The following is a 57289-nucleotide window of genomic DNA, read 5'->3' on the forward strand; positions in this document are numbered from 1 at the left end:
CCATCGACTTTCACGGTTTGCCCCGCGTACTTGCCGAACAACACGCGGTCGCCCACGTTCAGGTCCGGCGCAATGCGGCGGCCGTCGTTGTCGCGACGGCCCGGACCCACGGCGAGCACCTCGCCCTGATCGGGCTTTTCCGCGGCGCTATCGGGAATGACGATGCCCGACGCGGTGCGGGTTTCCTGGTCGAGTCGTTTGACGATCACGCGATCGTGCAAGGGGCGCAGGCTCATGGGCGGCTTTCTCCGGGGTGTTCTCGATGAGATTGGCACTCGCCACGTGCGAGTGCTGATGGAAAACCCAGTATAGAAAGCGCGCGAGCGGCGCTCCAATAACGAATTGGCAGATGGATATCTCGCGAACGCGCCTATGGATATCGCGGTGACGCGACTCGCGGTTCGATGCCGCAGCGATGGAGGGGATGAAGGGGATGGAGGCGATGGTTGCGCGGGCACCGGTCAAGCCGCGCAACAAGGAGAAAACGCGGGGCGCATGCGCCCCGCGTTTTGTTATTGACGTGGCGCCAGAGCACGCACGACAGACACCAGCGCATCGACCTCGTCACAGGTGTTGTAGAACGCAAGCGAAGGCCGCACGCTCGCTTCGAGACCGAAACGCCGCAAGATCGGCTGTGCGCAGTGGTGCCCGGCGCGTACGGCAATGCCTTCCCGGCTCAACGCCTGCCCGACCTCCTCAGTCGTATAGCCCTTGAGCACGAACGAGAGCACGCTCGCCTTATCGCGCGCCGTACCGACGAGACGCACGCCTGGCACCGGCGCGAGCACACTCGTTGCGTACGCAAGCAAGTCGTGCTCATACCGGGCGATATTCTCGATGCCGATACGGCTCACATAGTCGAGCGCCGCGCCGAGACCCACTGCATCCGCGATATTGCCCGTGCCCGCTTCGAAGCGCGCGGGCGCACCATGAAACACCGTCTTTTCGAACGTGACGTCCTGGATCATGTTGCCGCCGCCTTGCCACGGCGGCATGGCTTCAAGCACCTCGCGTTTGCCGTACACGACGCCAATGCCGGTCGGACCGTAAATCTTGTGGCCGGAAAACACGAAGAAGTCGGCGTCGAGCGCCTGCACGTCCACGCGCATGTGCGAGATCGACTGGGCGCCGTCGACGAGCGCTTTCGCGCCCGCGCGATGTGCGAGTTCCACGATCTCCTGCACCGGCACCACGGTTCCGAGCGCATTCGAGACCTGCGTCACCGCAACGATCTTCGTGCGGTCGTTGAGCAGCTTGCGATACTCGTCGAGCAACACCTGGCCCGAATCGTCGACGGGAATCACGCGCAGCTTCGCGCCCTTGAGCGCCGCGAGCTGCTGCCACGGCACAATATTCGCGTGATGCTCCAGATGCGAGACGACGATCTCGTCGCCCTCGCCGACATTCTGCACGCCCCAGCTCTTGGCGATCAGATTGATCGCCTCGGTCGTGCCTCGCACGAACACGATCTCCTCGGGCGACGCAGCGCCGATGAAGCGCTGCACCGTTTTGCGTGCATGCTCGTAGGCGTCGGTTGCACGCGCGGCCAGTGCATGCGCGGCGCGGTGAATGTTCGAGTTCTCGTGCGCATAGAAGTACGCGAGACGATCGATCACGGCCTGAGGCTTGTGCGTCGTGGCGGCGTTGTCGAACCAGATCAGCTGTTTGCCGTTCACCCGCTCCTGCAGGATCGGGAAGTCGCGGCGTACGGCGTTGACGTCGAAAGGCGGATGAGCGCCGCGCAGCAGGTCGCCCTGTGCGGCGCCGCCAGTGCGTGTGCCGGGCGCGACGTCCTCTCTTGCGTCGAGGAAGTATCGCGCAGGGCCGTCCTGGCCATTGGTGTCCCGTCGATTGAGCGCGAGCAGTTCACGCAGCGCGTCTTCGCCTGGCAGTCCGAATGTCTCCGGTGTGGCAAGGCCTCGCGAAGGCACCTCGATTTCCTGCCCCTCCCGACTCCAGCCGTGCGTGGCCGATTGCGTGAAATAGAACGGCGAGCGCTCGATGGGCGCAACTGCGGCCGGAACCGGCTCCTCCGCTGCATACGCCTGCGGTACGCCGAGCAGCGCGCCGCCCACGCGTGGCTCCAGCGCGGGCGCGATTGCGACGGCGTTGTCCGGCAGGCCGTTTGCCGCCGCCGCATGCGGTGCGAGCGCCGGTGCGCGGTTGCCGAGCGAGAGCACGTGAGTCGGTGCGGAAGGCGCGAGGTTCGCGCCTGGCACCTTGCCCTGCGGCGGCGAGAGACCCGGCACGCCCGTGCCTGTGCCGGCCGGTCCCGCGAGCGGCGAGCCCGCGGGCGCCGGATTGCTGACCGAGGCGAGTATCGGTGCGGCCGCGGGCAACGCCGACGGCACGCCGCCCACGGCGCCGCTGCCCGCCGCGACTTCGGGTGCGCCCGCACTGCCCGGCAGCGAGTTGAAGAACTCGTTGGCGAGCCGCGCGAGCGTAGCGGGGTCCGGCAGACCACCCGGCAGCGGCGCGCGCCCTGCCGCTTGCGGCAATGCCGCGGGATTAGCGGTAGGTGTCTGGATAGTCATGGTACTTGCCGATCTCCACGTCATCGAGGACAGCCAGCGCGTCCGGCGAGTGGACGGCCAATGAGCAATACAGCGAGATCAGGTACGACGCGATCGCCTGATTGTTGATCCCCATGAAGCGCACCGAAAGCCCCGGTCCCTGCTCGCCCGCCACACCCGGCTGATAAAGGCCCACCACGCCCTGGCGCTTGTCGCCTACACGCAGCAGCAGGATCTTCGTCTTGCCGTCGGCGACCGGCACCTTGTCGGACGGAATCAGCGGAATGCCGCGCCACGTGAGGAACTGCGAGCCGAACAGGCTGACCGTCGGCGGCGGCACGCCGCGCCGCGTGCATTCGCGGCCGAACGCGGCGATCGCCAGCGGATGCGTGAGAAAGAACGCGGGTTCCTTCCACACTTTCGTGAGCAGTTCGTCGAGGTCATCGGGCGTCGGCGCACCGGTCAGCGGGAAGATGCGTTGCTCTTCCTCGACGTTCGCCAGCAGGCCGTAGTCGGGATTGTTGATGAGCTGGCTTTCCTGCAGTTCCTTGATCGTCTCGATCGTGAGGCGCAGCTGCTCCTTGATCTGGTCGTGCGGGCTGCTATAGAGATCGGAAATGCGCGTGTGAACGTCGAGCACGGTGCTCACCGCATTGAGGAAGTACTCGCGCGGCTGCTCCTCGTATGGCACAAAGGTCGTGGGCAGCGTGCCTTCGTCCTCGCGCGCGGTGCAGGCGGCTCGCACTGCTTCGGGATCCTTAACGCGATTCAGACGGTAAATGCCGGCTTCGACAGGCACCCATTGCAGCAGGTGCGTGAGCCAGCGCGGCGTGATCGTGGAGAGCTGCGGGACGGTCTTGGTGGCATTCGCCAGTTGCCGCGCGGCATTATCGCCAAGCGCGGTCTGGCCGCTCAGAGTCGTGGACATGAATGAAGGCTCCGGTTACTTATAACGAAAACTGCTTTGCTTATGAAGACGGCCGATTATGAGGAGAGCCATTCTCCGCTTCAACCGGCTATAGACATCAGGCGGAAACAGGCGGCATCAAGCGCAATGGCGCGACGCTGCGCGAAGCATGCGACGCCATTCCAGGCGCGAGTGCCCGTCCGAAAAGACATGCAATCAGGGAGACAGTGGAATGCCCGGCAGCACAGTGGCATGGACCGCGCCCCCGGCGCCGCCGGCAAGCAGGTCGCCGATATCCACGCCTAGCGCGCGAGCGAGCTTCTCCGCCGTGACGATGGATGCGATGGCCGCGCCACGCTCGATTTCGCCGACGTAGGTCCGATTCAATCCCGCATGCTCGGCGAGCCGCTCCTGCGACCACGCATGCGCTTCGCGCAGCCGCCGCACCGAGGCCCCGAAGTCGTGAACGATGGCGCTCATCGCGAGGCGCCCGCCGCAAGCGCAACCGGCGCGGCTGCGCCGGGCTCTGCCGTTGCGACCGCCGCCGGCGCGCGTGTTTCGTGGCGCGAGATGGCCTGCGTCACGTGCGCACCTGGCGGCACGCTCTCGGTCAGCCAGACGTTGCCGCCGATCACCGCGGCGCGCCCGAGGGTGACGCGCCCGAGTATCGTCGCGCCCGCGTAGATGACGACGTCGTCCTCGACAATGGGATGGCGTGCCAAGCCCTTTTCGAGGTTGCCGGCCGCATCGCGCGGAAAGCGCTTCGCGCCGAGCGTCACCGCCTGATAGACACGCACACGCTCGCCGATGACCGCTGTCTCGCCGATCACGACACCCGTGCCGTGATCGATGAAGAACGCGCTGCCGATCTGTGCGCCTGGGTGGATGTCGATGCCTGTGGCCGCGTGTGCGAGCTCCGAGATAATGCGCGCGAGCAGCGGCAAGCCGAGCCGGTACAGCTCATGTGCAAGCCGGTGATGCGTGATGGCAAGCACACCGGGGTAGCAGAGCAGCACTTCGTCCACGCTCCCTGCGGCGGGATCGCCGTTGAAGGCGGCGAGCACGTCGGTGTCGAGCAGCGAGCGGATGGCGGGCAGGCGCTGCGCGAACGCGCGCACCGCGGTCAGCGCGCGCGCATCGATCTCGTCCGGGGCGGTTTCCGCGTGCCGCGCCTTGTAGCGCAGTTCGAGCCGCGCCTGCGCGAGCAATGCATGCAGCGCCGCGTCGAGCGCGTGGCCCACATAAAAGTTTTCGCTCTCCTGGCGCAGATCCGGCGGCCCGAGCCGCATGGGAAACAGCACGCCCTTGAGCGTCTCGACGACTTCGGCCAGCGCCTCGCGCGCCGGCAGATCGCGGCCACCGGGCTCCAGCGCCCGCCGCTGCAGTTCGCGCCATTGTTGCCGCACGCCCTGCAGCGCGTCGACGATTTCAGCCACATGAAATACGGTCACGCCAGTTCTCTCTTCGTTGTTCGCATCAATGATCCGGCGAGCGGGTGCGCAACCGGGGCTGCTTTCGCCCTGTCTAGTCCTGCACCCACGGCAGGCCATGAAAACGCCAGCCGTTATGCAAGCCGCGATGCCCCGCATCGTCCAGTTCGCCTTCGAAGCCTTCGGCTACGTTGAAGACATGCGCAAAGCCCGCTTTGGCGGCGGCTTCGGCAGCCTGCGCCGAGCGGTTGCCGCTGCGGCACAGCAGCAAGACCGCGGCGGCCTTGCCGGTCTTCGCCTCTAGCTCGCGCACGAAGCGCGGATTACGCGTCAGGCTCGTGCCGGTCGCCCAGGCCACGTGCAAGGTGTCGGGCACGTGGCCGACGAACTTGCGCTCCTCGCCGGTGCGCACATCCACGAGCACCGCCTCGCCCGCCTGATGGAGCGCCCACGCCTGCTGCGCAGTCACGCTGCCCGCATACGGCAAACCGGCCGCCCGCGCGGCGCCAAGCGCGGCTTCGAGATCCGCGTGCAACGGCTTTTCCTGCAATGCCACTGTCATCAGTGCCTCCATGTAATGTTGGCGGCACATCAGGCCCTTTGGGAGAAGCTGCCGCCTTTAGACATCAGGAATTCACTATGCGGGCAAGGCGGCGCGCGTCCAACCAATTAAAAATGCTATCCAAATGGGCATACGCTTCACATGCAATTACGCCAGTTCAGCGGTGATCGCAGACGGCTTGTGCATCGCGAACCTTCGGCGCGACACCGTCAGCCGGTCAGCGGCCAATCACTACTCCACGGGAATCCACGGAGCGGTCGCCGCGTTGCTCGTGCGGAATGCCGGAAACTTCGTCCCCAGTTCGGCGATCGTGCGGATATCGTTCTTCACGAGATCGTCGCGCGTAACGAGCGTGGGCTTCACGACGATCTGATGGGCGAGCGGCTGCCCGGCCACGGCGATTGCCGCGGCGCGCACCGACACCGCGCCCACGACAGCGGGATTCGTCGCGGCCGTGGCCACCCACGCGCTGTTGGGCGCGCGAATCGCCTCGATGTCGGCGGTCGAGATGTCCGCACTGTAGATCCGCAGCTTGTCGCCGAGATTCGCCTCGTTCGCCGCGAGATTGGCGCCGCGCGCGAACTCGTCATACGGTGCGATCACCACGCGGATATCCGGATGGGCGCGATAGGCGGCCGCCGCCTGATTCGCCACGGACTGCGCAATCGGATTGTCCACGGTGCCCCAGCGCGCTTTTTCCTGAACCCCCGGATGCTCGCGCTTGAACGATTGCCACACCGCGTCGCGGCGATCGAGCGGTGCAAATCCCGCCACGTAGACGTAGCCGGCGGAAAACGCCTTGCCGTTATCCTTCACGGCCTGCGCAAGCAACAGCGATGCGAGATCGCCGTCGCTCTGCTCGATCTGCGGGACCTTGGGGTTCGCGAGATTGACGTCGAACGCAATGACCTTGATGCCCTTGTCGAGCGCCTGCTGCACGACGTCGCCCAGCGACTCGGGCAGGCCATGATTGACGATGATCGCGGACACGCCGAGATTGATGGCCTGCTGGATCTGGTCGCGCTGCTGCGCCGCGTCCTGACGCCCTTCATAAATGCGCAGATCGATGCCGAGCGCCTTCGCCTGCTTCTGTGCGCCCGCCTCGTAGGCCTGGAAGAAGTCGCCCTCGGAAATGTAGTTGACCAAAGCGACCTTGACGCCGCCTTTGTCGAACGGCGCGGGCGCGCCCTTCAGCGCCTCGGCGTGCGCAGCGAGCGAGCCAACAAGGCTCGCAGCGCAGAGCGCGAATGCGCCAAGCGCGCGGCGCGCCGAAGGACGGCGGCGTGATGCGCCGTTGTGAATGAGCTGATGAATCGATGTCTTCATGACGTTCCCGTTGTGTGTGTCTGGATCAATTCCAGGCGTGACGCGCCGGCTTCACGCCGTTGAGGTAGTAATTCCCGACGAGGTGATACTTCCAGCGCACCGGGTCATGCAGCGTGTGTGTGCGTGCATTGCGCCAGTGGCGGTCGAGATTGTGGACACTGAGCGTCGCCTGGGTGCCCGCCAGCTCGAACAGCTTCTCCCCTGCTAGCAGGGCGATTTCCGTCGTCAGCACCTTCGCCTCTCCCACGGCGACAGAGGCGCGCGCCACATCCTCTTCCGTCGTCGCACCCTGTGCCGCGAGTTCGTCGAGCACGCGCGCCGCGCGTTCGAGCAACGCCTCAGCCGCATGCAGCTGGATATGCAGATGGCCGACCTCACGGATCGTCAGCGGATCGTCGCTCGCGCGCTCGACACCGCTGTCGACCCACGGCCGGGTGCGCGCACGCACGAACGCGAGCGTGTCGTCGATCGCGGCGCGGGCAATGCCCGCATCGATCGCGGCCTGGATGATCTGCGAGACCGGACCATTGAGCGTGGGCTGCTCGGAAACACGATGCGCGGGCAACACGAGACTGGCCGGCACGCGAACGCTTTCGAGCGTGACGGTGCCGCTCGCGGTGGTGCGCTGGCCAAAACCGGACCAGTCGTCAACCACGCTGAGCCCTTGCGTGCCTCGCGGAATATAGGCGAGCCATCCCCTGCGGTCCTCGTCGAGTCCGAGCACGGGCACGAAATGGGCAAATAGCGCACCCGTCGAATAGAACTTGGTGCCGTCGACCACGTAGTGGTCCCCGTCACGGCGCACCCGTGTTTTCAGGTCGAGCACATGCTTCGTGCCCTTCTCCGAGAAACCGTTGCCGAAGCGCTTGCCGGCGAGCACCTGGCCGAACAGACCACGCTTTTGCTCCTCGGTGCCCGTTAGCGCGATCACGTCGACGAGACCGAAGTGGTTCTGCGGCAGTTGCCCGAGCGACGCGTCCGCGGCGGCAATGAGCTTGACCACTTCACTTAGGGTAACGAAAGAAACGCCAGCGCCGCCGTATGCCTTCGGCACCGTGATGCCCCACAGGCCCGAGCGCGAAAACCACTCGACTTCTTCATGCGGCAAACGCCGCTCGCTATCGCGCAGCGCGGCGCCCTCGGCCAGCCGTGCGGCCAGTTCCTTTGCAACCGCTATCGCCTCGCTGTCCGTGGCGATGACATGTGCGGCTTCGGTTGCGGGTGTGGCACCCTGTGCCGCGATGTCTGCCAGTGTCTCTGCCATGTTGTGCTCCGCTCGATCAGGTTGTATGACTCGCAAACCAGAAAATAAAATCTGCCGGCCTTCGGATGGCGTCAGTCACGGCCTTGCGTCCTGCGGCCGACGCTGAACGTAAATGCCAGCGCCACGACCAGCAACGCACCTTTGATGAAGTCCTGGAGGTAGTAAGGCGCGTTGAGCATCGTGAGACCGTTGAGCAGCACGCCAACGAACACGGCGCCGACGACCGTGCCCGGCACGTTGGGCCGCTTCGCGCCCCACACTGCGTAGCCCACGAGTGCCGCCGCCACCGCGTCGAGCAGCAACGAATGCCCAGCGCTCACGTCGCCGCGACCAACGCGCGCGGCAATGAGCAGTCCGCCGAGTGCCGCGATCGTCGCCGAAGCGACATACGCGCCCATCCGGTAACGGGCCGTGGGCGCGCCCGCCAGTCGCGCCGCGTTCTCGTTGCCGCCGATGGCATAGATCACGCGACCCCACCGCGTCGAGCCCATGACGGCCGAAACGAGCACGGTCAGCACGAGCAGCACGAGCACGGGAACGGGCACCACCTCGAAGAAGCGTGCGCGTCCGAGCGCGAGAAACGCAGCCGGAAACATGCCGCTTGCTTCGGTGCCGTCCGGCAGGATCGTGCCTGTGGCCAGAGAACGGCCGCCCGTCGGAATCAGTTGCAGCCCGGCGAGCAGGAAGAGCGTGCCGAGCGTCGCAAGCTGGTCCGGCACATGCAGGCGCGTGATGAGCAGGCCGTTGAACAGCCCCGCCGCGACGCCAAGCGCGAGACACGCGAGCACGGCCTCCCAGGTGCTGCCGTGCCACACCACGAGCACGTAGCTCGCGGCCATCTGCGCGGAGGCGGCGACGCTCCCCACCGAAAGATCGAAGCCGCCAGCGGCGAGCGTGATCGTCACACCGATGCCGAGCAACGCAACGATCGATACGGCCTGCAGGATGCTGAACAGGTTGGCGATGTTCAGAAACGCCGGTTCACGTACCGTGAAAATCACCACGAGCGCAGCGAGCACGATCAGCAGCCCGGCGCGTTCGAGCGCGACGAAAAGGCCGCGGCGATACTGCGCAGTCTCGTGACGGGCGGGAGAGTCTTCGGAGGCGAGTGTCGGCGTGACGGATCTCATGATTCAGTGGGCGAGGTGGGAGACTGTGGAGTCCTGATGATCGATCGCGCCGCGATCGAACGAAACGATGCGGTCGGCGACTTCGTGCGCCTCTTCGAGGTCGCTGACGAAAACGAGCGTCGCGCGACCGGCCGCGCGATGACGCAATGTGGCAGCGATATCGGCTCTAGCTCCCGCATCGACGCCCTGAAACGGCTCGTCGAGCAGGAGCAGCCTCGCGGGCTCGGCGTGCCAGCGCGCAAGCAGCACCTTCTGCTGGTTGCCGCCCGACAGCCGTGAGACGCGGTCGTCCGGTCCCGAGCAGCGAATGCCGAACGCCTTGATCGCGTTGCGCGCCTCGGCGTGCTCGCGTTCGTGCGGCAACGCGCCGCCGCGCCGCCAGCGCGACAAGAACGGGAAGCTGATCGTGCCGGCGATCGATGCAAACGCAACCGTGTCGGGAAAGAGCGATGTGCGCCAGCGGTCTTCGCCCGCGAGAAATACGCCTGCGCGAATCGCCTCTGCGGGCGTGCGCGGCGCCCAAGGGCGCCCGTAGAGTTCCATCTGGCCCGCTGCCGCTCGCAGCGCGCCGAAAATCACCTGCGCGAGCCGCGACTTGCCCGCCCCGACCGGGCCGACAATTGCGACGATCTCGCCCTGCGCCACCTCGAGATCGAATGCATCGCAACCCGGCGCGAGACGCAGACCGCGCAACCGCAGCGCGGGCTGCACCGATTGCGCACCGGCCAGCCGCGTGTGAGGCGAGGTTCGCGCCGCCGCCAGCGGCCGGCCGATCATCGCTTCGAGCGCAGCGTCGTAATCCACCGGCGCGTGCTGCTCACCGACAATGCGGCCATCGCGCAGGATCGAAACGCGTGAAGCGAGCCTTCGGAGGTCGCCCAGCCGGTGCGAGACGAGCAACACTGCTACGCCCTCGGCCCGCAGGTCTTCGACGAGCGCGTAAAGCCGCTGCGCCTCGCTTGCAGAAAGGCTGGCCGTCGGCTCGTCGAGGATCAGCAGGCGCGGGCGCGAAGCCAGTGCACGCGCGATCACGACGCGTTGCTGCCCGGCAAGCGAAAGCGAGCCGAGCGGCGCGTCGAGATCGGCTTCGAGCGCCACGCGCGCGGCCAATGCGCGCGCGCGTTCCCGGCGCGCGGCCCGCGGCGTCCACCAGTGCGCGTGGCCGTCACACAGCGCGTCGAGCAACAGATTGTCGGCAATCGACAGCGCGGGCACTACCGCGTCGGCAATGCTTTGATGCACCGTGGCGACGCCCAGGCGCTTCGCTGCCTGCGGTGAAGCGGGCGCGTAAGGTTTCCCGCCAAGCGTGAGCGAGCCTTCGTCGGGCAGGTTCACGCCGCTCAGGATCTTTACGAACGTCGATTTGCCCGCCCCGTTCGCGCCCATCAGCGCGACGACCTCGCCCGCGCGGATGGAAAAGTCGAGCCGCGATAGCGCAACGGTTGCGCCAAAGCGCCTGGTGATCGCATGAGCAGTCAGAATCGGAGCGGACATCGCAGCGTACGCGTTCGCGCATCAAAGGTTGGCATTGGCACTCATCCTAGCGACGCGCGGCAGTCAGCCAAACGAAGCGATGCTCATATTCATGCGCCCCCGATTGATAAGGGAAACTACATAACAGCTTCCGCGCAGCGCTTCCGCGATGACAGCGCAATCGCTGTCATCGCGCGGCGCGCCTCCACGCAAATCCGGCAAACCGATATCGATTCGACAATCGGTTATTGGAGTGGCGTCACACGCCTTCCTATACTCATCCTCTTCGTCCCGTGCCAACGGGCGCGCATGCTGCCTCAAACGGCTACGCGGCCCTTGCCTCGCGCAGTGTTGTTACCCCTCATTCGAGAACGAAAGCATGAGTTCATCGCGATCCGACGACACACTCTCCAGCGGCGCCGATTACGAAGCCCTCGCCGCCCGGTTCCTCCCCGCCTTCGCGGAAATCGCCGATGATGCCGCCGAGCGCGATCGCACACGCCGCCTGCCGCATGAAGCGGTCGCCCTGCTCAAGAAAGCGGGCTTCGGCGCCGTACGCGTTCCCGCTTGTCACGGCGGCGCAGGCGCCTCGATCGAGCAACTGTTCCGCCTGATCATCGAACTGGCGGCGGCCGATTCTAATTTGCCGCAGGCGCTGCGCGGCCACTTCGCCTTTGTCGAAGACAGGTTGAATGCGCCGGCGGACGAGGACCAGCGCGCCTGGTTCGATCGTTTCGCGGGCGGGCAGTTGGTTGGCAATGCGTGGACCGAAGCCGGCGATGTCGCGCTCGGCCAGATCAACACGAAGGTGAGCCGCCGCGATGGCGGGTTCGTGCTGAACGGCGCGAAGTATTACAGCACCGGCAGCCTCTACGCGGATTGGATCGACGTCTTCGCGCAGCGTGACGACGACGGCAGCGACGTCATCGTCGCGGTGAATGTGCACCAGCCCGGCGTGATTCGTGAAGACGACTGGGACGGCTTCGGCCAGACGACGACCGGCAGCGGCACCACCGTGTTCCGGAACGCCGAGGTGCACGCGCGCCATGTCATCGACTTCGGCCGCCGTTTCAAGTATCAGACCGCCTTCTATCAGCTGTTTCATGTCGCCACGCTCGCGGGCATTGCGCAAGCCGCGCAACGCGACGCCGCCGCGCTCGTGCGCAGCCGCAAACGCATCTACAGCCACGGCAACGCCGGGCGCGCGAGCGACGACGCGCAGATCCAGCAGGTGGTGGGCGAGATCGCGTCGTGGGCCTATGGCGCACGGGCCGTGACCTTGCAGGCCGCGCAGGCGGTGCAGCGCGCGTACGAGGCACGCTTTGGCGGCGACGACGAAGCCGAGCGCGCGGCGAACGTGGAGGCCGAAATCGCCTCGGCGCAGAGCCAGCTCGTCGCCTCCGAGTTCGCGCTGCGCGCCGCGACGCATCTGTTCGACGCGCTCGGCGCCTCGGCCATCCGCGCAGACCACGCGCTGGACCGGCACTGGCGCAATGCACGCGCCGTGTCGTCGCACAATCCGCTCGTCTACAAAGCGAAGATCGTGGGCGACTGGACCATCAACGGCACTGAGCCGACCTTTGTCTGGCAAATCGGCAACGGACCGAAACGCGGGAGCCAATGACCATCATGAGCAAAACCATCCGTTTCAATGCCTTTGAAATGAACTGCGTGGCGCATCAGTCGCCGGGCCTCTGGACGCATCCGCGCGACCGCTCCTGGCAATACAAGGACCTCGCCTACTGGACCGATCTCGCGAAGATCCTCGAGCGGGGGGTGTTCGACGCGATCTTCATCGCGGACGTGATTGGCTACTACGACGTTTACAAAGGCAGCAACTATCACGCGCTTCACCAGGCCGCGCAGATCCCGGTGAACGATCCCTTGCAGCTCGCCGCGCCCATTGCGATGGTCACGTCGCACCTGGGCATTGGCATCACCGCCTCCACGAGCTTCGAGCACCCGTACACGTTTGCGCGCCGCCTCTCGACCGCCGATCACCACACGCAAGGGCGCCTCGCCTGGAACATCGTGACGTCGTATCTCGAGAGCGGCGCGAAGAACATCGGGCAAGGCGGCCTGCGCGACCACCACGACCGCTACGAAGTCGCGACCGAATACGTGGAAGTGCTCTACAAGCTGTTCGAGGGCAGCTGGGAAGATGACGCCGTGGTGCGCGACCGCGAACGACACGTGTTCACGCATCCGGAGAAAGTGCACGAGATCGGTCACAAGGGCAAATACTTCGAAGTGCCAGGCTATCATCTTTGCGAGCCTTCGCCGCAGCGCACGCCGGTGCTGTTCCAGGCGGGCGCATCCGGTCCAGGCAAGACGTTCGCGGCGCAGCATGCGGAATGTGTGTTCGTCGCCGCGCTCTCGCAGGCCCAGCTGCGCGACTACGTCGCGGATGTACGCCGCCAGGCAGCGCTCGCCGGACGCGATCCGCACAAGCTGTTGATCTACAACCTCGTCACCGTGATCGTCGACGAGACCGACGCAAAGGCATTGGCGCGCTTCGAGGAGTACCAGCGCCATGTCTCCTATGACGGCTCGCTCGTGTTCATGTCGGGCTGGACCGGCATCGACTTCGGCCAGTACCTGCCGACCGACACCGTGAAACGCGTGCAGACGAATGCCATTCACTCCGCCGTCGATCATCTTTCAGGCGGCGACAAAACGTGGACGATCGAGGCGCTGGCGCGGTGGGGCGGCATCGGCGGAATGGGGCCCGTGTTCGTGGGCTCCGCCGCGACGGTAGCCGACATTCTTCAGAAGTGGGTCGAGGCCACGGGCGTAGACGGCTTCAACCTGGCCTACGCGGTCGCGCACGAGACGTTCGAGGACATCGTGAACCTTCTCGTTCCCGAGTTGCAGCGGCGCGGCGTGTACCCACGCGACTATGCGCCGGGCACGCTGCGCGAAAAGCTGTTCGGCGCCGGCGCCCGGTTGCCCGACGAGCATCCCGCGGCGCGCTTTCGCGATATCGAACGCGTGAAGCGCGAACTCGCGGCGCGCGCCAGTGAACCGGGCACCGTTCAAACGCCGGAAGACGCGGTCGCTGCGTTGCCGCACGAATAGGCAGATCGCGTACGCCAGCACTGCCGCTTCGTCCGTCGCTGCGACCCATCCGTCGTTATATTCCGCTACAGCATATGCATAGCGAATGTGGCTGTTTTGCAGCCACGCGCGCGCCTCGTAGAATCGGTCCGCTCTTCGATGACCACGCTACTGAACCTTTAACTATTCCTCTTCGATCATGAAAGCCATCCGCTCCGTTCTCGTTGCCGCGCTCCTGTCGGCCATTGCCGCCGTACCCGCCCTCGCCGCCGATGACCTCGCACAAGTCAAGACGTCCGGGGTGTTTCGCGTCGGCACCGAAGGCACGTACGCACCGTTCACTTACCACGACGAAACAGGCAAGCTGACGGGCTTCGACGTCGACATTGCAACGGCCATCGCACAGCGGCTCGGCGTGAAGCCACAATTCGTCGAGGGCAAGTGGGACGGCCTGATCGCCGGCCTCGACGTCAACCGCTATGACGCGGTGATCAACGAGGTTTCGATCACGGACGCGCGCAAGGTCAAGTACGATTTTTCGACGCCGTATATCTCGACGCATGCGGTGCTGATCGTGCGCTCGGACAATACGAACATCCACTCCTTCGACGACCTCAAAGGCAAGAAGTCGGCCAATACACTGACCAGCAACTTCGGCAAGCTCGCGGCATCGCACGGCGCCGATGTTGTGCCGGTGCAGGGCTTCAACGAATCGATCGATCTGCTGACCTCGGGCCGCGTGGACGCCACCGTAAACGACTCGCTCTCGTTCCTCGACTTCCAGAAGCACAAGCCCGACGCCAAACTCAGGATCGCAGCCACCGACACCTCCTCCGCCGACGACCAGTCCGGCGTGCTGCTCCGCAAGGGCAACCCCGAGCTGGTCGCGGCAGTCGACAAGGCGCTCGCGGACATCAAGGCCGACGGCACCTACGCCAAAATCTCCCGGAAGTACTTCGGCAAAGACATTTCGCAATAAGGCGGACTGAACGATGCCTGCATGGCTGCATCTGATGGCGCAATCGTTGTGGCCACTGCTCTACGCGGGACTGGTGTTTACCGTCCCGCTCACGCTGGCCTCCTTCGCAATCGGCATGGCGCTTGCGTTCTGCGCGGCGCTCATACGCCTGTTCGGACAGCGCTGGGCGGTCGCCGCCGTGCGCTTCTATATCTGGCTCTTTCGCGGCTCGCCGCTGCTCGTGCAGCTGTTCGTCATCTTCTACGGATTGCCCAATGTGGGCATCGTGTTCGATCCGTTGACGGCGGCGATCATCGGTTTTTCGCTCAACGTCGGCGCCTATAACGCGGAAGTCATTCGCGGCGTGATCGAATCCATTCCGCGCGGGCAGTGGGAAGCGGCCTATTCGATGAACATGACGCGCGCGCAGGCGTTGCGCCGCGCCATCCTGCCGCAGGCGATCCGCGTGGCATTGCCCGCCCTCTCGAACTCGTTCATTTCGCTCGTGAAGGACACTTCGCTCGCGGCGGTGCTGACCGTGCCGGAAATCTTCCAGGCTGCCCAGCGCATCGCGGCCGTGACTTACGAACCCCTGATTCTCTATACCGAGGCCGCGTTGATCTACCTGGTGTTCAGTTCCGTGCTCTCGCAGGCGCAGGGCCGCCTCGAAGCGCGCTACGGCCGCCACGCCTTGTTTTCGGTGGGGCGCTGATGATCCGTATCGAGCAAATTCACAAGTCGTTCGGCGAGCATCAGGTTCTCGCAGCCATCGACCTGACGCTCAAACCCGGCAGCGTCACCGCGCTGATCGGACCTTCTGGCAGCGGCAAGAGCACGCTCCTTCGCTGCATCAACTTGCTGGAAGTCCCCGACTCGGGCGCGTTGAACGTGGGCGACGCCCGCGTGGAATTCGGCCCGCGCCGCCGGCTCTCTCACGGCGAAATCGCGTCGGTTCGTAGACACACCGGCATGGTATTCCAGAACTTCCAGCTATTTCCGCACCTGAGCGTTATCGAGAACGTGATGGAAGGACTGCTGACGGTCCTGAAGTGGGACAAGGATCGCGCCCGCGAGCGCGCGGCCACACTTCTCGCGAAGGTCGGAATCGCGCAGAAGGCCGACGCGTGGCCGTCCACGCTGTCGGGCGGGCAGCAGCAGCGCGTGGCCATTGCACGCGCGCTCGCCCCCTCACCCCAGGTATTGCTCTGCGACGAGCCGACCTCGGCGCTCGACCCCGAGCTTTCCGCCGAAGTCGTGGAGGTGCTCAGGCAGCTCGCGCTGGAGGGTACGACCATGCTGATGGCAACGCATGACCTGCGACTCGCGGCTTCCGTCGCGCACGACGCGGTCTTCCTCAAGGATGGCGCGATCGTCGAAGCCGGACCGTCCAGCGAACTCTTCTCACGCCCGCGCGATGCGCGCACGGCGCGCTTCGTCTCCACGCTCACGCAAGCGCAGCCGGTATTCTGAGCCTACGCGGCACATCACCTCGCCGCCCGCTGGCCGCGCTGATCGATCCACAGGCGCGCCCATCGTGAGGCATACGCGATGGCGTGATCGGGCTCGAAGAAATAATCGAGCGCCTCGAAAGAAAACGACGTTTCAAGCGCAGGCGCCCTGTTCTCGATGGTCAGGTTCGCCGCATAGAGTCCGCTTGGCAGCGCATGCGCGGACGGTTCGACGTGATATCCCTTGTATCGCATGTAGGTTCCCGTGAAAGCAGGCGCGGACACGAGCGTCCGCGGCACTTCATGCTAGTGCGCGAAACGCGCGCAGCCAAAGAATGCTTTGGCGTTAGCAAATCAGCGTAGGCGCCACTTCGTCATCACGATTCGCTTCGCTCGCCGCGCGGTGCGATTCGACACAAAGCAGATATGGATTGCGCAAATCGTTATTTCCCGGCGGCGCAGATTCGGGATTACGCTGGGCCCCGATGTCGTCTGCGTGCATTCGCATCGCTGCAAAGCGGGCAGATCGTGGCGCAAGTCATGCATCGCATGATAAGGATTGCATACGATCTGATAACGCCGCCATCTGCATGCGAACCCTCCTCACCCCAAGCGAAATCCACACTTCGATCCGTACGGAGACCGATTCATGGCCGCACTGCCCGGTTCCAGCCCCGCTCCAACCGCCCAAACCACCCCAACCACCCCGAACGCGCAACGCCGCAAATGGCTGCGTGCGGCTGGCGCAACGGCGCTGGGCGCCCCGGTTCTGACGCTCGGCCGCAAGGCCTGGTCGGCGCCGCCGCTTAAACCGTTCACGTTTGCGTGGGCGCCGAACGGGTTTTGCCTCACGCCCGTCGCCGTCGCGCAGGAGCAGGGATTCTTCGAGAAGAACGGGCTGAAGGTCGACCTCGTCAGCTACGCAGGCTCGAACGACCAGTTGCTGCAAACGCTTTCCACCGGCAAGGCAGACGCCGCCGTCGGCATGATTCACCGCTGGCTCAAACCGCTGGAAGCAGGGTTCGACGTCAAGATCATCAGCAGCGTGCATGGCGGGTGCGTGCGCCTCATCGGTTCGAGCGCGGCGGGTGTGACGTCGCTCGCCTCGCTCAAAGGCAAGACCGTGGGCGTGAGCGACCTCGCCTCGCCCGGCAAGAACTTCTTCGCCATCCTGCTGCTCAAGCACGGCATCGATCCGGACCGCGACGTGAACTGGCGGCAATATCCCGCCGACCTGCTGGACGTCGCGGTGCAAAAGGGCGAGATTCAGGCCATCGCCGACGGCGACCCGAATCTCTATCTGCTCGAGCGGCAACGTCCGGGCGCCTATACGCATCTCGCCAGCAATCTCTCGGACGAGTATGCGCACAAGGTCTGCTGCGTGGTCGCCGCGCGCGGCTCGCTCCTGCGCAGCGACCGCGCCACGGCCGCGTCGCTGGCGCGCGCGCTGGTCGAGGCCACCGACTTCTCGCGCGAGAACCCGCGGGAAGCGGCGAAATCGTTCGCGAAGTACACGCCGAAGTTCGCCGTCGACGACCTCGTCAAGCTCTATGCGACGCTCACCTACGACCACCATCCAGCCAACGTCGATCTCCAGCAGGAGATCGCCTATTTCGCCGAAGACTTCAAGCGCGCCGGCGTGCTGAAGCCGACCACCGATCCGCAGCGCTTCGCCGCGGCCGTCTACACCAACGTACTGGGGTAACGCGATGTCCTCGCTCGAACAGACGACGCTGGCCCGCGCCAGCGTAGGCGATGCGCTCGAACCCGGCGACAGCGCCGGTCAACGTTTCGCCAATATCGACCGGCGCCACGCCCGTACACCGGTGCGATCAACCGTGTGGTACACCGGTCTCGCGGTGGCGGCGTCATGGGCCGTGTTCGGCGCGCTCACGCGGCTGTGGCCGAACCGTGTCACCGGCTTCTCCGATTGGGCTTATAGCGCCGAACTCGGCGCGGCCGCCTGGGTCGTCGCGGCATGGATCGCGCTGCTCGCCTTGACGCTGCCCGCCATCGAGCGAGCCAGCATCCGGCTGCAGCCCGCGTTGCGCGGACTGAGAAAGGCGGGGCCGTGGCTGCTCGCCCTGCCCGCCGCCTTCACGCTCTGGGAAGTCCTCACGGCGAAAACGGCGATCCTGCCCACGCCGTTCTTCGCACCGCCACAGGCGCTCATCGAGGTCTATCACGACGACTGGGCGCGCCTCGTCGATTGCGTGGTCCATTCGCTCGGCCTGCTCGCCGTCGGCTTTCTTTACGGCGGCGTGGCCGGCTTTCTCATCGGCGTCTCGATCGGCTGGTCGCGCGCGGTGGGCTACTGGGTGCATCCCGTCATGCGCGTGCTCGGCCCCGTGCCCGCCACGGCGCTTTTGCCGCTCGCGTTCTACATTTTCCCGTCGAGCCGCTCCGCCGCCATCTTCCTCGTCGCGCTCGCCACCGCGTTTCCCGTCACCGTGCTCACCTGGTCGGGCGTCGCGAGCGTGAACAAGGCGTACTACGACGTGGCGCGCACGCTCGGCGCGAGCCAGCGCTTCCTCGTGCTGCGCGTCGCGATTCCGGCCGCACTCCCGCAAGTCTTCGTCGGCCTCTTCATGGGACTGAGCGCCTCGTTCACCGTGCTGGTGACGGCCGAAATGATGGGCGTGAAGTCGGGTCTCGGCTGGTACCTCACATGGGCGCAGGGATGGGCCTCGTATTCGAACATGTACGCCGCGCTGCTCGTGATGGCCGTCCTGTTCTCGGGCCTCATCAGCCTGCTCTTCCTCGTACGCGACCGCACGCTCGTGTGGCAAAAAGGAACCGTCAAATGGTAAATGCCGCCGTGGCGCACGTCACGCCCTCACGCGAGGCACTCACCCGGGGCGCGCGCATCACTGTCGAACGTGTGAGCCACCAGTTCGACACGCCAAAGGGACCGCTCCCCGTGCTCGACGACGTCACCCTGTCGGTCGATCCAGGCGAATTCGTTGCGTTGCTCGGGCCGAGCGGCTGCGGAAAATCCACGCTGCTGCGCCTCGTCGCCGGGCTTGAACCCGCGACAGAGGGGCGCCTCCTGCAAGACGGCGCGCTCATCGAGCGGCCCGATCCGTCGCGCGTCGTGGTGTTCCAGGACCCGACGCTCTACCCCTGGCGGCGCGTGCGAGCGAACGTCGCGCTCGGGCTCGAAGCGCTCGGCGTGCTCAAGCGGGAGCGCAAGCGCGTGGATGTCGAACTTGCACGCGTGGGCCTCACGGAATTCGCGGATGCGTTTCCACACCAGCTTTCGGGCGGCATGTCGCAACGTGTCGCGCTGGCCCGCGCGCTCGTCAACGATCCGCGGCTGCTCGTGCTCGACGAGCCGCTCGGCAAGCTCGACTCGCTCACGCGTCTGGCGATGCAAAGCGAGCTGGTGGATCTCTGGCAGCGCGATCGCTTCTCCGCCCTGCTCGTCACACACGACGTGGAGGAGGCGCTGTTCCTTGCCCAGCGGGTGATCGTATTCAGCCCGCGGCCCGCGCGCGTCGCGGCAGAGCTGCGTGTGGACCTGCCCTATCCGCGTCATCGCGGCGACCCGGCCTTTGCCGCGCTGCGCCGCGAAGCCTTGCATCACCTCGGCCTCGACGCAAGCTGGTAAGCCATGCATGACGGTGCACACGGCGCGCGGCGATGAGCGCGCTGCTTTCCGGTAACGCCTGGGTCAATCCGCTTCTCGGTGCGTTGGAGTCCGCGCAGGTGGCCCTCGGCAGCGCGGCGCACGCGCTCGCTATCGCGGGCGACAGCCACGGCCAGCCCGCCTGGCCGTGGCCGAAGCGGCTCGCCGTCGAAGTGCTGCTGATCGATGCGGGCGTCGCGCGCCAGCTCGCACTCGCGCTCGCCGCAACAGGCGGCGCGCTGCTGCTCGCGATCGTGGGCCTCTTCTCGCGCAGGCGGCGCGTCGCACTGTTTGCGGCGGCCCTGTGCGCGGCCTGGTTCGCGCCTTGGCCGGACAGTTCGCTCTGGCTTGCCGACGCTGTGCCGACCAGTTTCCAGACCACGCCGTTCACGGTGGCGGCGGCCGCGCACGGTGCGGCGCTCTATACACGCGACTGTGCGTCCTGCCACGGCGACACGGGCCGCGGCGACGGCCCGCGCGCGGCCACGCTGGTGCGCTGGCCGCCGACCGTGGTCGGCCCGCTGCTCGGTCACAGGCTGGACGGCGAGTTGTTCTGGCGCGTGATGCACGGCATGCACGCGCACGACGGCACCCAAACCATGCCCGGCTTCGAGGGGCGCCTCACCGACGCCGACACGTGGGCCATTCTCGATTACCTGAAGGTGCTCGCGGCGGGCGGCGGCGTGCAGGACGGCGACGGCTGGCCGGTCCCCGTCGCGCTGCCCGCGCTCGACGTGCGCTGCGGCGACGCGCCTGCCGAACCGCTCGCCCGCTGGCGTGCGAACCAGCGCCTGCGCGCCGTGGCGATCGACACAGGCGCGCCGCCGCGCGAGGACCCGCGCTGGCAGACCCTTCTGCTTTTCCGCGACGGCGCGTTGCCGTCGCCGTCCGAAGCGGCGCGTTGGGCGGTGAACGGTGGGGCGTCGTGCGTGGCCGTCACGCCCGGTGCGTGGAATGCCTTCGCGGGCATGGCGGGCATCGATGCGCAGCGCTTCGCGGGCTCGCAACTGATCGCGGATCGCGATGGCTGGCTGCGAGCCGAAGCGAAGCCGGGCGACCCCGCATGGGCCAACGCCACGTTACTGTGCGCTGCGGGCGGCGGCCGCGCCGAGCGCGAGGCGCGCGCGAGCGCCGACCCGCTCACTGCACTGCTGCTGCGTATCGACGCGGAGCCGGTGCGTTACGTCAAGGGCGGCTACGTGCATTGAACGGGGCGAACGAACCTCGATTCGTTCGCCCTGCCAATCAACCTTTGCCCACGCGATAAAAGCTCGGTGGCACGGTGCCGTTCACCGCAAACGCGCCGACTTGCCGCTCGCGATAGATGCGCGGATTGTGCGACGCAATGGTGCGCGCGTTGCGCCAGTAACGGTCGAGCCCTTCGGTGCGAAGCGTAGCCGACGCGCCAAGCGCGTCGAAGAGATCCGTGCTCGCGTCGAGCACGAGACGCGTGATCACCGGGACGGACTGGTCCACCTCGACGTGCGCCTCGGTATGCGCGCCATGACGCCGCGCCTCATTGGCGGAGGGATCCTGATGGGCTTCGTAGCTGCGCCCGATCGCCTTCGCGGCCTGCAACGCCACGGCGCGCGCGCCGTATGCGGCGCTATGCAGGCGGCCGACGACCTGGAGAATCTGCGGATCGTCGGCGACGCGCGCTGCATTGCCGTTGCTGTAGACCCGGTCGCGCTGGCGCACACGGCGCGCGACGTCGTCGGCGAGCGCGCGGCCGATGCCGGCCAGCGAAGCCAGATGCACGAGCTGATAAAACGGCACGGCATAGGGAAAACGCGTGGCAGAGGGTCGAATCCATTCGGGCTCGACGGCCACATCGGTAAATGTCGCCGTGCCGCTTGCCGTCAGCGCCTGGCCGAAACCGTCCCAGTCGTCGATCACCTCCACGCCCCGGGCCGTGCGCGGCACCTGAAGATATACGGTGTCGTCGCCGTCTTGCGCAGCAACGGCAACCCAGTCGGCGAACAGCGAGCCGGTGGTGTAGAACTTGCGGCCGTTCAGTCGAATGCCTTGCGGTGTGCGTGTGAGGTGCGTATCGAATGTGCCGACCTTCGCGCCGCCCGCTTCGGAAAGGCCGGCGCCAATCAGGTCGCCGGAAGCCAGCTTGCCTAGCCAATGCGCTTGCCATTGCGCTTCGTGCGCCGTGAGCACGTCTTCGACAAAGCCGAGGTGCGCGCGAATCGCGTTGACGACATTCGTGTCCGCGGCGCCAAGTTCGATCAGCAACCCGAACAGTTCAGGAAGCGTCGCGCCCACGCCGCCCTGCTCGCGTGGCAGGCGCAGGCGCGTGAAGCCTGCGTCGCGCAACCACTGGATCTCGTCGTACGGCAGCTGGTGAGCAAGATCCCGTTCAACGGCGCTCGCGCGAATGCGCGCGAAAAGCGGACGCCAGTCGCGCGCGAGCGTTTCATAACGCTCGCTCGGGGCCGCGCCCCATGCAGCGTGAGTTTCGACGCTGATATCAGCGCTCGTTGCTTTGTCAGACGCAATTTTGGACATAGTGCGGATTCCGGTTGAGTCAGGCCAGGTGGCACAGTCAGGCGCACGCTTCGTCAAGGCAGCGTGCGGCTTCGGCCTACAACTTATCAGCACCTGTGCGCCCGACAAACCGAGCGTTCGGAAGATCGATATTCCGTTTGCCGCGACAGCGGCGTCAGGCCGCGCGTGCGAGTTTCGCTGACCTGAAGCTTTGCGCAATGCTCTGCGCGAGCACGGCGATAGCGGACTCCATCTTGCCGATGGCGCGCGAACGCACGATCCGCACGGTGATTTCAGGCTTGAAGTCACTCACTTGCACAACGTCTAGCGAAGCGTAATGTGCGCTCGCCACGACGAGCGGGTACGGTACGACCCCGAGGCCCACACCGTCCGCGACAAGGCCCAGTTGCAGTTCCGTGCCGAGCGTTTCGAGATTCAGCTTGAGCACATGGCCTTGTGCGGCGAGCGCATGCTGCAGCCCCGCGCGAAAGCCGCAACCGTCTGGATTGAGCACCCAGCCGTGCGACTGGCATTCGGCGAGCGTGTACGCGCGACGCTTGAGCAAGCCCTTTTGCGCAACCACGGCAAGCTTGAGCGAACTGAGCGACTCGCCGAGGAGCGTCTCGGGCAACGTGCGATTCGCGGGCAACAGCACGACGGCCGCATCGAGTTCGCCGTCCTCCACTTTTTGCAGCAGCGGCGCACCCCAGCCCGTGAACACGCGCGCGCGCAGCTCCGGATGCGCGTGACGCAGCGCCTGCAGCGCGTCGAGCATCGCGATGTCCGCGACCGTTTGCGCTACGCCCAGGCGCAACACGCCCGCGAGCGGCGCCTCTTCGTTCACGAGTTGCCGCAGCACGTCGATCTCTCGCACGATGGCGCGGCATTGCTCGTAGACCGTGCGGCCCATCGGCGTTGGGCGCATGGGTTTGGTGTTGCGATCGAGCAGCGCCACGCCCAATGCTTCCTCGAAATTCTGGATGCGGCGCGTGACTGCCGGCTGCGTCAGTTCGAGCCTTTCGGCTGCCTGGCTCAGCGATTCGCTGCGCACGGCGGCGACGAAGGCTTCGATCTCGTCGAGTTTCATGATGGTCCCGATGTGATGATCGAGTAGCTTAGCGTCTTCGCAACGATCCGTTCAAGCCACGTCGTATTTGCGATCTGCATCTTTCCATAGAAGAACAATGCGTTTGCCTTATGGGGACGCGCTCCGTATCGTGTCTCCTCGTCATACGCATTATCTGGGGAATATTTCATGCGCCGCGCTTATGTCCGTTATCTCGTTGCAATGACTGCAATCGCTGCAATGCTGCCGGTCGCGGGCTTTGCCGCCGCCACCCTCAAGGTCGGCGACCAGCAGCTGCAAACGCGCGGCATTCTCGAAGCATCGGGCCAGTTGAAGGACGTTCCCTACCCGATCGAATGGTTCAATTTTCCCGCCGCGCAACCGCTTGGCGAGGCGCTCAACGCGGGCGCAATCGACGTAGGCGGCCTTGGCGACGCGCCGCTCATCTTCGCTTACTCGGCAGGCGCGAAGATCCGCGCGGTTTCGGCCACGCGTTCGACGCCCGTCGATCTCGCGATCGTCGTGCCCGCCGACTCGCCGATCCACAGCGCGGCCGACCTCAAAGGCCGCCGCATCGCCACGACACGCGGCTCGATCGGCCACTATCTCGCCGTCTCCACGCTCGAGCGCGCGAACATCAAGCTCACCGACGTGAATCTGTCGTATATGCAGCCCGTCGACGCACAGGCGGCGCTCGTCTCCGGCAACGTGGACGCATGGGCGACATGGGACCCTTACGTCGCACTGAGCGAAGCGCGTCAGCACGCGCGCAGCATTGCGAACGGCGTGGGCGTCTCCTCCGGCTTGAGCTTCGAGGCCGCCACCGATACCGCGATTCGCGACAAGCACGCCGAGCTTGCCGACTTCCTGCGCCGCGTGGCAGCGGGCCAACGCTGGGCCCTCTCGCATCCCGACGAAGTCGCCGCAATTCAGTCGCGCGTGACAGGCCTGCCCGCCGACGTGCTGAAGACGGTCTATCAGCGGGCGCAACTGCATCCCGTGCGGATCGACGACGGCGTGATCGCCGAGCAGCAGCGCACCGCCGATCTCTACCTGCGCGCGGATGTGATCAAGACGCGTCTTGACGTCGCGCCGAGCTTCGACAAGCAGTTCTCGTCGACCGCACCCTGAACGCACCCCGCCCGCCACCCAATACCGCCCTCGCCGCGCCACGCGCGCGCCGCTTCACTGAGCGAACTTCAAGGAACCTTGTCATGAGCGTCGAATTCATCGGCTACGTCAGTCATCAGGAGTCCAGTGAAATTCATTTGCCGGAAGGTCCAGCCGTCAATCCGCCATGGATCGCGGCCGTCGCGCAAGCGCACGAGTATGGCGGTTTCGACCGCGTGCTGATCGCGCATTCGAGCGCCTCGCCAGACGGCTTGCAGATTGCCTCGTTCGTCGCCCAGCAGACGCAACGGCTCGGCATCCTGCTTGCACACCGCCCCGGCTTCGTCGCGCCGACACTCGCCGCGCGCCAGCTCGCCACGCTCGATCACTTCAGCGCGGGCCGCGCCGCCGTGCACATCATCTCCGGCGGCGACGACACCGAGCAGCAACGCGACGGCGACTGGCTCACGCACGACGAACGCTACGGGCGTACCGACGAGTATCTCGACGTCGTCAAGCGGTCATGGACGAGCGATGCACCGTTCGACCACGAAGGCACGTACTACCGCGTCGCGGGACACCGCTCGCAGGTGCGCCCGTTGCAGCGGCCGCATCTGCCCGTGTACTTCGGCGGATCGTCCGATGCGGCGATCGCCGTCGCAGGCAAACATGCAGACGTGTTCGCGCTTTGGGGCGAATCGCTCGACGCGGTGCGCGAAACCATCGCGCGCGTGCGCGCGGCCGCTGCCGTGCATGGGCGAGCCGATCACATCCGCTTCAGCCTCTCGCTGCGTCCGATCCTGGCGGCAACCGAGAGCGCCGCCTGGGCGCGCGCCGAATCGATTCTCGCGCGCGCGAAAGATGTCGTCGCGCGCTCGCCCAATTTCACGCGCCGCCCGAAGGACCCGCAGAACGAGGGCGCGAAGCGGCTGCTCGCCGAAGCGGCGAAGGGCAATGTCGTCGATACGCGGTTGTGGACCGGGATCACCGCGCTCACGCGCGCGGCCGGCAATTCGACTGCGCTCGTCGGCACACCGCAACAAGTCGCTAACGCGCTTCTCGAATACCGTAAGCTCGGCATTTCGACCTTCCTGATTCGCGGCTTCGATCCGCTCGAGGACGCCCTCGCTTACGGACGCGATCTGCTGCCGCTCGTGCGCGCGGCCGTCGCGAACGAAGACGGTGCGCAGCGCGCGGCCGCTGCATGATCATGCGAGCCGCCCACACGCAAGGCTTCTACCACCCGATGCATCTGTTCAAGGCGATGACGGAACCGACATGGCTGACTTAACCACCTCTTCGAACAGCTATGTCCAGTCGTGGCGGGCTCGCTCGCCGCTTTCAAGGGACGGCGCTTATTACTGGCTCTCCTGGGCGATCCCCGCGCTGATTTTCGTGCTCTGGGAACTAGCGGCGCGCGCGGGATGGCTCACGCCACAAGTGCTGCCTGCGCCTAGCAGCGTCGCGGTGACGGCGTGGCATCTCGCCCGCAACGGCGAACTGTTCGTTCACCTTGGCGTTTCGCTCCTGCGCGCGATGACCGGGTTTGTGATCGGCGGTGCAATCGGGCTCGCACTAGGCGTACTGGTCGGCTTTTCCCGCCTCGCCCAGGCGCTCATCGACCGGTCGATCCAGATGGTGCGCGCGATCCCCTTTCTCGCGATGCTGCCGCTCGTGATCGTGTGGTTTGGCGTAGGCGAAGTCGCGAAGATCTTTCTCGTCGCGCTCGCGGTCCTCTTTCCCATCTACATCAACACGATGCTCGGCATTCGTCAGATCGATCCAAAGCTGATGGAACTCGCCAAGGTGATCGGAATGAAATGGCCCGCTGTCGTGCGCCGGATCATTCTGCCCGGTGCGATGCCCGCGATCCTCACGGGCGTGCGTTATGCGCTGGCGCACGCGTGGCTCGCGCTCGTGATCGCCGAAACCCTCGCTACGACGAAAGGCATCGGCTTTCTCGCCATGGACGCTCGCGAATTCCTGCAGACCAATGTCATCCTGCTGACCATGATTATTTACGCGATCATCGGCGTCGCCGCCGACGCACTGGTTCGTTCGCTCGAAACGCGTTTGCTGTCGTGGCACGCGAACTACGCGAAAGGAGCGAAACAGTGAGCGCCACCGCCACGCTGTCCCGCCACGCAAACGCCGTGCCTCGCCGTGAAAGCGAAACCGTCGCGTCGCCATTGGCCGTATCGGTGCGTGGACTCCAGCGCCGCTATGGCGCGCGTGTCGTGATCGATGCGCTCGACCTCGATATCCGCAAAGGCGAATTCGTCGCGCTGCTTGGCGAAAGCGGCTGCGGCAAGACCACGCTGCTGCGCGCACTCGCGGGTCTCGACACGCCGGATGCCGGGCAGATTCGCGCGCCCGAGCGGCCATCCGTGGTGTTTCAGGAGCACCGCCTCCTCCCATGGGCCACGTTGTGGGAGAACGTCGCACTCGGTCATGAGTCGAGCGTCGGCCGCGACGGTGCGTCACGCGCGCTGGCCGAAGTCGGCCTCGCGGGTCGCGAACACGACTGGCCGCGCAATCTTTCCGGCGGCCAGGCGCAGCGCGTGGCACTGGCGCGCGCGCTCGTGCGCGATCCCGCATTGCTGCTGCTCGACGAACCGTTCGCCGCGCTCGACGCGCTCACGCGCATCAAGATGCATGGGCTCGTCAAGGAACTGGTCGCACGTCACGCACCGGGCGTGCTCATCGTGACGCATGACGTCGACGAGGCGCTCGCGCTCGCCGACCGCATTCTCGTCATGCGCGCCGGGCGCATCGCGGCTTCGTTTGAACCCAAGGACCACACGCCACAGGCATTGCGGCTCACGCTGCTAGAGGAACTCGGCGTTCAGTCCCACTGAGCCGCTTCCTCCACCACACAAAAGAAAGGATAACGAATGAATGATACTTCACTGACTCGCCGCCAGCTCCTGCGCGCGGCGGGCGGACTGCTGGCCGGCGCCGCCGCCGCGCATCTGCTTCCCGCGCGCGCCGCGCAGCCGGCGAAACTCACGCGCAATACCGACACGGTCCGCGTTGGCTGGGGCTATGGCGCGCTGCCCGATATCGCGAGGCAACGCGGCGTGTTCGAGAAAACACTCGCGGCGAAGAACATCAAGGTCGAATGGATCGGGCCGTTTCCGAACCACGCGCCGTCGATCCAGGCCGTGGTGGGCGGCAGCGCGGATTTCGGCTTCTGGGGATCGACGACACCCGCGTTCGCTGCCATGCTGGCCGGCGCGCCCATCGTCTTCGCCGGCTTCGACATCTATTCGCCGCGTTCCACCGCCATCATCGTGAAGAAGACAAGCGGCATTCAGTCCGTTGCCGATCTGGCCGGCCGCAAGGTTGCGGTGAACCGTTCGGGGCTCGGCGAGTTCCTGCTCATCGCGGCGCTGGAAAAGCACCACGTCGACCGGGACAAGGTCGAGTTCGTCTATCTGAATCCGCCCGATGCTGCGCCGGCATTCGCACAAGGCAGGGTCGACGCGTGGTCGATGTGGTCGCCCGCAGTCGACATCTCGCGTTATTCGAACGACGCAAAGGACATTTTCAACGAAGGGCGCGATCTCGACTTTCTCGTCGACTACAGCTCGCTCGTCACGCGCCGCAAGTTCGCCGACGAAAACTCGGAGCTGGTACGCGCCGTGCTCGACGCGTATTACGTGGAAGGCGCCTGGCAATCGCAACATCCGGCCGAGTCGGAAGGGCTCGTGCAAAAAGAGGCGAAATATCCGGACCAGGTGCGCGACTATCTGACGAGCCTGAAGCGCGTGAACCAGTTCCACGAGCCCGACGACGCGGCCTTCATGGCGCAGCTGCAACGCGCGGCGGACTGGCTCGCGCAGCGCAAGATCATCAACGCGCCCATCAAGGTCGCCGATTACAGCGTCAAGGTATGACGCGCCGCCTGATCACACACCGCGCACACGCCACGCCCACGCCGCGTGCGAAGGCGCCATGAATCGGAAACCGTATGTCTGAACTTCTCACCCAGGCGCCGGGCGGGATCTCGCTCGTCTCGCCGTTATCGGCGTCGCTCGAATTCACCGAAGCCATCGGCGCGATCGCCGCGACGGCGGCGCAGCGCGAGCGCGAACAACGCCTGCCGCACGAAGAGATCGCCGCGCTGAAGGCGCTCGGCTTCGGCGCGCTGCGCCTGCCCGCCGGTGAAGGCGGCCACGGCGTGTCGCTGAGCGGGCTTTTTGCCGTGGCACGCGACGTCGCCGCAGCCGATTCGAACATCGCGCACGCCTTTCGCAATCACTTCTGGCAAGTGGAGGCGGCCCTCCAGCGCCGCGACCATCCCTTCCATGCGCACGTGCTCGACCTCACGCGCCAACGCAAGACAATCGGCCTGAGCTTTGTCGAGAGCGACGCGCAGGCGGCGGGCGCGCGCCCAAGCCGCGTGCTGAGCCGGCTGGAATGGGACGAGCACAAGCAGGTCTACGTGGGCTCGGGCGAGAAGGTCTACGCAACAGGCAATCTCTACAACGACGCGTTCGTTGGGCTCGCGGTCGAAAGCCGCGCGAACGAGACCGTGCAATATGTGCTCGAACGCGGCGAAGGCGTTGGCACAGAAGACGACTGGCAGGGTTTCGGCCAGCGCCTGACCGGCTCGGGCACTACGCGGTTTCGCGACGTCGTGGTGAAGGCCGGGCATGTCTATGCGCCCGATGCGCCAAAAGCGCCCGAAGCCGCGCCTTGGGGCTTCACCTTCCACCAGGTCTACCTCACCAACTGCATTGCCGGCATCGTGCGGCGCGTGGTGCTGGACGCGGTGGAGGTGCTGCGCGGTCGGCGGCGCAACTTCTACCATGGCGAAGCCGCCCAGCCCGCTGACGAACCGGCGCTACAGGCGTTGCTGGGGCGCATGCGCGCCTACGCCGCGAGCATCGAGGCGAGCGCCGTGCGCGCCGTAGAGGCGCTGCAACTTGCGTCGGAAAACCGAGGCACGCCCGACGACTATGCGAGCACCCTGGCCGCGACGCTCGCCGCCTCGGAAGCCAAGGTCGTGATCGACGATCTCGCGCCGCAAGTCGCCAGTTGGCTCATCGACCTCGGCTCGGGCTCGGTGGTGTCCAGCACAGCCGCGCTGGACCGGCATTGGCGCAATATCAAGGTGATCGCCTCGCACAATCCGCGGCTCTACAAGGAGCGTCTGCTCGGTCAGAACCTGCTGACCGGGCAGCTCCCGCCAACGGGCGCGTTCTTCTGATCCGTGCCGCGCGAGCGTGGCTTCATGCCGCGAGTTCGCGGCGCACGCGCGGCACGATTTCCTGCGCAAAACGGCGCATGTCGTGCTCGAAAGGCTGGAACTGCAGCATGAAGAGTTCAACGCCCGCGCGGTGAAATGCGGCAATACGGCGCGCGACGGTATCGTAGTCGCCCACGAGCCCCGCCGCCGTCCCTCCGTTGGAGCCGACGCGTGGCGAGCGAGCGAAGGTCTTGAACATCTCGACGTTCGGATCGATGTTGGCCTTCTGGCGCTCGCGCAACGGCTTGTCGCGCTCGGCCAGCGCGAATAGATGATCGAGGTGCGCCTCGGCCTGCGCCGCGGTCTCGCGCGCGATCACGAAGGCGGACAAACCAAAGCGCAAGGGCGCGTGCCCGTCTGGCCGCGCGCGTGCCGACACATCGGCGATCAGGCCCGTGACGTCGTCGGGCGGCTGGCCGTTGATGAACCAGACGTCGCCGTGCGCCGCCACCAGTTCGCGTGCCGGCTCCGACTCCCCGCCCACATAGATGCGCGGGCGCGCACGAAACGGATCGGCGGGCAGCAGCCGGTAATCGTCGATATGGAAGTGCGCACCGTCGTGATTCACGCTCTGGCCGCGCAACAGTGCGTCGACCACCGTGATCCACTCGCGGCCATAGGCGTAGCGATCGTCGTGCTCCGGAAAGGCAATGCCGGCACGCTCCAGCTCCGGACGGTTCCATGCATTCACGAGGTTGATCGCGAAGCGCCCGCCGCTGATGTGCTCGATTTGCTGCGCCATCTTCGCGAGCACGACCGGATGGTAGAGAAACGGCTTGATCGCGGCGATGATCTCGATGCGCGACGTGAGTGCCGCCAACGCAGCCGATGCGGTCCACGCCTCCAGCTGATCGAGCGTGGAATCGTGCGGATTGACCGTATGCTGCGCGACGAGCACCGAATCGAAGCCGAGGCGCTCGGCTTCGAGCACGAGCGCCTTGTTGCGGGCCCACGATGCGTCGTAGGGTTCGGCGGGGTCCTGCAGCGCCGCGCGGCTTCCGTGCACGAGCGCCCAGATGCCAAAGCGTGGGAAAGAACGGGACATTGGGTGACGACGTAGTGAGAGTAATGAAGACACGCCCATGCCGGGCGCCGGGCGCGCCACGCTGGCTAGCGTGGGGCCACCGGCTCCGCGCTGGCCTCGCGGTACACGCTGCCCGCATAGAACGACGGCTCGAAATCGGCGGGCACCGGGCCGCTCATGCGTGCCTCGTGCGCGTCCAGATCCTCGGTGAACAGATCCTCGCTGATGCGCCGGATCACGGCCGGAATGTCGCGCTTCATGCTGGGCACGTCGCCGACCGGCAGCCCGCGACTGACGAACGCCGCCGGATTGAACACATGAACGTTGCGCAAAAACGGCGCAGCACCGGGCGTCTTCTCCAGGTACTCGAGCGCCGCGCCGAGGTACGGATGCGCGCTCAGCACCTCGTCTTGCTCGTGCGCGGCGGGCGTGTAGTGATCTCGCCAGAGCCGCACGTGCCTCGCGAGATCGGCAAGCTCGGGCCGTGCGTGCAGATCGACGGCGTATCCCGTCCCTGCAATCACGAAATCGAATGCGAACGGGGTGTCGTTGACCCGCGCCTGCACGCGAGCGCCCGCCACTTGCGCGCCTTGCCAGGCCGCGTCCAGATGCAGATGAAAATTCGGAAAGCGCGTCACGCGCGCGACCGCGTCGGCGGGCGGCGTCGAACCCGCGCGGCGAAAGCGCAGCGCCTGAGCCCAGCGCAGCGCGTCGGGCAGCGCGGGATAGTTGTCGTACGCACCCGGATACGCGCGGGCGCGCGTGACCGGCAAGCTGGGCAGCAACGCGCGCCGCACGAACAGATGCACGTCGGCAGCGCCCGCTTCGAGCGCCGTCGCCGCCGCGTCGAAAGCCGAGGCGGCGCCGCCCACGACCGCGACGGACCGGCCGCGCAACGCGGCGAAATCGATCGCGTCGGACGTATGCGCGACGTGCGTGCGCGGCAGCGACGCTAGCGGTGCGATGAGATTCGGCCGGCCGTTGCCCGCCACACCGTTCGCGAGAATGACCTTGCGCGCGGTTTCCACGCGCGGCTCGACGCCTTCACTATTGCGAATGAGCAGATGCAGCCTGAAGTGCGTGCCAATGGGCTCGATGCGCGTGAGCGTCGTGCCGTATCGAACCGCAATGCCGAGAAACTCGCGATACCACGCGAGATACTCGGCCCATTCCTCGCGGCCGATGCGATCGAACGCCGCGTAGGCCGCCTCGCCGTGGCGGGCTTCGTACCATGCCTGGAAGCTCAGCGCGGGCACCCCTGCCTCCGGCCCCGGCAGCGTTTTGGGCGTGCGCAGCCGCTGCATGCGCGCGCGCGTGGTCCAGACGCCGGCGAGCGGCGCGGCGGCGGCGGCGTCGATCACGCTGACCTTGCCGATACCCGCGCGCCGCAAGCCGAACGCAAATGCCGTGCCGCTCTGGCCGCCGCCTACGACAACGACGTTGTGATCGATGCCGGCACGGCTGACGACCCAGTCGTCCGGATCGGGGCCGATGAGACGCAGCGCTTCGTGCGCGTGACGGTCAGGCAGCGTGTATTCACTCATGAGGACGTCCTGCGAAAGGCGCGCACAAAGGGGCGCGGAAGCTTCGAGTATTGGCCAGCTCCCGCATCGCGCCAACGAATGATTCGGACTTTCCTTTTTCTGCGGGCCGCATGAATTCATGTGCGAATGGAATGTTTATCAGCATTCAATATTTAAAACTCGCATGGATGGATGCTAGCCTCGCTGGATCGAGTCGCGCTCGGCATGGCCTTCTTCGCAACGCACCGACGTGACCCGCATCCGACCGGCATCGAACCCGCATCCAACCGAGGACCCCGCATGAGCATTGAATTCATCGGCATGATCCAGCAGCGCAAGGTGTCGGAAACCCATCTCGCCGAAGGCCCGGCTATCGACGTCGATTACGTTCGCGACTTCGCGCAGGCGCACGAGCGCGCGGGTTTCGACCGCATTCTCGTTCCGCACAGCTCGGTCAGCCCCGACGCCACGCTCACCATCGCCTATGCGGCGAGTGTGACTTCGCGCGTGCATTTCATGCTGGCGCACCGCCCCGGCTTTGTCGCGCCGACGCTCGCCGCGCGCCAGCTCGCAACGCTCGATCACTTTTCCGGGGGCCGGCTCGCCGTGCACTTCATCTCCGGGGGCAGCGACGCCGACCAGCGCCGCGATGGCGACTACCTGAGCCACGACGAACGCTACGCGCGCACCGACGAGTATCTGCAGGTCCTCAAGCGCGTCTGGACCGAAGACCAACCGTTCGATCACGCGGGCCGCTTCTATCGCTTCGAGCAGGCCTGGTCGGAGGTCAAGCCGCGTCAGCAGCCGCATGTGCCGATCTACTTCGGCGGCGCATCGCAAGCCGCACTCGCGGTCGCGGGCAAGCACGCCGATGTCTACGCGCTGTGGGGCGAATCGAAGCAAGGCGTTGCCGACCTGATCGGCCGCGTGCGCGCGGAGGCCGCGAAACACGGGCGCACCGTGCGTTTTTCAGTATCGTTCCGGCCGATCCTCGCCGACACGGAAAAAGCAGCGTGGGAACGTGCCGAGCACATCCTTGCGCAAACGCGCCGCCTGCGCGCCGAACAGGGCGTCGACAAGGGCGGCCCGCTGCAGAGCGAAGGCGCGCGCCGACTGCTAGCCGCCGCCGGTGACGGCGATGGCGTGCGCGCCGACGAACGCCTGTGGACCGCCGTCGCGAAGGAGATCGGCGGCCGCTCGAACTCGACGGCGCTCGTTGGCACGCCCGGGCAAGTCGCACAGACGCTTGCCGAATATCACGCGCTGGGCGTCACGACGTTCCTGATTCGCGGCTTCGATCCGCTCGAAGACGCCATCGACTATGGCCGCGCCCTGATTCCGGCCACGCGCGAACTAACCTCGCGCGTGCGCGCCGCTGCGTGAGGACTCCCGAGAAACCGATATGACTCACACCGCCATCGCAGACCTCGCCCGCTGCGCGTTCGAGCGCCTCGACGCGGGACTCGTGGCGCGCGAACCGGATCTGCGCGACTAATGAGTATGCACAAGCTTCGCCGCTTCGTCGGCACGATCGCGGAACTGCTCGACCGCGCGCCGCGCGAGCCCAGACTGATCGAGCACGGCCTGCACGCGCTGCGCGAACTCGTGCGCGAGGACGACTGGCTGCCCGACGCGTACGCCGCCCCCTCGCCCGAGCGGTATCAGCAATATCTGCTTCATGCCGATGCCCGCCAGCGCTTTTCCGTGGTCAGTTTCGTCTGGGGGCCAGGCCAGCAGACGCCCATACACGACCATACCGTCTGGGGCCTGATTGGCGTGCTGCGCGGCGCCGAGTATGCGCAGCCTTACGCCCACGACGCGGCTGGCGCGTTGCGTCCGTTCGGTGACGAGGTGTTGCTCGCGCGTGGAGACGTCGAGGCCGTTTCGCCCACGCTCGGCGACATTCACCGCGTGCGCAACGCGTTCGACGACCGCGTTTCGGTGAGCATTCACGTGTATGGCGCGAACATCGGCGCAGTGCGCCGGTTCACCTACCCGCCCAACGCCCCGCCGAAGCCCTTCATCTCCGGCTACTCGAACGACACGCTCCCGAACATCTGGGACCTCACCAAGGAGTCCATCGCCTCATGAAGTCATTTCCCACGCGCACGTACCAGGATGTGCGCGACGCGCTGCTCGCCCGCCGCGAAATCGCACTGCTCGACGTGCGCGAGGAAGACACGCATGCGCAAAGCCATCCGCTTTTCGCGGCCAATCTGCCGCTCTCGAGGCTCGAACTCGATGCCTGGACGAAGCTGCCGCGCCGCAGCGTGCCAATCGTGCTGCTCGACGACGGCGAAGGCTTTGCACAGCGCGCGGCCGTCACGCTCGATGCGCTGGGCTACACCGATATCGCGCTGCTCGAAGGCGGCCTCGCGGGCTGGCTTCGCGCAGGCGGTGAAGTGTTCCGCGACGTGAACGTGCCCAGCAAGGCGTTTGGCGAGTTCGTCGAATCGGAACGCCACACGCCTTCGCTCTCGGCGCAAGCGGTGGGCGCGCTGCTGGCGAGCGGCGAAGACGTGGTCGTGCTCGACGCCCGCCGCTTCGACGAATACCAGGCGATGAACATTCCCGGCAGCATCAGCGTGCCGGGCGCGGAACTCGCGCTGCGCGCCCGTGCGCTCGCGCCCGACCCGGCCACGCGCGTGATCGTGAACTGCGCGGGGCGCACGCGCAGCATCATCGGCGCGCAGTCGCTCGTCAATGCGGGCCTGCCGAACCCGGTGGCGGCGCTGCGCAACGGCACGATAGGGTGGACGCTCGCAGGCCAGACGCTGGAGCACGGCAGCGCACGCCGCTTCGATCCGGAGGCGGGTCGCGACGCCGCGACGCTGGCGGCATCGCACGCGGGGGCCGCCGCGCTTGCCGACCGTGCGGGTGTTGGGCGCACCACGCTCGCCGAGGCCGCGCGCTGGGCCGCCGATGATTCGCGCACCACGTACCGCTTCGACGTGCGCACGCCCGCCGAGTACGAGCAGGCGCACGCACCGGGTTTCCAGGGTGCGCAAGGCGGCCAGCTCGTTCAGGAAACCGAAATGTTTGCACCCGTGCGGGGCGCGCGCGTGGTGCTGTTCGACGACGACGGCGTGCGCGCCAACATGACCGCTTCCTGGCTCGCACAGATGAATGTCGACGTGTACGTCGTGGATGAGGCGCGCGCCGGAGACCTCACCGAAGGCGGGGCGTGGCATGCGCCGAAGCCCGCGGCGCCGCGCATCGCGTCGATCACGCCCGCGGTGCTCGCAGCACGTCTGGCCAAGCCGGATCACGGCACCGTCGTGCTCGATTTCACGTCGAGCGCCAATCACGTCAAGGCGCACATCCCTGGCGCATGGTGGGCGTTGCGTTCGCATCTCGCTCCCGGCTTCGGCGACCTGCGCGCGTTGCCGGATGCCAGGCGCTACGTCGCCGTGTGCATGAGCAATGCACTCGCCCCGTTCGCCGCATCCGATATCGCCGCGCTGACGGGCAAACCCGTGGAGGTGCTCGACGGGGGCACCGCCGCATGGCAACGCGCGGGGCTGCCGGTGGAAAGCGGCGAGACGCACCTGGCCTCCCCGCGTATCGACCGCTACCGGCGCCCGTACGAAGGCACTAACAACGCGCGTGACGCGATGAACGCCTACCTGGAATGGGAGTATGGTCTCGTCGCTCAACTCGGAAGAGACGGTACGCACGGCTTTTTTGTGATCTGAACGCCCCGTTCACGCCATTCCACTTGCAGCGCTTCGGCGCTGCCGCCGGAAGAACTGCCACATCATCGACATCGCGTCGGGGCCTCGATCCGAATGAAACGGCTCGCTCGGGTCGCCGCCGCTCCATGCGTGCCCGAGCCCTCGAACAACGCATACCCGTACGACGAGCCTGCCCGCCTTGACATAGTCGGTGTACGCCACCGCGTCGCGGCTATAGCTGCGTATTTCGCCAACGCGCAATTCGCTCTGCGCGTCGAGCAGCCGGTTGACTCGCGCGAACTGCATGCCAAGTTGCATCGCGTTGCGCCTCGCCACGACCGCGTCGATTTCGCCTTGCACGATGAAGGCGGGCATGCCCGGATGCACGGCGACGTCGAGCGCGGCATCGACGAGGTGCACCGGTTCTTCGCGGCTCGCGTGACGCATGACGCTCATCGCGCTCATCGTGGAGGTGGCCGCGCCGAATACCGGCCCGGAGTGCAGGCCAACGGCTGCGAAACGCCACGGATAGCGCATGGCGAGCACAGACGCGAGCCCCGCCCCTGCCGAGATGCCCGCCAGGTAGACGCGTTCGCGATCGAATCCGTGCTCGCGCACGATCGCGTCGACAAGCGAAGCCACCGCTGGCGCCTCCGACTGCGCATGATCGCCGTGCCAGTGCCAGCAGCGCTGTGCGTGCGCCGTTTTCGCCTGCTCGGGAAGCAGCACGGCAAAGCCGGACCGATCCGCCAGCCGGCAAACGCGCGTGCCCGCAGCGAACGATTCCGCCGTTTGCTTGCAGCCGTGCAGCATGACCACGAGCGGCATGGCCCTGGCCACGCCGGCGGGCAGATAGAGCGCGTACGCGAGATGGTTGATGAGATGCCCGGCCCTGGGCGGCGCGGAATGCCAGGAACGCAACCACCTGCCGCCCGTGCCCGCCGGTTGCGCATGCGCCACGTGCGCGTTGCCGGTGTGTTTCGCCGATTTGGTTCCCGGCTTCGCGACGTGCGTGGGCTTCGCGGCCTTCGCAGGCGCGGTTTTGCGTGCGGTGGCCTTTTTCTTCGGTCGCGTTGTGCTCATGCGGGTGAGCAGTTCGAGACCCTTGAGCCAAACGTTGGTCTTTTTCCTGGGCGTGAGCAATGGCGACAAGGCGTTTTGTTCACGTCACGCCAGGAGCCACGCGGCGGACAGCGCGACACAGCGATCGTGTCGCTGCGAGTCCAACCATCATAGCGGCCCTGACCTCGCGCTGAATTTTGCGTGACAGCGCGCCGCTAACCGCTCCCGCGTCACGCGTGTCGCTGGCGCTATAATTTCGGCGACCGTTGCTGCGCCGCCCATTCCACCATTCCCGTGACTGCATCCACACCCAACGCCCCGCCGCGCCCCACGCTGTTCGGACTCTTTCTGATATTCAGCCGCATTGGCTTGACGAGCTTTGGTGGCGGTTTGAGCGGCTGGCTGCTGCGCGAATTCGTTCAGGATCGCCACTGGATCAGCGAAGAGGACTTCCTCAACGGGCTCGCCATCTCGCAGGCGCTGCCCGGCATCAACGTCAAGAACATGGCGATCTGGATTGGGCATCGGCTGCTGGGCTGGCGCGGGGCCGCCGTGGCCGTCACCGGTATCGTCGTGCCGCCCGCGTGCCTGATCATCGTGATTGGCAGCGTGGTCGGCGCGCTCATCTTCCATCCGCTCACGCAGATTCTGATCGCCGGCGCCGCGGCTGCGGCCACAGGGTTGTCGCTGTCGATGGGTGTCGTCACCGCGCGACGCGTGCGGCGGCAAATCCTTCCGCTGCTGCTCATGGCGGCGACTTTCCTTGCAATCGGCATTCTGCGTTTGTCGCTGGTGTGGGTGGTCGTCATCGGGGGCACGGTGAGCGTGCTCTACGAATACGTGGCGATCCGCCGGGGTGCGCGATGAATGCACGCCTGCTCGGTCAGCTGGCCGCCATTTTCGCGCCACTTTCGCTCGTGACGATCGGCGGCGGCCAGGCGATCGTCGCGGAGATTCAGCGCCAGGTCGTGCAAGTGCATCCCTGGATGACGCACTCGCAATTCGCCGCCGACTTCGCGATTTCGCGCATGGCGCCCGGCCCGGGCTCGCTGCTCGTCACGCTGATCGGCTGGCAGGTTGCCGGCTTCTGGGGCGCGCTCGTGGCGACCGCCGCGCTCTTGCTGCCAACGGGCTTCCTGATTTACGGCGTCACGCATATCTGGGGCCGCTATCAGGGCGCGGCGTGGCAGCTCGCGCTCGAGCGCGGCCTGCGTCCCATCGCGGCCGGCATGATGCTCGCGGCGGGCTGGGTGCTGCTCAAATCGCTGAACGGCGGCCTTCCCGCGAAGGCGATTGCCGTCGTGTCGCTTTGCGTGCTGCTCAGAACGCGCGTCAGTCCGCTGGTTCTTCTCCTGGCCGGCGCGCTTGCGCTCGTTGGCGTGAGCCTGATCGGCGCGGGTCTGCCGCACTGGCTCCAGGTGCAGCTCACGTAAAAAAACACCCCGCCGTTACAACTCCACGGGAATAGCAGCCCACCCGCCGCGGTATACCCATTGCAGTCTCCGTTGATGCGACCGTGCTCCAGCCGGTCGCAGTACCACGCAATTTCATCAGGAGTTCGAAATGATTAACCGCCGCCCGTTTTTTGCCTTCCTCGTCGCGACTGCTTGCATCGGCGCCGTCTCCACCGCTTCCGCGCAAGGACTCACACGCGCCCAGGTGCGCCAACAGCTGATCGAAGCGCAGGCCAACGGCTCGCAATTCGTGACCGATACCTCGTATCCCGACGTGAGCCCCGTATTCGCGCAACAAGTCGCGCATGCGAAGGCACAGCAACAGCAGCAATCCGGCGGCATGGGCGCGCCCATGCAAGGCACGAGCGACTCCGGCGCGCCGCACGCGGCATGCGTTGGGCCGGTGAGCTTCTGCAACCTGTATTCGGGTAGCTGAAAGCGACTGCCGCCTCCTGCCACAGTCGCACGCCCCGCTCAGGACGAGCGGGGCATCGCGCGCGCCTTTTTCGCCGCCGCCTCCTACCGCCCCCTACCGCCCCCCAAGCGTCCTGGCCAGCCGCAGTGTCGGCAACGCGCCATATTCGATGCGCCGGGCATGCACCGGCACGCCGTCGTGCAGACTTTCGTGCGCTACAGGACAAACCCTGCCCCCCAATTGTCTTGTGGCGTGACTACACTATGTGCGTCGGCATTCGTTTGCTATCCGCGTTCGCGTGCCGCCCGCCAGCACGATGACCACTGGGAGGTGTGCTGTGCTCCGCCTGAACTTCGCCCGCAATTCGCGCTCCGCGGCAGCGCTTGCCCTGGCGCTTGCCAGCGCTTTCTGTTTTGATGCTAACGCGGCCACGCCGCCTGCGGCCCCCACCAAGCCGCCCGCCAGTAAAGCAGCCGCCGATAAGGCCGCAAACGACAAGGCGGCTAACGACAAGGCCGCCAGCGACAAGGCAGCCGCGCAGCCGGCCGCCGCCGAGACCTCCGCGCCGGCGGCCGCCACACCCGACTTCTTCTCGCTCGCCGAGCGCTACGGTCCCGCCGTCGTGCACGTGATCGCGCGCAGCGCCGACGACCCGTCCGCGCAGCCCGAGCAGGAGGCCATCGACGCCGACGATCCTTTCTTCGCCTTCTTCAGGCGCGCGCCGAAGCCGGCGTCCGACGCGGACGCCAGCGGGCCGCGCGTGATGACAGGCATGGGCTCCGGGTTCATCGTCAGCCCCGATGGCGTCGTGCTCACCACGGCGCATGTCGTCGACGGCGCCGGGCAGGTGACCGTGCGGCTCACGGACAAGCGCGAGTTCAAGGCGGAGGTGGTTGGCGTCGACCCGCAAAGCGACGTTGCCGTGCTGCAGATCGACGCGCACGGTCTGCCGTTCGTGAAGCTCGCCGAAACGGCGAAGGTGCACGCCGGTGAGCCGGTGCTCTCGATCGGCTCGCCGGACAGTTACCAGAACACCGTGACGACGGGCATCCTCAGCGCGACTTCGCGCACGCTGCCCGACGGCAAGTCGTTCCCGTTCCTCCAGACCGACGTGGCGGTCAACCCCGACAACTCCGGCGGGCCGATCTTCAATCGCGCGGGCGAGGTGATCGGCATCGACGTGCAGATTTACGCCGACACCGGCCGCTACGGCGGCCTGACCTTCGCGATTCCTATCGACGCCGCCAACCAGTTCCGCGCCCAGTTGCAGGCGAGCAAGGCGGCGAACGCCGGCGGCGCCAATGCGGCGAACGCGGCGAATGGAGCCAACGGGGCAAACGCGGGCAACGGCGGCACGATCCGCACGTTCGGCATGCAGGTCGAAGACGTGAGCCCCGGGCTCGCGGCGGCGCTCGGCTTGCCGCACGCGGGCGGCGCGCTCGTCGATTCCGTCGACCCCGCCTCGCCCATCGGCAAAGCGGGTATCCGGACCGGCGACGTGATCGTGCAGGTCGGCACCAAGCCCGTTGACCGGGCCGCGACGCTTGCCGCCGCGCTCGCGGCGGTGCCGCCCGCCACGCCGGCTTCGCTCAAGGTGATCCGCAACCGGCAGCCGGCGGTGGCCGGGTTCTCGAACACCGCGTTCGAGGCCAAGGCGGAGGATGCGCCTGCGGCGGCGGCAGGCACGACAGGGGCAGCGGGCGCAGCGGGGGCGGCAGCGGCACAGGCAGCCGACGCCGAACAGGCGGCGGAAAAGACCGACGCGCCAGTCGCGCCCGCCGCCGGGGATGCGGCAAGCAAGGCGCCGCCGGCCAATGTGCACGCCATGAAGACGGTGATGACAGACACGGCCGCCCCGCTCGCCCAACCCGTCGCCGCGCAGGCCCCGCGCCACGCCGCGGACCGCATCGGCCTCGTCGCGCACGCGCTGAGCGAAGAGGAAAAGCGCTCAACCGGCCTGCCGCTCGGCTTGATGGTGGACGCTTCGACCGGCCCCGCCGCGACGGCGGGCGTGCGGGCTGGCGACGTCGTGCTGTCGCTCGACGACACGCTGGTCGAATCGCAGGAGGAAGCCGCCGCGCTCGAAGCCAAGGCGACGAAGAGCGTGTCGCTGCTGATTCAGCGCAACAACGCGCGCAGCTTTGTTGCGGTGAAGCTCAGGTAAAGCTCAGGTGAAGTTCAGCTGACAGGCCTGGAACAAACAAGCGCGGCACGGCGGCCTGACAAGCCGCCGTGCCCGCGCCCGGCGGTGCTCAACTCGGCGTCAACTGCGCATAAACGTCGTGCGCGAGCTGCAAAAGCGCCTTGCGGTCGATACCGCCGGAAAGCGCGTACCCGAAGTCGCCGTCCACCCAATAGAACACGTTCACCGGTCCATCCTGATACAGCTTGAACGCCGTGGTGTTGGCGCTCGTCTTGCGGTGCGAGATACACAGCGTCACGCGCTCGCCTTGCGCGTTGTGATACATGAACTGCGCAACCTGGCCGCCGTCGTCGGCGGGCAACAAGCGCCCGCCCGAAAGCTCGAAGCCGCTCTTCGACAGCATCGGCGCGCGCACATTCGTGCCGAGCCGGTTGGCGAGCCACTTCACGAAGTCCTGCTCCTGGCTGTCGTCCATTGCGTCGGGCCGCACCACCGTCGGCATGTAGACCACGTGTGCGAGCGCCGCCTGCCGTGCGAAGCGCATGGAGCCGTCCGCGCTCACCGCGTGCAGCTCGCCGCCGCCCGCCACGCCTGCGGGTCCGCCTATGGCGCCCGTGCCGCTCATGCCGTAGTGCATGCCCCAGCCGATTGCCACGCCCAGCACGAGCGTCGCCGCGAGGCCCGCGAAGCGCGGCCAGTTCGACGCCGGCCGCGTGTTTTGCACCGTTTGCACCTGCGGCTCGGGCTCGGGCTCGTGCGCGGCCACGCGCAGGCGCGCGGGCAGCGGCTCGTTGAGCACGCGGTCGTAACGCTCGTGCAGCAGGTTGTTGAGCGCGAAGAAGTCGCTCGCGCGCGCGGCAAGCTCGGGATTGCGCTCGAGTTCGCGCTCCACGTCGGCGCGGCGCGCCTCGGAAAGCGTGCCGTCCACGTAGGCGTGGATCTCGTCTTGCGTGACTGGATTTTGTTGTTCGCTCATCGCACCACCTTCAGATTCGCACGCGGGACGGAACCGGCCATGAGCGCGCGCAGGCGCTCACGTCCCCTCGACAGACGCGACATGACCGTACCGATCGGTATGTCCAGCGCCAATGCGACGTCGGCGTAACTCATTTCCTCCAGTCCTACCAAAAGCACCACTTCGCGCTGCTCCACCGGCAAGCGCTGCAGCGCGAAATCCAGATCGCGCACTTCGAGCGCGCCCGTCTGCGTGGCGGGCACGGCGTAGTCGGTTTCGGGCACGCTTTCGTCGTCGACGGAAACATGCGCGCCGCGCGCCGCCGACTTGCGCACCTGGTTCACGAAGATGTTGTGCATGATCGTGAAAAGCCAGGCGCGCAGGTCGGTGCCCGAGCGAAACAGCTCCGTGCGGGCGATCGCGCGCTCCAGCGTGTCCTGCACGAGGTCGTCGGCAAGCTCGCGGTTGTTGATCAGCGCGCGCGCGTAGCGTCGCAGGCGCGGCACGTGTTCTATCAGCTCGTCACGGATGTCCATGTTTCATCCTGGATTGCTGCAAGGGTCATTGCGCGGTTTGCATCGCCGGGTGGGTTCACGATCCGTCGCCCTCGCGCGCCGGCGGCGTGGCGAGCGTCGCGAGGTCCGCCGCGCGCATCAGGCCGCGCGTTTGCGCGTTGCCCGCGAGCACCCAGCGCGTGCCATGCTCGCGCCACATCAACAGCCTCAGCGGACCCGCGCGGTGCGCGCTCCACTGGGGCGCCGCGCCCGCCAGCCAGGCGCGGCTCGCGAGCAGCACCACGCGCTCGCCCTGGCTGTTCTCGTAGACATAGCGCTGCGCGTTCGCGAACGGGCCAACCCGCACTTCGCCGCCGCCCAGGAAGTGCAGGCCTGCCGCGCCGAAATCGAACGGCGCACGCGCCGCGCCTGCTTCCAGCGCCTCCGGCTGCCCGTTTTCGGCCTCCATCAACGCCATGACCGCGGCGTTGTTCAAAACTTGCTGCGACGGCTCAGTCACGGCGACCCACGCCAAGGCGGCGCTCGCCAGCGCCAGGGCCGCCGCGAGAGCGATAGCGTAGCGCAACACCCGCCCGCCTCGGGCCGTAGCGGTGCGCGGCTGCGCCGTCTGCGCGGCCTGCGCCGGGTATGCGTCGCGAATCTGCGCGTTCAGGCGCCGGTAGAACAGGATGCGATGCCATTCGCCGGGTTTGCCCGCAAGGTAGCGCCGCACATGCGCCGCCCGCGCGCCGGCGAGCGTGCCGTCGCTATAGGCCTGGATATCGGCTTCGGAAATCGGCGGCTCGTCGAGCGGCCCGCGGAACTTCATGATCGTGATGCGATGCTGATTGGGTGGCGATGCGGGGACTAACACGCGGCGGCGCCGATTATTCCTGCGGGCGGCGAAATTCCCCCTTTTGCGTTCGCACGGCGCTCGAGCGATTTTGCGCTGCGCTGCCGCTCTTGCATCGCATCCGCATAAAAAAACGCCACATTACCCGCATTGAATAATATTTGAATTATTTCCTTAAAAGCGCGTGCGAGCATCACGCCCAACGGCCGCACACCTTGCGGCAGGTTCGTGATTTACGGGAATTCAAGTGAAAAATGCTGCTCGCCTCATCGCCTTGTCGCTCGCGCTGCAAGGTCTCGCCACTCACCCTGCCATTGCGCAAAGCACGCTCAACTACACCACGTCCTGGATCGGCAACAGCTTCGGTTTCGGCGACGGCAAGTGGATGCAGCAAGACGTGGAGGCCATTGCCGTCGCACCCGACGGCACCGTCTACGCGAACGCGCCGTGGGACGAAAGCGGTAGCGAGATCGGCGTCTACCGCGGCGGCGACAAGCTCGCCGTGGCCGGCAATACGCACGGCTGGGGCAATGCGGGCGGCGACGCCATCGCGGCGAACAGCACCTATGTGTACGCCGCAATGTCGATCGGCAACGAGAGCAACGGCCTCGTGGGCGCGGACTATCCGCCCGCCAACCAGACGTGGTTCGGCGTGACGCGCCGCCTGCGTTCGGACGTGACGCAAGGCGCGCCGTTCGCGAGCGGCATTGGCAACAGCGCGAACGCGACGAAGAACAGCTTTTTGCGCGTGCTCGCGGCGCCGAGCACTGGCGACGGCGCCGTGCGCGGCCTCGCAGCCACCGATACCGAGCTGTACGTTGCCGATACCGCCGACAACCGCATCGTGGTCTACGACGCGCAGACCATGCGTCAACTGCGCTCGTTCACCGTGCCCGCGCCGGGGCGCATTGCGCTCGCGAACGACGGCACGCTGTGGCTGATCCAGGGCTTGCAGGCCGCGAGCGGCCCGAGCATTGGCCACTACCGCAAGGACGGCACCGCGCTCAACGACGCGCCCGTGCTGCCCGCCGGCACCGTGCCCACCGACCTCGCCTTCGCGCCATCCGGCCAGCTTTCGATTGCCGACAACGGCCCCTCGCAGCAGATCCTGCTCTACGCACGCGCGTCGAACGGCCAGATGACGGCAGCGGGCGCGCTGGGCACGCGCCAGGGCATCTTCCATGTCGTGGCGGGCACGCCCGGCGACTGGCGTTTCAACGGCATCGCCAGCATTGGCTACGACCAGGCGGGCAATCTGTATGTCGCGCAGAACGGCCAGGGGCCGCGGCCGTACGGCACCGCGCTCGTCGGCCAGGGCGCGGTACTGGAAAGCTACGGAATGGGCACACGCACGCTGGGCTGGCGCCTCGATGGCCTGACCTTCGTCGATGCCGCCGCCTTCGACCCCGCCAACGCCGCGAACGTCTTCACCGGCTCGAAACGCTTCACGCTCGACTACCGCCAGGCGCCTGGCAAGCAATGGACCTATGCGGGCTTCACGCTCAACCGCTTCGCGTATCCGGACGATCCGGCGCTCCATTCCACGCGCGGCGTGCGCGGCTCGCCGATGGTGCGCCGCTTCAACGGCCGGCGCTTCCTCTACACGCTCGACCAGTACGCGCACTACCTGAACATCTACCGCTTCTCGAGCGCGACCGATGGCGAAGTCGCGATTCCCTCGGGCCTGCTCGCCCAGAATCCGATGCCGGGCAACTGGCCCGCCGGTCAACCGGCCTACGGCGAATGGATGTGGCGCGACGCGAACGGCGACGGCCATGTGGATGCGGGCGAGATCGCTTCGAACCCCTCCACCGGCGCAACCGTCGGCAACGGCTACTGGTGGGTGGACACACCCGGCAATGTATGGCTCGCCACGCCGCTTTCGGGCATTCGCGAGATGCCGTTGCAAGGTCTCGACGCGCAGGGCAATCCCCAGTACACCTATGCATCGTCGAAGATGTTCGCAATGCCGGCGCCGTTCAACCGCATTGCGCGCATTGTCTACGTGGCCGAAACCGATACGATGTACATCACCGGCTTCACCGCCTCCATTCCGTGGGATGCGTCGCACTGGAAGGAAGCGGGCCCTGTGCTCGCGCGCTATGACAACTGGTCGAGCGGTACGCCCACGCTCACGTGGCAGGCGTCGTTGCCCTGGAACACGAGCAGCAGTCCGCAGGTGACGACGGTGGGAATTGCCGTGGCCGGCAACTATGTGTTCATCGCGGAGCTCTACACGCAGAAGATCGACGTGTACGACGCGCGCAGCGGCCAGCTCGCCGGCTCGATGACGCCCGGCGCCAACGTGGGCAGCACGAGCGGATGGGTGGACATTTATATGGGCATGAGCGCGGCGCAGCGCGACAACGGCGATTACGTCGTGCTCGTGGAGGACGACGCGCGCGCGAAAATCCTGATGTACGACTGGACGCCGAGGTAAACCTTCAGGCTTTACGAGCGCCCCGACACCTGCGTGGAAAACGCCACGCGATTGCGCCCATCGCGCTTGGCCCGGTAGAGCGCGGCGTCGGCTTCTTCGACCAGCGCCGTTTCCGCGAGGCCCGGCGCGGGCGTGAGCGTGGCCACGCCAATGCTGATCGTGAGGTGCTCGCTCACGGCGGACCCCACGTGCGGCAGCGCGAGGCCCGCCACGTCGCGGCGCATTTTCTCGGCGAGCAGCCGCGCGCCCGCGCTGCCCGTGCCCGGCAGGACGACTGCGAACTCCTCGCCGCCAAAGCGCGCCACGAGGTCGCGCGGCTGCCGGATCTCGCGGCGGATCGTCGTCGCCACCGAGCGCAGCACGTTGTCGCCCGCCACGTGGCCGTAGGTGTCGTTATACGGCTTGAAGTAGTCCACATCGATCATGAGCAGCGACACTTCGGTGCGCTCGCGCTCCGCGCGTTTCCACTCGGCGCTCAGGAATTCGTCCAGATAGCGCCGGTTCGAGAGGCCGGTAAGGCCATCCGAATGCGTGAGGCGTCGCAGTTCGAGGTTCGCGCGGAGCAGTTCCTGCTGCGAGCGGCGCAGTGCGCGATACGCCTCGTCGCGCTGGAGCATGTTTACGTAGGATCGCGAATGATATCTCACGCGGGCGATCAGCTCGACGCTGTCCGGCAGCTTCACGAGGTAATCGTTCGCGCCCGAGGCGAACGCCGCGCTCTTGATGGCGGGCTCTTCCTTGGTGGAGAGCACGATGATCGGCACGTCGCGCGTCGCGTCGTTCGCGCGATAAGCCCGCACGAGCGTGAGCCCGTCGGTGCCCGGCATCACGAGGTCCTGCAGGATCACGGTCGGGCGCACTTCCTCGGCCATGCGCACGGCCTGGTCGGGATGCGCGCAGTAGTGGAAGTCGATCTCGCGCTCGCTCGCGAGCGCCCGGCGCACCGCCTCGGCCACGATCGCCTGGTCGTCCACCAGCAGCACCATCATCGGCATGTCGGCGGCGGGCAGCGTTTGCTCCAGCGCGCTGCGCACGGCGTCCAGCGCAACGGCGAGCGAGGCGTCGTCGGCGCTGCCGGGGTCGAGGGCGGCAGCCGTGCCGCCCGTCTCGAGGCCCGTGCTGTCGGCAACGTTTGCGCTGATTGGAAGAGTGGACTTCTCGGTCATGATGTCGGTCGCGTCTCGTGATGGCTGGCGTCTAGCCGGCAGATTGATGCGGTGATTTCACCCGGCTCGCAAGCTCGGGGGCAATGGCGTCGAGCGGCAGGATCGCGCGCGCGGCGGAAAGCGCCGCCGCCGCCTTCGGCATGCCGTACACGGCGCTCGTCGCCTGGTCCTGGGCGATCGTGTGCCAGCCCTTCGCGCGCATCGCCTTCAGGCCAATGGCGCCGTCGCGCCCCATGCCGGTGAGCAGCACGCCGATCGCCTCGCCCGTCCAGCACTCGACGAGGCTGTGAAAGAAGGTATCGACAGAGGGGCGGTACGGTGTCTCGGCCGGCTCGCGAGTGTAAGCCAGCTTGCCGCTCGCTGTCATGCGCAGATGATCGTTGGTCGCGGCGAGCAGCACGCATCCGGGCGCGGGCTGCTCGCCTTCGAGCGCAATGCGCACCGTGAGCGCTGTCTGGTCGTCGAGCCAGGCGGCCATGCCCGCCGCGAACGACTGGTCCACGTGCTGCACGATCACGATGCTCGCGCCGAAACCGGCAGGCAGCGCGCCGAGCACGGCGGCGAGCGCGCTGGGTCCGCCCGCCGAGGCGCCGATCGCGATGAGCGGCGCCTTCGGCATGCCTGGCGCTGTTGCGGCCGGCGCGCGCGCGGTGAAATCGGGCGCGCCGGATACGCGCCCGATCTGCTCGATCTTCGCGAGCAACAGGTCCATCGTGCGGCGCGTGTCGGGCCCGGCGAGCGTGGGGGTGTCCACGGCATCGAGCGCGCCCGCACCCATCGCCTCGTACACGCGCCAGGCGTTCGCGCCCACGCTGCTCGTCACGATCAGAATGGGGCACGGCGAGCGCGCCATGATCTGCCGCGTGGCCTCCACGCCGTCGATCTTCGGCATCACGAGATCCATGAGGATCACGTCGGGCACTTGCGCCGCGCAGAACTGCACGGCTTCCTCGCCGTTCGCGGCGACCCACAGCACGCGATGGCCGTGCCGCGTCGCGATGGCCTGACGCAGCGCCTCGACGGCGAGCGGCATGTCGTTGGCGATACCGATTTTCATCCTGTCGACTCCCCGATCAGGTCGCTTACGGCGTCGAGCAGCGCTTCGTCGTGGAAGCTGCCCTTGGTCAGATAGTAGTCGGCGCCCGCGTCGAGGCCGCGCCGCCTGTCGTCTTCACGATCCTTGTACGAGACGATCATCACCGGCACGTTGCGATGCATCGCGTCGCCCTTGATCATCATGACGAGTTCGATGCCGTCCATGCGCGGCATGTCGACGTCGGTGATCACCAGGTCGAAGTGCGCGTTGCGCAAGGTGTTCCAGCCGTCCATGCCGTCCACCGCCACGGTCACGTCATAGCCGCGTTTTTCGAGCAGCTTGCGCTCCAGCTCGCGCACCGTCAAGGAGTCCTCGACAACGAGAATACGCTTGCGTGCGCGCGCACCGTCAAGGGCTGCGCCGCGCGCCACGCCCGCGAGCTGACCGTCGCGCACGAGTCGCGCAACCGACGTCACGATGTCCTCCACGTCGACGATCAGCGCGACCTCGCCGTCGTCGAGCAACGCCGCCGCCGAGACGTTGCGCACCTTGCCCAGACGCGCATCGAGCGGCTGCACGGCGAGCGTGCGCTCGCCCGCGAAGCGGTCCACGGCCACGCCATAGAGGCCCGCCTCGCTGCCCACCAGCACCACGTTCAGGTCTTCCGTGGCCGCGGGTTCGGCGCCTGCCCCGAGCAATTGGCGCGCGGTGACGAGTCCCACCGGCCGCCCTTCGAAGGCAATGTGCTGCTGCCCTTCGAGCATTTCGATCGTGCTGCGCGGCACGCTGAGCGCGCGGCGCACGTGCGCGAGCGGAAATGCATAGGCTTCGCCCGCGACCTCGACGATCAGGCTGCGCACCACCGAGAGCGTGAGCGGCAACTGCAGCACGAAGCGCGTGCCCTGCCCCGCCGCGCTCTCGATGCGCACGGTGCCGCGCACGGCCTTCGCGAAGTTCTGCACGGCGTCGAGGCCGACGCCGCGGCCCGACACGTCGGTCACGGTGTCGCGCATCGAGAAGCCCGGCAGCAGCAGGAAGTCGAACAGTTCGGCGTCGGACATCGCGGCAACGGCCTGGGGCTGCGCGAGCGAGCGAGCGACGATGCTCGCGCGCAGCGCGTCCAGGTCGATACCCGCGCCGTCGTCGGCCACGGCGATCAGCAGTTTGCCCGCGCTATGGCGCGCTTCGAGCGTGAGACTTGCCTCTTCGGGCTTGCCGGCGCGCCGCCTTGTTTCGGGGTCCTCGATACCGTGATCGAGCGCGTTGCGCAGCAGGTGGCCGAGCGGCGCGTCGAGCATTTCGAGGATGTCACGGTCCACTTGCGTCGACTCGCCGACAATCGCGAAGCGCACGCGCTTGCCGAGCGAGCGCGCAAGGTCGCGCACCACGCGCGGATACGTGTGCGCCGTGTCGCCGAACGGCCGCATGCGGCATTGCAAGGCCTCGTCGTAGAGGCGCTGCGCGAGTTGCGTGCCGCGCCGGTCAATGCGGTCGATGTCGTCGAATCGTTCGGATAGCTGATGATCCAGCGACGCCAACGCCTCGCGTATGCCGGCGAGCGCGGCGCGTGCGTCGGCGTCGAGCGCATCGGCGTGGCGCTCCTGGAACTGCCCCAGCGCCGCGAGCACGTCGCCCTGCGCGCGGCGCGTGCGCAAGAGACCTTCGGCGAACGGCCGCATGCGGCGAGACTCCACCAGCGATTCGCCTGCGAAACCGAGCAAGCGGTCGAGCGTGCCGGCACGCACGCGCAGCATGCGCTCGGCGTCAGTTGAACGGGGCTGCGCGGGCCGTACCAATGGCGCGGATTCGACCTCGCCGGACGACACGGCCTCAGGTTCCGGCTCGGGTTCCGGCTCGGGTTCGGGCAGGCGCAGCGACGCCGCCAGCGCAGCGAGGTCGTCGGCTTCCGGCATTCGCACGCTCGCGTTGGCGTCAGCGTTCGCCGCGCCGGGCTGCACTACACCCTGCAGGCGCGCCACGAACGCCGCAACCGCATCGTGCGTAATCGGCGCCGCCGCAACGTCGCCCGCCGCGCTCAGCAAGTCGATGCCAACGAGCAGCGCGTCGATGCGCGCCGCGTCGATGCGCAATTCGCCACGCTGCGCCGCCACGAAGCAATCCTCCATCGCGCTCGCCACCTCGACCGCTTCCGGCAGTCCGACAATGCGCGCCGCGCCCTTGAGCGAGTGCGTGGCGCGCATGCACGCTTCGAGCGTCGAGGCATCGTCGGGCGCGGACTCGAGCGCGAGCAGGCCCGCGGAAAGCGTGCGCGTCTGCGCCGCCGCCTCCTCCTGGAAGAGGTCGAGCAGCGAGCGGCGGCTCAGTTCGTCGTCGCTCATCGCAAACTCCTTGCAAGCGCATCGAATAGCACATCGGCGTCGAGCACGCCCACCGAACGCCCGCGCCAGTGCGTCACGCCACGCACATGCCGCCCAGCCGACTGCGCAAGCGTGGCGGGCGCGGGCAGCAGCGCATCTGCGCCGAAGCTCGTGACACCCTCCACGGCATCGACGGGAAACGCCGTCGTCGCGCCCGCCCACTCGGTCACGAGCAGGCGCGGCGTGGCGGCGCACCCTTGCGCTCTTGCCATAGCGGCTTGCGGCATCGCAACTTCGATACGCAGAAGCGCCGCCAGCGACACCGCGAGCGTGAGCACGCCACGCACGTTCACCACGCCCAGCACGGCAGCGCTGCGCCGGTGCGGCAACGTGTGGATGGCGCGCGCTTCGTCCACATGGCGCAGCGCGGTCGCGGGCAGCGCGAGCCACTCGCCGCCCACGCGAAACACGAGCGAGCCTTCGTGGCGCGTTTGCGGACCGGCAGACTCCTGCACGCGTTCGGGCGCCGGCTCAGACGACGCAAGCGGCGCGGGCCGGTCGAGCATGCGCGCTGCCGCTTCTTCGAAAACCGGGCAATTCAGGCAGCGCACACACGTCTGAAGCCGCGGGCACGAATTGTCGCCGAGCGTGCCGATGGTTTTCCAGCACGGGTCAAGCGGTTGCGCTGCGAGCACCAGGTCCTCCGTGAAGTCGCGCTCAGGCATGCGTGCCTCCTGCGCCCGTTGCGCCGCGCTGTGCCATTTCCTGCGCGACGCGCTTCGCGCGGCGCATCAGTCGGCGGGCACCCTCGCCGTCGCCCTGCACTTCGAGCAGCGCAGCCAGATGCGTAAGCGCTTCGTAGTGCGAAGGCTCCAGATAGATGGCCTTGCGATAGTGTGCGAGCGCTTCGGCGGCACGGCCCTGCGCATCGGCGATCAGGCCGAGCAGGTACCAGGTGTCCGCATTTTGCGCCAGCGCCTTGGCCGCTTGCGCGGCGAGGCGTTCGGCCTCGTCGAGCGCACCGGCATCGGCTAAGCGCCGCGCGTCGGCGAGCGCGGCTTCGGGCGTGGCGCCCACACACTCCGCACCCGCAGCCGATGCGCGCACCACGGCGGCGGCGCGTGGAGCCGGCGCGCCGTGCAACGGCCGCAGCGCGTGGCGCGGCGGCGCAGGCCTTGCCCGGTGTGCCGCTGCGGCCACGGGCGCGTCGAGCGGCGTGAACACCGGCGCGCTGCCGAATGCGGGGGCCGCAGCCGTAGCCGCGATCACCGGCAGCGGCGTGAGCGCAGGCGGCACCGATGCTGCCGGGCTCGCCGGATGATGATCCGTCGTCGCGCCGGGTTCGGGCGTGCGAAAACCGAACGCGAGCGGAATATAGGCGGACACCATCTCATGGCGCATCATCAGCCCGGTTTCCGCCGGTCCCACGAAGATCATGCCGCCCGCCGTGAGGCGCGCGCGCAGCAGGTCGATGGCGCGGTCCTGCGAGGCGCGGTCGAAGTAGATCAGCACGTTGCGGCAGAAAATGAAGTCGTAGCGCACCGGGTGCGGGGCGAGCCATTCGAACAGGTTCGCGCGCTCGAACGTCACGGCACGGCGAACTGTCGCGGCGATACGCCAACCGTCGGGCGTCGCTTCGAAGTAGCGCTCGCGAAACGCGAGGCCGTCGCCGCGAAACGCATTGCGGCCGTACACCCCGCGCGCGGCCGCCGCAATGGACTGCGCGCTGATGTCGATCGCGTCGATGGCGAACTGCTCGTGCGCGAGCCCCGCGTCGAGCAGCGCCATGGCCGCCGAGTAAGGCTCCTCGCCGCTCGAGCACGGCGCGCTCAGCACGCGCAGCACTTCGCCCGGCTGCGCGGCCAGCCGCTTCGCACCGAGGCGCGCGAGCGCGGCGAAGGCCTCGCGCTCGCGAAAAAACCAGGTCTCGGGCACCACGAGCGCGTCGATCAGCGCCTGGCGCTCGGCCGGCGTGGTCGTGAGTCGCTGCCAGTACGCTTCGCGCGCCCATTCAGGCAGCACGGCGCCGCTCATCCACTCCCTGCGCGTCTCGGCCGGATGCAGGTCCGCCTGAACCTCGAGCGTCACCGCCGCCCGTGCGCCCACCGCGCGCGCGAGCGCGTTGGCGCCCAGCGATTCGGCGTCGATGCCGGTTTCTTCGAGCAACCAGGCGGCGAAGCGCGGGTCGACCTGTCTCATGCCGCGCCTTGCCACGAAGGCGGATCGGGAAAGAGCAGCGCACGCACGCGCGCGTCGAGCAGTTGGGCAACTTTCACCCACTGGACGAAACCGCGCTCGTCGCGCGCCACGGGCCCCAGCCACCGCGCTTCGGGCGTGGCGATGCCGCCTTCGGCGAAGCGCTCGGGCGCGATCGACTGGGTGCGCGTCGCGCTTTCGAGCAGCAGCGCGAGGCGGCGCGGCGGCACCTGAGAGGCGGCCGCGCCAGCGTCGTCCGCGCGGTCATACACGAGCACGAGCCGCGTGGACATGAGCGCGCGCGCGGGCCGCCCGAGCGCGAGCATCGGCAGATCGACCACGGGCACGGGCGCGCCCTCGTAGTCGATCACGCCGGCGATATACGCGGGCGTGCCCGGAAACGCGCGCACGGGAGCGAGCGGCAGCACGTGCGCGATCTCGCGGGCATCGAGCGCGTAGCGCTCGCCGTCCAGTTCGAACACCAGGAAGAGCATCGCGGCTCCCGCGTCACGCCTCGATCCTGAACCGCGACACGCCGGTGCGCAGTTCGTTGGCGACGAGCGTGAGATTGTCGATGGCCTGCGACGACTGGCGCAGCGACTCCGCCGTCTGCTGGGCGGCTTCGGAAAGCTGCGTGAGCGCCTGGGTGATCTGCTCGGCGCTCGTGGCCTGCGCCTGCATGCCGTCGTTCACGACCTGGAAGCGCGGCGCGAGCGTCTGCACCGCACCGATAATCTGCGAAAGCTGCGCGCCCACGGCCTGCACGTCGTGCATGCCGCGCCGCACTTCTTCGGCGAACTTGTCCATGCCCATCACGCCCGCCGAGACGGCCGACTGGATCTCCTTCACGGTCTGCTCGATGTCGTAAGTGGCCACGGCCGTCTGGTCGGCGAGGCGGCGGATTTCGGTGGCGACCACCGAGAAGCCGCGCCCGTACTCGCCCGCCTTCTCCGCTTCGATCGCGGCGTTCAGCGAAAGCAGGTTGGTCTGGTCGGCCACCTTCGTGATCGTCGCCACGACCTGATTGATGCTCACGGCCTTCTCGTTGAGGATGGCGAGCTTGGCGTTCACGGAGCCCGCCGCCTCCATCACGCTGCGCATGGTGTCTTCCATATGCGTGAGGCCGCTCTGGCTCGTGCTGGCGAGCCCCGCCGACTGCTCGGCCACCGTCGCCACCTCGCTCATGGTGCGCACGAGGTCGCGCGCCGTGGCGAAAATCTCGCGCGAAGTGGCGCCGATCTCGGTCGTGGTGGCGGCCGTCTCGCTCGCCGTCGCCTGCTGTTCCTTCGAGGTCGCGGCCACTTCGGCCACCGAGGTCGTAACCTGCAGCGACGACTTCTGCGCCTGGGCCACGAGGCTCGCCAGTTCGTCGCTCATGCGGTTGAAGCCGTCTTCCAGCACGCCGAATTCGTCGCCGCGGTTCAACGCGAGACGCTGCGAGAGGTTGCCGGTGCGCATGGAGTCGTGCACTTCCACGAGGCGCGCCATCGGCACGGTGATCGCGCGGTACAGCGCGTAGCCCGTAGCGAGCGCGGCGAGCAGCACGACAGCGAGTGCCGTGGCGAGTGTGATTTCCGTACCCGTGACCGAACTGCGAATGGTCTGCGCGGACTCGTCGGCCTGCTGACGGTTTTCGTCGACGAGCGCGTTGGCCGTGGCGAGCACCTCCTGCCATACCGGGCCGATCTGCATGAACGCGGCCTGCGCTGCCGGGCGCGACGCGGGCAACTGGCTGGCCACGGCTTTCGCCATCGGCAGATAGCGCGCGTAGGCGTCGCGAAAGCGCTGGAAGCGCTCGCGGTCGTCGGCGCGAAAGAGCGAGCGCTCGTATTGCCGCGCATTGTCCTCGACCTGCGCCATCGCCGTGGGCAACGCGGCGACATCGCGCGCTACGCTGTCCGCATCGGCGTCGACGAAGGCCGCGCGCTCCACGAGGCTATAGGTCTGGTTGGCCGCCGCGCGCATGGAGGTCGCGTAGAACAGGCCCGGCACCGAATCGTGCGTGAGGCTCATCGCCTCGCTGTCGATGGCGCGCAGCCGGTCCCAGGAGATGGCGGCCGTGGCGAGCATCAGCACGAACAGCAAGCCGAAGCTGAGGACGATGCGCGTGCCGAGGGTGTAACGACCTTGAGTCTGTCGAGGCAGGCCGGCTTGGCCGGAACGGGGCATGGCGGTGCTCATTGCGCTTGGGGCTCTCCGGTGGCGTGGACCGGCGCACCGCCCCTGCCGGCGAGGCGGGGCGCGGCGGCGCACGGCGAGACCGCGCGCGGCGGCCTTGACCGCCGTAGTGTAATGCGTTTGCGTACTTTTTTGTGATAAGGAAGGTTAGCTGACAGCCACGCAGGACGGGGCTCACCGGGCTTTTGGAGATGAATTTGCAGCGCTCGCCGGAGCGTTTTGGCTGCACTGCGCAGCGCAGTACGGGGATGCGGGCGCGCCTTGACCCTTGCTTGATCCATGCGTCGTGCATCGGCGGGCAAGCGCGAAGCGGCCAGGGCGGCCGCGTCCCCAGGTCCGGCTTACTTCTTCACGAAGCGCAGCGTGGCGTCGACGACCATCTCGCGATGGCGCGCGCGCAGGCGCGGATGCGACGGATCGCGCCCGAACGCCGCCCCAAACGTGTGGCGGTTGCCCACGCGGTGAAAGCACATCGAGCTGATGAGCAAGTGCAGGTCGATCGGATCGATGTCGTCGCGGAACGCACCGCTTGCCACGCCGCGCGCGAGCAGGTCTTCGATCGTGCGGATCGCACTGGCGTTGCGGCTGCGGAAGGTCTTCAGGCGCTCGATGTACTTCGCGCCGTGAATGTTCTCGATCGTCACGAGGCGCACGAAGTCGCGGTGGCGGTCGTGATAGTCGAAAGTGAATTCGACAAGCCGCCGCAGGCCTTCGGTAGGGTCCAGTTCGTCGATATGCAGGTCCAGCTCGAGCGCGCGGATGTCGCCGTAGACCTTGTCGAGCACCGCTTCGTACAACCCTTCCTTGCTGCCGAAGTAGTAGTACAGCATGCGCTTGGTGGTGTTGGTGCGCTCGGCAATCGCGTCGACTCGCGCACCGGCGAGACCCATCGCCGAGAACTCGGCGGTCGCGACTTCGAGGATATTGCGCTTGGTCTGCTCGGGATCGTACTTGCGCCGGCTTTCGGATTGAGCATCGTTGCGTTCGGCCGAAGCCGCCGGTCTTGCCATGTTTTTGTGGCCCGCAGCAGGGAAGGAATGCGGGCGATTCTAGCATGCGGGGCGCGGCCCTTTATCAGGCGCCGCGCCCCGCAATCCAGCTCGAAGCCGCCCGGACGCGGCTTGCGCGCCTTACAACTCGATGCGCTTGATATCGCCCACGATGAAGATATACGAGGCCGCGCCGATCAGCGCGATCACGCCGATGAACACTAGCGCCCAGACGAACGAGCCCGTTGCGCCGACGATCAGCCCGACGACCAGCGGCGTGATGATGCCCGCGAGATTGGCGGCAAGGTTGAAGATGCCGCCCGTGAGGCCGAGCATGCCAGCCGGCGCGATATCCGAAACGAGCGTCCAGCCGAGCGCGGCCATGCCCTGCGCGAAGAACGCCACCGAAAGGATCGCGATCACGGCCACATTGCTGTCCACGAAGTTCGCGAGAATGATGGTCGAGGCGAGCAGCAGACCGGCGATGATCGGCAGCTTGCGCGCCACGTTGGCCGAGATGCCGCGGCGCAGCATCCAGTCCGAGAACGTGCCGCCGAACATCACGCCAATGGAAGCGGCAATGAACGGCATGATCGCGAAGAAGCCGATCTTGAGCCAGCCCATGTGGCGTTCGGTGGCGAGGTAGGTCGGGAACCACGTGAGGAAGAACACGAGCGTGGAGTTGCCCGCGAACTGCCCGAGGCAGATGCCCGCAAGCTGGCGGCGGCGCACGAGCTGGCCGGCCATGCGCCAGTCGAAGCCCTGCTTTTTCTCGCCCGCGGGTTGCGCGTCGGCCTTGCGCTCGTGGCGGGCGAGGCCGCCGCCCGCCTCGATGTAATCGAGCTCGGCGCGGTTGGCGGCGGGGTGTTCATGCGGCTCGCGATACAGGAACCACCACACGGCACCGAACGCGATCCCCACGGCGCCCACCACGTAGAACAGCGAGCGCCAGCCGTAAGCGCCCATCAACGCGAAGAGGAACGGGCTAAAGAACGCGAGGCCGATGTACTCGCCCACCGTATAGGTGCCCGTGGCGAACGCGCGCTCGCTTTGCGGGAACCACGTGGCGACCACGCGGCTGTTGGTCGGGAAGCACGGCGACTCGGCGGCGCCCAAACCCAGACGGCAAGCGAACAACGCGCCCACGCCGCTGATGAAGCCCTGTGCGAGCGTGCACATCGACCAGAGCGTCATCGAAAGCCAGTAGGTGAACTTGCTGCCGAAGCGGTCGAGGAACACGCCGCCCGGAATCTGCGCGACGACATAGCTCCAGGAGAACGCCGAGAACACGAGGCCCATGAGCGCCGCGTTGATGCCCAGCTCCTTCGTGAGCTGTGGCGCTGCGATACCGAGCACGGTGCGATCGAGGTAATTGATCATCGTGCCGACGGCCAGCAGGCCCAGGATGCGATAGCGCGCCTTCGAGCGGCGCATCGCGCCCTCCGCGGGCGTTGCTGCGGAAAGGGCCGGCGCGTCGCCGCGCCCCGTGGATACGGGTGGTGCCATGTCTCTCTCCAAACTGTTTGTTATGCGCCGGCGTTGGCCGCCAGCATGGATTGCAGATGCGCATACATGCGTTCCGCGTCGGGCTCGACGCCCGTGAACAGCCGGAACGCATCCACTGCCTGGTACACCGCCATGCCGCCGCCGCTGAGCGTGCGGCAGCCGCGCGCCTCAGCCGCTTCGAGCAACGCCGTGCGGATCGGGAAATAGACGATGTCGGCCACCCACAGCCGCTCATGCAGATATT

The 57289-nt window shown here is 67.0% G+C and carries 52 protein-coding genes (2 of these 52 cut by a window edge); 23 read left to right on the top strand and 29 right to left on the bottom strand.

Annotated elements, in window-relative coordinates; translation table 11 throughout:
- The 10 genes from groES to U5A58_RS05795 all read right to left on the bottom strand — a co-directional run.
- On the bottom strand, nt 1-236 hold the 5' portion of the coding sequence (groES, locus tag U5A58_RS05750) for a co-chaperone GroES (protein ID WP_199124958.1). 55 nt of this gene lie to the left of the window's left edge; 236 of the gene's 291 nt are visible here — the first part of the coding sequence; it begins with the start codon at nt 234-236; its stop codon lies off the left edge, out of view.
- Nucleotides 237-512: 276 nt separating this feature from the next.
- Complete coding sequence (locus U5A58_RS05755; protein WP_321960668.1) at nt 513-2534, bottom strand: family 2A encapsulin nanocompartment cargo protein cysteine desulfurase; 2022 nt, start codon at nt 2532-2534, stop codon at nt 513-515.
- Nucleotides 2509-3441, bottom strand: a complete 933-nt coding sequence (locus tag U5A58_RS05760) for a family 2A encapsulin nanocompartment shell protein (RefSeq protein WP_110854647.1) — start codon at nt 3439-3441, stop codon at nt 2509-2511. Before U5A58_RS05760 ends, U5A58_RS05755 begins: the two co-directional genes overlap by 26 nt.
- Before the next feature lie 195 nt (nt 3442-3636).
- Complete coding sequence (locus U5A58_RS05765) at nt 3637-3900, bottom strand: helix-turn-helix transcriptional regulator (RefSeq protein ID WP_321960669.1); 264 nt, start codon at nt 3898-3900, stop codon at nt 3637-3639.
- Nucleotides 3897-4871 (bottom strand): serine O-acetyltransferase EpsC, encoded by a 975-nt coding sequence (gene epsC / locus U5A58_RS05770; RefSeq protein WP_321960670.1) that lies wholly within the window; start codon nt 4869-4871, stop codon nt 3897-3899. The genes U5A58_RS05765 and epsC overlap by 4 nt, the downstream gene beginning before the upstream one ends.
- A gap of 73 nt (nt 4872-4944) precedes the next feature.
- Nucleotides 4945-5412 carry a rhodanese-like domain-containing protein gene (locus tag U5A58_RS05775; protein WP_321915553.1) on the bottom strand — a complete coding sequence of 156 codons (468 nt, stop codon included), beginning with the start codon at nt 5410-5412 and terminating at the stop codon, nt 4945-4947.
- Nucleotides 5413-5643: 231 nt separating this feature from the next.
- Complete coding sequence (locus tag U5A58_RS05780; protein ID WP_321960671.1) at nt 5644-6738, bottom strand: substrate-binding domain-containing protein; 1095 nt, start codon at nt 6736-6738, stop codon at nt 5644-5646.
- Between the two features lie 25 nt (nt 6739-6763).
- Nucleotides 6764-8002, bottom strand: a complete 1239-nt coding sequence (locus U5A58_RS05785) for an SfnB family sulfur acquisition oxidoreductase (protein WP_321960672.1) — start codon at nt 8000-8002, stop codon at nt 6764-6766.
- A gap of 71 nt (nt 8003-8073) precedes the next feature.
- Complete coding sequence (locus U5A58_RS05790) at nt 8074-9132, bottom strand: ABC transporter permease (RefSeq protein WP_321960673.1); 1059 nt, start codon at nt 9130-9132, stop codon at nt 8074-8076.
- 3 nt (nt 9133-9135) lie between these two features.
- Complete coding sequence (locus U5A58_RS05795) at nt 9136-10626, bottom strand: sugar ABC transporter ATP-binding protein (RefSeq protein ID WP_321960674.1); 1491 nt, start codon at nt 10624-10626, stop codon at nt 9136-9138.
- Between the two features lie 358 nt (nt 10627-10984).
- On the opposite strand from U5A58_RS05795, the gene U5A58_RS05800 reads away from it, so the two are divergent.
- From U5A58_RS05800 to U5A58_RS05820, 5 genes are all read left to right on the top strand, one after another.
- The gene (locus U5A58_RS05800; RefSeq protein WP_321960675.1) at nt 10985-12229 is read left to right on the top strand and encodes an acyl-CoA dehydrogenase family protein; all 1245 of its coding nucleotides are present in this window, start codon (nt 10985-10987) and stop codon (nt 12227-12229) included.
- Nucleotides 12230-12234: 5 nt separating this feature from the next.
- On the top strand, nt 12235-13683 hold the full coding sequence (locus U5A58_RS05805; protein ID WP_321960676.1) for an LLM class flavin-dependent oxidoreductase: 1449 nt from the start codon (nt 12235-12237) through the stop codon (nt 13681-13683).
- A gap of 178 nt (nt 13684-13861) precedes the next feature.
- Nucleotides 13862-14641 carry an amino acid ABC transporter substrate-binding protein gene (locus U5A58_RS05810; protein ID WP_321960677.1) on the top strand — a complete coding sequence of 260 codons (780 nt, stop codon included), beginning with the start codon at nt 13862-13864 and terminating at the stop codon, nt 14639-14641.
- A 13-nt stretch (nt 14642-14654) separates the two neighbouring features.
- Complete coding sequence (locus U5A58_RS05815) at nt 14655-15332, top strand: amino acid ABC transporter permease (RefSeq protein ID WP_321960678.1); 678 nt, start codon at nt 14655-14657, stop codon at nt 15330-15332.
- On the top strand, nt 15332-16090 hold the full coding sequence (locus U5A58_RS05820; RefSeq protein WP_321960679.1) for an amino acid ABC transporter ATP-binding protein: 759 nt from the start codon (nt 15332-15334) through the stop codon (nt 16088-16090). The genes U5A58_RS05815 and U5A58_RS05820 overlap by 1 nt, the downstream gene beginning before the upstream one ends.
- A gap of 14 nt (nt 16091-16104) precedes the next feature.
- Here the strand turns inward: U5A58_RS05820 and U5A58_RS05825 are convergent, their stop codons facing one another.
- A complete protein-coding gene (locus U5A58_RS05825; protein WP_321960680.1) occupies nt 16105-16323 on the bottom strand; it encodes a hypothetical protein in 219 nt (72 codons plus the stop codon).
- 394 nt (nt 16324-16717) lie between these two features.
- On the opposite strand from U5A58_RS05825, the gene U5A58_RS05830 reads away from it, so the two are divergent.
- From U5A58_RS05830 to U5A58_RS05845, 4 genes are read left to right on the top strand one after another with little or no spacing between them, the layout of a single operon-like run.
- Complete coding sequence (locus tag U5A58_RS05830; RefSeq protein ID WP_321960681.1) at nt 16718-17773, top strand: ABC transporter substrate-binding protein; 1056 nt, start codon at nt 16718-16720, stop codon at nt 17771-17773.
- A 4-nt stretch (nt 17774-17777) separates the two neighbouring features.
- The gene (locus tag U5A58_RS05835; RefSeq protein ID WP_321960682.1) at nt 17778-18878 is read left to right on the top strand and encodes an ABC transporter permease; all 1101 of its coding nucleotides are present in this window, start codon (nt 17778-17780) and stop codon (nt 18876-18878) included.
- Nucleotides 18872-19678, top strand: coding sequence for an ABC transporter ATP-binding protein (locus U5A58_RS05840; protein ID WP_321960683.1), 807 nt, complete (start codon nt 18872-18874; stop codon nt 19676-19678). The genes U5A58_RS05835 and U5A58_RS05840 overlap by 7 nt, the downstream gene beginning before the upstream one ends.
- A 32-nt stretch (nt 19679-19710) precedes the next feature.
- Nucleotides 19711-20904, top strand: a complete 1194-nt coding sequence (locus tag U5A58_RS05845; protein ID WP_321960684.1) for a cytochrome c — start codon at nt 19711-19713, stop codon at nt 20902-20904.
- 37 nt (nt 20905-20941) lie between these two features.
- Here the strand turns inward: U5A58_RS05845 and U5A58_RS05850 are convergent, their stop codons facing one another.
- Together U5A58_RS05850 and U5A58_RS05855 are read right to left on the bottom strand one after the other, a co-directional pair.
- A complete protein-coding gene (locus tag U5A58_RS05850; protein ID WP_321960685.1) occupies nt 20942-22210 on the bottom strand; it encodes an acyl-CoA dehydrogenase family protein in 1269 nt (422 codons plus the stop codon).
- 154 nt (nt 22211-22364) lie between these two features.
- Complete coding sequence (locus tag U5A58_RS05855) at nt 22365-23276, bottom strand: LysR family transcriptional regulator (RefSeq protein ID WP_321960686.1); 912 nt, start codon at nt 23274-23276, stop codon at nt 22365-22367.
- Between the two features lie 201 nt (nt 23277-23477).
- Here U5A58_RS05855 and U5A58_RS05860 point away from each other — a divergent pair, with 201 nt between their 5' ends.
- From U5A58_RS05860 to U5A58_RS05885, 6 genes are all read left to right on the top strand, one after another.
- Nucleotides 23478-24386 carry an ABC transporter substrate-binding protein gene (locus U5A58_RS05860; protein WP_321960687.1) on the top strand — a complete coding sequence of 303 codons (909 nt, stop codon included), beginning with the start codon at nt 23478-23480 and terminating at the stop codon, nt 24384-24386.
- 83 nt (nt 24387-24469) lie between these two features.
- Complete coding sequence (locus U5A58_RS05865) at nt 24470-25573, top strand: LLM class flavin-dependent oxidoreductase (protein WP_321960688.1); 1104 nt, start codon at nt 24470-24472, stop codon at nt 25571-25573.
- A gap of 70 nt (nt 25574-25643) precedes the next feature.
- Complete coding sequence (locus U5A58_RS05870; protein WP_321960689.1) at nt 25644-26483, top strand: ABC transporter permease subunit; 840 nt, start codon at nt 25644-25646, stop codon at nt 26481-26483.
- 14 nt (nt 26484-26497) lie between these two features.
- A complete protein-coding gene (locus tag U5A58_RS05875) occupies nt 26498-27223 on the top strand; it encodes an ABC transporter ATP-binding protein (RefSeq protein WP_321960947.1) in 726 nt (241 codons plus the stop codon).
- 36 nt (nt 27224-27259) lie between these two features.
- The gene (locus U5A58_RS05880; RefSeq protein WP_321960690.1) at nt 27260-28264 is read left to right on the top strand and encodes an NrtA/SsuA/CpmA family ABC transporter substrate-binding protein; all 1005 of its coding nucleotides are present in this window, start codon (nt 27260-27262) and stop codon (nt 28262-28264) included.
- Between the two features lie 74 nt (nt 28265-28338).
- The gene (locus U5A58_RS05885; protein WP_321960691.1) at nt 28339-29580 is read left to right on the top strand and encodes an acyl-CoA dehydrogenase family protein; all 1242 of its coding nucleotides are present in this window, start codon (nt 28339-28341) and stop codon (nt 29578-29580) included.
- A gap of 22 nt (nt 29581-29602) precedes the next feature.
- On the opposite strand, the gene U5A58_RS05890 is transcribed toward U5A58_RS05885, so the two are convergent.
- Nucleotides 29603-30664: an LLM class flavin-dependent oxidoreductase gene (locus U5A58_RS05890; RefSeq protein WP_321960692.1), complete on the bottom strand. Its 1062-nt coding sequence runs from the start codon at nt 30662-30664 to the stop codon at nt 29603-29605.
- Nucleotides 30665-30729: 65 nt separating this feature from the next.
- A complete protein-coding gene (locus U5A58_RS05895; RefSeq protein WP_321960693.1) occupies nt 30730-32187 on the bottom strand; it encodes an NAD(P)-binding domain-containing protein in 1458 nt (485 codons plus the stop codon).
- 279 nt (nt 32188-32466) lie between these two features.
- On the opposite strand from U5A58_RS05895, the gene U5A58_RS05900 reads away from it, so the two are divergent.
- The 3 genes from U5A58_RS05900 to U5A58_RS05910 all read left to right on the top strand — a co-directional run bounded on the left by U5A58_RS05900 (nt 32467) and on the right by U5A58_RS05910 (nt 35861).
- Nucleotides 32467-33549 carry an LLM class flavin-dependent oxidoreductase gene (locus U5A58_RS05900; protein ID WP_321960694.1) on the top strand — a complete coding sequence of 361 codons (1083 nt, stop codon included), beginning with the start codon at nt 32467-32469 and terminating at the stop codon, nt 33547-33549.
- Nucleotides 33550-33660: 111 nt separating this feature from the next.
- On the top strand, nt 33661-34257 hold the full coding sequence (locus U5A58_RS05905; RefSeq protein ID WP_321960695.1) for a cysteine dioxygenase: 597 nt from the start codon (nt 33661-33663) through the stop codon (nt 34255-34257).
- Nucleotides 34254-35861, top strand: coding sequence for a rhodanese-related sulfurtransferase (locus tag U5A58_RS05910; protein WP_321960696.1), 1608 nt, complete (start codon nt 34254-34256; stop codon nt 35859-35861). The genes U5A58_RS05905 and U5A58_RS05910 overlap by 4 nt, the downstream gene beginning before the upstream one ends.
- A 9-nt stretch (nt 35862-35870) precedes the next feature.
- Here the strand turns inward: U5A58_RS05910 and U5A58_RS05915 are convergent, their stop codons facing one another.
- Complete coding sequence (locus U5A58_RS05915; RefSeq protein ID WP_321960697.1) at nt 35871-36923, bottom strand: PHB depolymerase family esterase; 1053 nt, start codon at nt 36921-36923, stop codon at nt 35871-35873.
- Between the two features lie 273 nt (nt 36924-37196).
- Here U5A58_RS05915 and U5A58_RS05920 point away from each other — a divergent pair, with 273 nt between their 5' ends.
- The 4 genes from U5A58_RS05920 to U5A58_RS05935 all read left to right on the top strand — a co-directional run bounded on the left by U5A58_RS05920 (nt 37197) and on the right by U5A58_RS05935 (nt 40935).
- Nucleotides 37197-37769, top strand: a complete 573-nt coding sequence (locus U5A58_RS05920) for a chromate transporter (protein ID WP_321915541.1) — start codon at nt 37197-37199, stop codon at nt 37767-37769.
- Nucleotides 37766-38335, top strand: a complete 570-nt coding sequence (locus U5A58_RS05925; RefSeq protein ID WP_158762757.1) for a chromate transporter — start codon at nt 37766-37768, stop codon at nt 38333-38335. The genes U5A58_RS05920 and U5A58_RS05925 overlap by 4 nt, the downstream gene beginning before the upstream one ends.
- 130 nt (nt 38336-38465) lie before the next feature.
- Nucleotides 38466-38792 (top strand): DUF4148 domain-containing protein, encoded by a 327-nt coding sequence (locus U5A58_RS05930; RefSeq protein ID WP_321960698.1) that lies wholly within the window; start codon nt 38466-38468, stop codon nt 38790-38792.
- Nucleotides 38793-39108: 316 nt separating this feature from the next.
- Nucleotides 39109-40935, top strand: a complete 1827-nt coding sequence (locus U5A58_RS05935; protein WP_321960699.1) for a trypsin-like peptidase domain-containing protein — start codon at nt 39109-39111, stop codon at nt 40933-40935.
- Nucleotides 40936-41023: 88 nt separating this feature from the next.
- Here U5A58_RS05935 and U5A58_RS05940 read toward each other — a convergent pair whose 3' ends face one another.
- From U5A58_RS05940 to U5A58_RS05950, 3 genes are read right to left on the bottom strand one after another with little or no spacing between them, the layout of a single operon-like run.
- On the bottom strand, nt 41024-41890 hold the full coding sequence (locus U5A58_RS05940) for an anti-sigma factor (RefSeq protein ID WP_321960700.1): 867 nt from the start codon (nt 41888-41890) through the stop codon (nt 41024-41026).
- Nucleotides 41887-42405 carry a sigma-70 family RNA polymerase sigma factor gene (locus U5A58_RS05945; protein WP_321915537.1) on the bottom strand — a complete coding sequence of 173 codons (519 nt, stop codon included), beginning with the start codon at nt 42403-42405 and terminating at the stop codon, nt 41887-41889. Before U5A58_RS05945 ends, U5A58_RS05940 begins: the two co-directional genes overlap by 4 nt.
- Before the next feature lie 55 nt (nt 42406-42460).
- Nucleotides 42461-43237: a transcriptional regulator gene (locus U5A58_RS05950; protein ID WP_321960701.1), complete on the bottom strand. Its 777-nt coding sequence runs from the start codon at nt 43235-43237 to the stop codon at nt 42461-42463.
- Between the two features lie 226 nt (nt 43238-43463).
- Between U5A58_RS05950 and U5A58_RS05955 the strand changes: the two genes are divergently transcribed.
- A complete protein-coding gene (locus U5A58_RS05955) occupies nt 43464-45656 on the top strand; it encodes a hypothetical protein (RefSeq protein ID WP_321960702.1) in 2193 nt (730 codons plus the stop codon).
- A gap of 11 nt (nt 45657-45667) precedes the next feature.
- Here U5A58_RS05955 and U5A58_RS05960 read toward each other — a convergent pair whose 3' ends face one another.
- The 10 genes from U5A58_RS05960 to U5A58_RS06005 form a co-directional block, all read right to left on the bottom strand.
- A complete protein-coding gene (locus U5A58_RS05960; protein WP_321960948.1) occupies nt 45668-46651 on the bottom strand; it encodes a diguanylate cyclase in 984 nt (327 codons plus the stop codon).
- Nucleotides 46652-46853: 202 nt separating this feature from the next.
- Complete coding sequence (locus tag U5A58_RS05965; protein ID WP_321960703.1) at nt 46854-47879, bottom strand: chemotaxis response regulator protein-glutamate methylesterase; 1026 nt, start codon at nt 47877-47879, stop codon at nt 46854-46856.
- Complete coding sequence (locus tag U5A58_RS05970; protein WP_321960704.1) at nt 47876-50197, bottom strand: hybrid sensor histidine kinase/response regulator; 2322 nt, start codon at nt 50195-50197, stop codon at nt 47876-47878. The genes U5A58_RS05965 and U5A58_RS05970 overlap by 4 nt, the downstream gene beginning before the upstream one ends.
- Nucleotides 50194-50901 carry a chemotaxis protein CheW gene (locus U5A58_RS05975; RefSeq protein ID WP_321960705.1) on the bottom strand — a complete coding sequence of 236 codons (708 nt, stop codon included), beginning with the start codon at nt 50899-50901 and terminating at the stop codon, nt 50194-50196. The genes U5A58_RS05970 and U5A58_RS05975 overlap by 4 nt, the downstream gene beginning before the upstream one ends.
- On the bottom strand, nt 50894-52375 hold the full coding sequence (locus U5A58_RS05980; RefSeq protein WP_321960706.1) for a CheR family methyltransferase: 1482 nt from the start codon (nt 52373-52375) through the stop codon (nt 50894-50896). The genes U5A58_RS05975 and U5A58_RS05980 overlap by 8 nt, the downstream gene beginning before the upstream one ends.
- A complete protein-coding gene (locus U5A58_RS05985) occupies nt 52372-52866 on the bottom strand; it encodes a chemotaxis protein CheW (protein ID WP_321960707.1) in 495 nt (164 codons plus the stop codon). Before U5A58_RS05985 ends, U5A58_RS05980 begins: the two co-directional genes overlap by 4 nt.
- A gap of 13 nt (nt 52867-52879) precedes the next feature.
- A complete protein-coding gene (locus tag U5A58_RS05990) occupies nt 52880-54553 on the bottom strand; it encodes a methyl-accepting chemotaxis protein (protein WP_321960708.1) in 1674 nt (557 codons plus the stop codon).
- 338 nt (nt 54554-54891) lie between these two features.
- Nucleotides 54892-55560, bottom strand: a complete 669-nt coding sequence (locus tag U5A58_RS05995; protein WP_233888670.1) for a TetR/AcrR family transcriptional regulator — start codon at nt 55558-55560, stop codon at nt 54892-54894.
- 120 nt (nt 55561-55680) lie between these two features.
- Nucleotides 55681-56973 carry an MFS transporter gene (locus U5A58_RS06000; protein ID WP_321960949.1) on the bottom strand — a complete coding sequence of 431 codons (1293 nt, stop codon included), beginning with the start codon at nt 56971-56973 and terminating at the stop codon, nt 55681-55683.
- A gap of 92 nt (nt 56974-57065) precedes the next feature.
- Nucleotides 57066-57289 carry the 3' end of a shikimate dehydrogenase gene (locus tag U5A58_RS06005; RefSeq protein ID WP_321960709.1) on the bottom strand. 688 nt of this gene lie beyond the right edge of the window, so only the last 224 of its 912 coding nucleotides appear in the window; its start codon lies off the right edge, out of view — the gene reads right to left on this strand; its stop codon occupies nt 57066-57068.

It is taken from the genome of Paraburkholderia sp. J7, assembly GCF_905220155.1.
Taxonomy (GTDB): domain Bacteria; phylum Pseudomonadota; class Gammaproteobacteria; order Burkholderiales; family Burkholderiaceae; genus Paraburkholderia.

Coding starts and splice junctions, on each gene's coding strand:
- U5A58_RS05785 (WP_321960672.1), bottom strand. CDS start 8,002: ATGGCAGAGACACTGGCAGACATCGCGGCACAGGGTGCCACACCCGCA.
- U5A58_RS05835 (WP_321960682.1), top strand. CDS start 17,778: ATGTCCTCGCTCGAACAGACGACGCTGGCCCGCGCCAGCGTAGGCGAT.
- U5A58_RS05900 (WP_321960694.1), top strand. CDS start 32,467: ATGAGCATTGAATTCATCGGCATGATCCAGCAGCGCAAGGTGTCGGAA.
- U5A58_RS05780 (WP_321960671.1), bottom strand. CDS start 6,738: ATGAAGACATCGATTCATCAGCTCATTCACAACGGCGCATCACGCCGC.
- U5A58_RS05940 (WP_321960700.1), bottom strand. CDS start 41,890: ATGAGCGAACAACAAAATCCAGTCACGCAAGACGAGATCCACGCCTAC.
- U5A58_RS05995 (WP_233888670.1), bottom strand. CDS start 55,560: ATGGCAAGACCGGCGGCTTCGGCCGAACGCAACGATGCTCAATCCGAA.
- U5A58_RS05975 (WP_321960705.1), bottom strand. CDS start 50,901: ATGCCTGAGCGCGACTTCACGGAGGACCTGGTGCTCGCAGCGCAACCG.
- U5A58_RS05855 (WP_321960686.1), bottom strand. CDS start 23,276: ATGAAACTCGACGAGATCGAAGCCTTCGTCGCCGCCGTGCGCAGCGAA.
- U5A58_RS05795 (WP_321960674.1), bottom strand. CDS start 10,626: ATGTCCGCTCCGATTCTGACTGCTCATGCGATCACCAGGCGCTTTGGC.
- U5A58_RS05765 (WP_321960669.1), bottom strand. CDS start 3,900: ATGAGCGCCATCGTTCACGACTTCGGGGCCTCGGTGCGGCGGCTGCGC.
- U5A58_RS05850 (WP_321960685.1), bottom strand. CDS start 22,210: ATGTCCAAAATTGCGTCTGACAAAGCAACGAGCGCTGATATCAGCGTC.
- U5A58_RS05960 (WP_321960948.1), bottom strand. CDS start 46,651: ATGCCGATGATGGTGCTGCTGGTGGACGACCAGGCGATCGTGGCCGAG.
- U5A58_RS05870 (WP_321960689.1), top strand. CDS start 25,644: ATGGCTGACTTAACCACCTCTTCGAACAGCTATGTCCAGTCGTGGCGG.
- U5A58_RS05760 (WP_110854647.1), bottom strand. CDS start 3,441: ATGTCCACGACTCTGAGCGGCCAGACCGCGCTTGGCGATAATGCCGCG.
- U5A58_RS05980 (WP_321960706.1), bottom strand. CDS start 52,375: ATGAGACAGGTCGACCCGCGCTTCGCCGCCTGGTTGCTCGAAGAAACC.
- U5A58_RS05885 (WP_321960691.1), top strand. CDS start 28,339: ATGTCTGAACTTCTCACCCAGGCGCCGGGCGGGATCTCGCTCGTCTCG.
- U5A58_RS05925 (WP_158762757.1), top strand. CDS start 37,766: ATGAATGCACGCCTGCTCGGTCAGCTGGCCGCCATTTTCGCGCCACTT.
- U5A58_RS05800 (WP_321960675.1), top strand. CDS start 10,985: ATGAGTTCATCGCGATCCGACGACACACTCTCCAGCGGCGCCGATTAC.
- U5A58_RS05895 (WP_321960693.1), bottom strand. CDS start 32,187: ATGAGTGAATACACGCTGCCTGACCGTCACGCGCACGAAGCGCTGCGT.
- U5A58_RS05820 (WP_321960679.1), top strand. CDS start 15,332: ATGATCCGTATCGAGCAAATTCACAAGTCGTTCGGCGAGCATCAGGTT.
- U5A58_RS05880 (WP_321960690.1), top strand. CDS start 27,260: ATGAATGATACTTCACTGACTCGCCGCCAGCTCCTGCGCGCGGCGGGC.
- U5A58_RS05915 (WP_321960697.1), bottom strand. CDS start 36,923: ATGAGCACAACGCGACCGAAGAAAAAGGCCACCGCACGCAAAACCGCG.
- U5A58_RS05815 (WP_321960678.1), top strand. CDS start 14,655: ATGCCTGCATGGCTGCATCTGATGGCGCAATCGTTGTGGCCACTGCTC.
- U5A58_RS05825 (WP_321960680.1), bottom strand. CDS start 16,323: ATGCGATACAAGGGATATCACGTCGAACCGTCCGCGCATGCGCTGCCA.
- U5A58_RS05860 (WP_321960687.1), top strand. CDS start 23,478: ATGACTGCAATCGCTGCAATGCTGCCGGTCGCGGGCTTTGCCGCCGCC.
- U5A58_RS05905 (WP_321960695.1), top strand. CDS start 33,661: ATGAGTATGCACAAGCTTCGCCGCTTCGTCGGCACGATCGCGGAACTG.
- U5A58_RS05810 (WP_321960677.1), top strand. CDS start 13,862: ATGAAAGCCATCCGCTCCGTTCTCGTTGCCGCGCTCCTGTCGGCCATT.
- U5A58_RS05865 (WP_321960688.1), top strand. CDS start 24,470: ATGAGCGTCGAATTCATCGGCTACGTCAGTCATCAGGAGTCCAGTGAA.
- U5A58_RS05945 (WP_321915537.1), bottom strand. CDS start 42,405: ATGGACATCCGTGACGAGCTGATAGAACACGTGCCGCGCCTGCGACGC.
- U5A58_RS05830 (WP_321960681.1), top strand. CDS start 16,718: ATGGCCGCACTGCCCGGTTCCAGCCCCGCTCCAACCGCCCAAACCACC.
- U5A58_RS05910 (WP_321960696.1), top strand. CDS start 34,254: ATGAAGTCATTTCCCACGCGCACGTACCAGGATGTGCGCGACGCGCTG.
- U5A58_RS05970 (WP_321960704.1), bottom strand. CDS start 50,197: ATGAGCGACGACGAACTGAGCCGCCGCTCGCTGCTCGACCTCTTCCAG.
- U5A58_RS05790 (WP_321960673.1), bottom strand. CDS start 9,132: ATGAGATCCGTCACGCCGACACTCGCCTCCGAAGACTCTCCCGCCCGT.
- U5A58_RS05845 (WP_321960684.1), top strand. CDS start 19,711: ATGAGCGCGCTGCTTTCCGGTAACGCCTGGGTCAATCCGCTTCTCGGT.
- U5A58_RS05990 (WP_321960708.1), bottom strand. CDS start 54,553: ATGAGCACCGCCATGCCCCGTTCCGGCCAAGCCGGCCTGCCTCGACAG.
- U5A58_RS05985 (WP_321960707.1), bottom strand. CDS start 52,866: ATGCTCTTCCTGGTGTTCGAACTGGACGGCGAGCGCTACGCGCTCGAT.
- U5A58_RS05965 (WP_321960703.1), bottom strand. CDS start 47,879: ATGAAAATCGGTATCGCCAACGACATGCCGCTCGCCGTCGAGGCGCTG.
- U5A58_RS05755 (WP_321960668.1), bottom strand. CDS start 2,534: ATGACTATCCAGACACCTACCGCTAATCCCGCGGCATTGCCGCAAGCG.
- U5A58_RS05805 (WP_321960676.1), top strand. CDS start 12,235: ATGAGCAAAACCATCCGTTTCAATGCCTTTGAAATGAACTGCGTGGCG.
- U5A58_RS05890 (WP_321960692.1), bottom strand. CDS start 30,664: ATGTCCCGTTCTTTCCCACGCTTTGGCATCTGGGCGCTCGTGCACGGA.
- U5A58_RS05840 (WP_321960683.1), top strand. CDS start 18,872: ATGGTAAATGCCGCCGTGGCGCACGTCACGCCCTCACGCGAGGCACTC.
- U5A58_RS05775 (WP_321915553.1), bottom strand. CDS start 5,412: ATGACAGTGGCATTGCAGGAAAAGCCGTTGCACGCGGATCTCGAAGCC.
- U5A58_RS05930 (WP_321960698.1), top strand. CDS start 38,466: ATGATTAACCGCCGCCCGTTTTTTGCCTTCCTCGTCGCGACTGCTTGC.
- U5A58_RS06000 (WP_321960949.1), bottom strand. CDS start 56,973: ATGCGCCGCTCGAAGGCGCGCTATCGCATCCTGGGCCTGCTGGCCGTC.